Genomic DNA, 55,646 nt, shown 5'->3' on the forward strand with positions numbered 1-55,646 from the left:
CGCCGGACTACGCCACATGACCCGAGACACCACCCGACCACTCACCCTGCTCGGCATCCACCCCTAAAACACCAACGACTTTGCCGGAACCCTGCTCGGGAGGGCGGGGGTTTGCCCGGCGATTCCCGGGGCCGGGCACAGTCCTGGGTGGCCGAAAGCTAGGTTTCCTCGCCATGGGGATCTTCAAAGCGTTGCCGGTCGTTGTCGTGGCCCTCGTGGCTGTCGGGTGCGGTTCAGGGGAGCCGCCGGCGCCGGTCACCCAGGCGCCGGTGAGCTCGTCACGAGTCGTGCCGCCTCCGGCGTTGGTGGTTTCCGCGGGGATCGTCGAGGCCGGGCTCGGGCATCGGGCATCGGTGCTGACGCTGACCAACAACGACGCCGAAGCGCACACGCTGAATGGCTATCCCACCGTGCGGATCCTCGACGGCACCGGGAAGCCGCTGGACGTCCAGGTGCACCACGGGGTCTCGTACTTCTCGCCGGATCCCGGGCCGAAGCCGTTCACCTTGGCACCGCACGAAAAGCTGCTGAGCGTGGTGTCGTGGTCGGCCACGGTGACCTCGGGTGACACGACGACCGGCGCCGCGGTGGGCGTGGTCGCGGCGCCGGGTGAGGCCGAGCAGACCGTGCCGCTCGAGACCGACCTCGGGACGACCGGGGAGATCACCGTGACGGCCTGGATGAAGGACCTCCCGAAGTAGGCCTCAGCCGAGGATTCGCCGCAGCCACGGTGCCCGCGCCGCGCGGGCCTGCACCGAAAGCGCCGCGTCCGGGGCCGAGCCGTCGAAGCCGTGGTAGGCGCCGGGCCAGACGTGCAGCTCGGCTTGGACGCCGGCCTGCCACAGGCGCGTGGCGTAGGTGACGACCTCGTCGCGGAAGGTTTCGGCGGTGCCGACGTCCAGGAAGGCCGGCGGGAGGCCCGACAGATCCGCAGCGCGGGCCGGGGCGGCGTAGGGCGAGACATCGGGGCCGCCGCGGGCGGAGCCGAGCAGGGCGGTCCAGCCGATGTCGTTGGCGGTGCGGTCCCAGACGCCGAGGCCTTCCATCTGGAACGACGACGGGGTGTCGTTGCGGTCGTCGAGCATCGGGTAGAGCAGGAGCTGGCCGAGCAGCGCCGGGCCGCCGCGGTCGCGCGAGAGCAGGGCCACGGCGGCCGCCAAGCCGCCGCCCGCGCTGGCGCCGCCGACGACCACGCGAGCGGCGTCGATGCCCAGCGAACCGGCGTGCTCGACTGTCCACTTCAGACCCGTGTAGCAGTCTTCGACCGGCGCGGGGTGCGGGTGTTCCGGGGCGACGCGGTAGTCGACCGAGGCGAACGCGAGGCCGAGCGAAACCGCGTACTCCTTGAGCACCAGCAGATCACGGCCGCGGTGCCCGCCGAGGATCATGCCGCCGCCGTGCATCCAGTAGAGCACCGGGGCGTCGGCGGTCACGTGGGTCGGGCGGCCGATGACGAGCGGCACGCCGTCGGCGTCCACTTCGGACAGCGTGACAGTGCCGTCGGCCGCAACGTCGGCCAGCGAGAGCTCACGCGTGGCGCGCTCCTCGCGCAGGGCCGGGATCGCGGCGGCCGAGTCGAGCGCCGGCCGCTCGGCCCGCATCTGCTCCAGCACCACCTCGAGTTCGGGGTCGAACGGCAGCGGCGGCCCCACCTGCGGACGGGTCGCGGTCATCTCGGTACCTCCCAGGACGTCGTGGCTCTCGCCTGATCATCCTGGCCCGGCCGGGCCTCGCGCCACCTCCGCCAGGTGGCGGGAAATCTGCGAGCCGAACGAGCCATGACGTCGGATGTCGAAAATTTGCGTAAGTCCGTCCGACTATTGCGATTTCCTGTCGGGAATTCGTATGATCCAGCTCACACACTGTCCCCACCAGTGCACCCGACCCCGACGAAAGGCGAGTGCTGCCCCGTGTCTCCCCTAGGTGTCTTCAGCGCGCCCGAAAAACGACGACCCACCTCGAGAAAGATCGCCGCGCTCGGCAGCGCCCTGCTCGCGGCCGCCGGCCTCACCGCCCTGACCGTGATCGCGGCTCCCGGCAGCCCGGCGACAGCCACTCCGAACGCCGCCGTCGCCGGCCGCGGCGCGACCGTCCCGTTCATCGAGCAGGAAGCCGAGAACGCCGCCACCAACGGCACCGTGATCGGCCCCGACCGCAGCGCCGGCACGCTCGCCGGCGAGGCGTCCGGCCGCAAGGCCGTCACCTTGACCGGCCAGGGCAAGTACGTCGAGTTCACCCTCAGTGCCCCGTCGAACTCGCTCGACTTCCGCTACAGCCTCCCCGACAGCGTCCAGGGCACCGGGATCAACGGCACGATCTCGGTCTACGTCAACGGCACCCACAACCGCGACCTGAACCTGACCTCCCGCTACGGCTGGTACTACGGCGGCTACCCCTTCAGCAACGACCCCGGCCAGGGCAAGGCGCACCACTTCTACGACGAGGTGCGCACCCTCTTCGGCACCAGCTACCCCGCCAGCACCAAGATCAAGCTGCAGATCGACGCCGGCGACGTGACCCCCGCGACCGTCGACCTCGCCGACTTCGAGCAGGTCGCCGCGCCCGCCGTGAAACCGGCCAACGCCGTGAGTGTCACCGACTACGGCGCCACCGCCGGCGACACGAGCGACGACGCGGGTGCGTTCGACGCCGCCGTGGCCGCCGCGAAGAGCCAGGGCAAACAGGTCTGGATCCCAGCGGGCTCGTTCACGCTCGACCACCACATCACCGTCGACCAGGTGACGATCCGCGGCGCCGGGCCGTGGTACTCCGAGCTGCACGGTGCCCGCGCGGGCATCTTCGGCAAGGGCGAGCCGGCCAGCTGCTCCACCCCGACGTACCCCGGCAACGCGGCGGTGCCCGGCAGCAGCGCGAACGTCGGGCTCTACGACTTCGCGATCATCGGCGACGTCCAGGCCCGGGTCGACTGCGACCAGTCCAACGCCATCGGCGGCGCGCTCGGCGGCGGTTCGGTCGTGCAGAACCTGTGGCTGCAGCACACGAAGGTCGGGCTCTGGCTCGACGGGCCGTTCGACGGGCTCACCGTGCGCGGCAACCGGATCCTCGACCAGACGGCCGACGGCCTCAACCTGCACCAGGGCATCAGCAACACGCTGGTGACGAACAACTTCCTGCGCAACACCGGAGACGACGGCCTCGCCATGTGGGCCGAGCACGACGCCGACCACCACAACACGTTCTCGTTCAACACGGTGCTGCTGCCGATCCTCGCGAACAACATCGCGATCTACGGCGGCCACGACAACACCGTGTCCGACAACGTGGTGGCCGACAACCAGGACCAGGGCGGCGGCATCCACGTGGCCAACCGGTTCAGCGCCGTGCCGCTCTCGGGCACCACCACCGTCACGCGCAACACCGCGATCCGCACCGGCGTGCTCGACTCCAACTGGCAGTTCGGCGTCGGCGCGCTGTGGTTCGACGGGCGCGACTCGGCCATCACCGGCCGCATCGACGTGGTGGACAACGACCTGCTCGACAACAACTACGAGGGCGTGCAGTTCATCGACGGCGCCACCACCGACGTGCACTTCGACGGCCTGCGGATCACCGGCGCGGGCACGTTCGCGTGGCAGCTGCAGTCCAAACCGAGCGGTACGGTCAAGAACGTCGTCGCGACGAACGTCGGCCGCGCGGGCGTCTACAACTGCATGGGCCCGGACGCGCTGACGGGCCTGGCCGACCAGGGCGGCAACTCGGGCTGGACCACGACGTTTTGCGGTTCGTGGCCGACGCCGGTCTACAACGGCAACAACGGCGGCACGACTCCCCCGACGACGCCGACCACGCCGACCACACCCACGCAGCCGCCGACCGGAAACCTGGCGCTGCACAAGGCAACCACGGCCAGCGGCTCCCAGGGTGGGTTCCCGCCGGGCAACGCCGTGGACGGCAATGCGAGCAGCTACTGGGAGAGCAGCAACAACGCGTTCCCGCAGACGCTGACCGTCGACCTCGGCAGTGCCCTGAATGTCAGCCGGCTCGTGCTGAAGCTCCCGCCTGCCAACGACTGGGTCGCCCGCACCCAAACGCTCACCGTTCAGGGCTCCGCCAACGGCTCGTCGTTCAGCACGCTCAAATCCGAAGCCGGCTACCGCTTCGACCCGGCGAGCGGCAACACCGCCACCGTCTCACTGAGCCCCACGAGCACGCGATACCTGCGGCTGAGCTTCGCCGGCAACACCGGCTGGCCCGCCGGGCAGCTCTCCGAGCTCGAGGCCTACGCGTCCTGATCCTCTCCGGAAAATCCCCAGAAAGGACAAAGATGTCCCCTACCTCAGCACGACCCAGGGCGGCCTTGCTGGCCGCGGCGCTGGTGTCCTCCGGGCTGACCGTGTTCGCGGTCGGCTCAGGCACCCCCGCCGCGGCGGCGACCTGCCCAGCCACGGCGTCCGGCGGTGCGAGCGTTCCGTTCCGGACCGTCGAGGCCGAATGCAGCGCCACCAACGGATCCGCCGTCGGCCCCGACTACACGCAGGCCACGGTGGCCTCCGAAGCGTCCGGCCGCCAGGCCGTGCGGCTCGGACAGGGCCAGTACGTGGAGTTCACGCTGCCGGCCGCGGCCAACTCGGTCAACGTCCACTACAACCTGCCCGACGGCAGCTCCGGCCGGATGTCGGTGTACGTCAACGGGACCAAGCTCGGCAGCGGGCTTGACGTGACGTCGCAGTACACCTACACCGATACCCCCGGCATCCCGGGCGCGAAGACCCACCACTTCTTCGACGACGCCCGTCTGCTGTTCGGCCAGAACGCCGCCACAGGCACGAAGGTCAAGGTGCAACTGGATTCCGGTGACGTCGGGCAGGCCACGATCGACCTCGCCGACTTCGAGCAGGTCGGCGGCGCCGGCGCACAACCGGCCGGCTCGCTGTCGGTCACCGACTACGGCGCCACGGCCAACGACGCCGGCGACGACACGCAAGCTTTCCGCAACGCCTTGCAAGCCGCCCGGCAGCAGGGCAAGGAAGTGTGGGTGCCGAGCGGCCGGTTCGAGATCGGATCGGCGCTGCAGATCGACCAGACCACCGTGCGTGGCGCCGGGCAGTGGTACACCGTGCTGCACGGCAACAACATCTTCAACAACGGCAGCGCTTCCGGGAACATCAAGCTCTACGACTTCGCCGTGTTCGGCTCGGTCTCCGAGCGCAACGACTCCAGCCCGGACAACGCGTTCCACGGCGTGCTCGGCAACGGCTCGGTCGTCTCGGGGCTGTGGATCCAGGACACCAAGTGCGGCCTGTGGCTGATGAACGGCGCGTCCTCGAACCTCACCATCGAGAACAACCGCATCCTCGACACGCAGGCCGACGGCGTGAACTTCGACGGCGCCGTGACCAACTCCGCCATCCGCAACAACTACCTGCGCAACAACGGTGACGACGCGCTCGCGCTGTGGTCCAACGGCCAGGCCGACTCCGGCATCACCATCGCGAACAACACCGTGGTGCAGCCCAACCTGGCCAACGGCATCGCCCTCTACGGCGGCTCGAACAACACCGTCAGCGGCAACCTCATCCAGGACACCAACGCTCTCGGCGGCGGCTACCTCGTGGCCAACCGGTTCAACTCGGTGCCGCTCTCGGGCACGGTCACGCTGACGAACAACACCGCGCTGCGGGCCGGGGCGCTCGACCCCAACTGGCAGTTCGGCGTCGGCGCACTGTGGTTCGACGCCCGTGACCAGGCCATTTCCGGCGTGACCATCCGCGTCAACGGCTTCACGGCCATCGACAGCCCGTACGAGGCCATCCAGTTCATCGACGGCAACGGCGCGGGCAAGCAGGTCAGCGGCATCACGATCGACGGCGTCACCGTGCGCGGCGCAGGCACGTTCGTCGCGCAGTCGCAGACGCAGGGCACGGTGTCGATCAGCAACCTCACCGCGTCGGGCGTCGGCGTGGTCGGCACGTACAACTGTCCCTACCCGAGCTCGATCCCGAAGATGACCTTCACCGGTTCGGGCAACAGCGGTTTCACCGGCATCTGGAGCGACTGTTCGAGCTGGCCCGCGCCGAACTCGGGCCCGCCGCAGCCGCCGCAGTCGGGCGCGAACATCGCCCGCGGCAAGGCGATCACCGCGAGTGGCTCGCAAGGTGGTTTCCCACCGGGCAACGCCGTGGACGGCAACGCGAGCAGCTACTGGGAGAGCACGAACAACGCGTTCCCGCAGTCGCTCACGGTCGACCTCGGTGACGCGGCGGCGATCAACAAGGTGACGCTGAAGCTCCCGCCGTCGGGCGACTGGGGCGCCCGCACCCAGACGCTCACCGTGCAGGGCAGCACCGACGGTGGCTCGTGGACGACGCTGGTCTCCTCGCGTGGCTGGAACTTCAGCCCGTCGTCGGGCAACACCGCGTCCGCGAGCTTCTCCGCGACGACCCAGCGCTTCGTGCGCGTGACGATCACCGGCAACACCGGCTGGCCGGCCGGGCAGGTCTCGGAACTGGAGGTGGCCGCGGCCTGATGCGCGAAGGGCTCCCCGGCCATTACCGGGGAGCCCTTCCGTTCACACCGCGGGTGCCGGTTCCCGCTCGGCGACCTCGGCCGTCTGCCGGGCCCGCCGTCCCAGGTAGAGGATCACCAACGCGCACACCAGCATCGGCCCCGACAAGGCCAGGAAGATCGCCGCCGGCGACCACGCCGCCGCGACAGCCGCGCCGAGCACCAGCGGCCCGAGGATCCCGCCGAGCCGGCCGATGCCCAGCGCCCAGCCCACGCCCGTTGAGCGCATGTTCACCGGATACACCACGGCGGCCAGCGCGATCAGCGCCTTCTGGCCACCGCTGACCCCGCAGCCGACGAGGAACATCGCCCCGAGCAGCACCCACACCGGCGCGTGGAACGCCGGCCCGGTCACCGCGAGGAACACCGCGCCCACCACGAACAGCGCGCCCAGCGAACCGAACGCGCCCAGGCGGTCCATCGCCGGGCCGACCACCAGGGCCACCACAATTCCGCCAACCGTCGTCAGGCTCGTGGCCGTGACCACGGTGCCGCTCGCGAACCCGAGGCCGGTCAGCATCGTCGGCAGCCAGCTCTGCAGCGCGTAGAACTCGCCGAGGTTCACGGCGAACACAATCCACAGCAGCACGGTGCTCAGCACCCCGCCATTGGCCAGCAGTGCCTTCAGCTTCACACGGCCACCGGCTTCGGCCGCGTCGACGGTCACCTGCTGAGTCTCCGGCGGCAGCGCCGGGTCGATGCGGCGGCACAGGTGGTACGCGCGTTCGGAGTTCGCGCCGCGGCCCGCCAGGAACACGAGCGACTCCGGCAGGAACTTCAGCATCAGCGGGATGATCACCAGCGGTGCCAGCGCGCCGACGAGAAACACCGAACGCCAGCCGGCCGTCGGCACGAGCCAGCCCGACACCACGCCGGCCACGACGAACCCGAGTGAGAAGCCGCAGTAGATCGCCAGCACGAAGCTCGCGCGCAGGCGTTTCGGTGTGTACTCGGCGGTGAGCGCGACCGCGCTGGGCGCCGCCGCACCGAGGCCGATGCCGGTGATCAGCCGCAGCACCACGAGCTCGGTCACGCCACCGGCCCACACGGACAGGAGGCTCATGAGCGCGAACAACGCCGTGCCCGCGATCACGAGCCGCCGGTGGCCGAAGCGGTCGGACAGCGGCGAAAGCACGAGATAGCCGATCATCAGGCCGACCAGGGCCGAGGAGAAGATCGGACCGAGCATCGCGACCTTCAGCCCCCAGTCCTTCGCGATGTGCGGAGCGAGGTAGTTGATGGCCTGTGTGTCGAAGCCGTCGAAGAACATCACGAGCCCGCACAGCATCACCGTGCCGTACTGGAACCCGCTCACCCGCCGCCCGTCGACGAACCCGGTGAGGCGCACGCCGGCCGTCACCGGACGTCCGCGAGCAGGTTCGCCACTTCACGCGCGTGAGTGAGCGGCGCCAGGTGCGGGGCGTCGAGCCGCACGACGTGGTCGGCTCCCGTGGCCATCTTTTCCTGGTCCACGGGGAAAATCGCCTCGTCGCGCTCGCACACCACGTAGGTGACCGGGTGAGTGCGCTCGACCCCGGTGGCGGGCTGGGTGAACGTGACCGCGGCGTGTGCCTGGCGCCGGGCGTGCACGCCGGCGAACTCGGCCTCGTCGAAGTCGTCCGCGAGCACCTTGCGGGCCAGCGCGTGGTCGTCGGTCACGTGCAGCGTGCCGTCCTCGCGCGGCACGATCCACTCCTCCGGGTGCGGCGAGCGGATGTCGAGCAAGGTTTCGCCGCCCCGCGGCCGGAACGCGGAAAGGAACACGCTGTGGCTCACGCGCGGGTGGTCGGAAAGCTCGCCGACCACCATGCCGCCGTAGGAGTGACCGACCAGCACGACGTCCTGCCCGAGGTCGTCGATGGCGCCGCGAACGTGCGCGACGTCGGCCGCCACGTCGCCGAACACCGCAGGATCGCCGCTGGGCAGCCGGTCCACGACGTGCGCCGCGTGGCCCCGCGCCCGCAGCGCTTCGGCTGCTTCCCGCCAGCTCCAGCCGGCGTACCAAGCGCCGTGAACGAGCACGAAGTCCATGGGATTCTCCTTTGAATCGTGGTGGGGAAAGGGAAACGCGGTCAGGCGGGAATGCGGGGTTCGGCGGCGGGCACGAACGAGTCAGCCAGGAAACTCTCCGTCGGCATGCCGCCGCGGCCGGTGAGCAGGTCGTGGGCGTCGGTGGTCATGGCTTCGCTGCCGCAGGCGTAGGTGCGATGGCCGGTCAGCTCCGGGTGGTCGGCCAGCGCGGTGTGCTGGACGTGGCCGGTGGCACCGGACCAGCTCTTCGCCGGCCGGGAAAGCACTGGTGTGTAACGGAACCAGCTGTGCCGGGCAGCCCAGCGCTGCGGGAGCTCGGCCAGGTAGAGGTCTTCCTCCGTGCGCGCGCCCCAATACAGGTGAACGGGCCGGGTGCTGCGGCGGGCGATGAGGTCGAGCACGATCGACTGGATCGGCGCGAACCCCGTGCCAGTGGCGAGCAGCAGAATCGGCCCGGCGCCGTCGTCGAGCACGAACTCGCCGAACGGCGTTTCGACGTCGAGCGTGTCGCCGGGCCGCAGTGCCCCCACCGTGTGCTCGGAGAAGCGTCCGCCCGGTTCGGTGCGGACGTGCAGCTGCACCGCGTCGTTGTGGTGCGGCGGGTTCGCGAGTGAGTACGGGCGCGGTTCGTCGTCCGGCAGCTGCACTTCCAGGAACTGCCCGGCCCGGAACGGCGCGCGCCGCCCGATCGGGAACCGCAGGTCGAGCAGGGTGACGCGCGGCGCCGGCCGGCGGATGCGGTGCACCACCGTGGTGAGCTTCTTGCGCCGCGGCGGCTCGCTGCGTTCGATGCGGCGCGGGCGCACGACGACCGGGCCTTGCGGTTCGGCCCGGCAGAGCAGCACACCGTCGACCGGGCCCGTGAGCTCACCTCGGCCGCGCACCTTCACCGAACCGGCGACCAACGCGCCGGTGCACGACGTGCAGACCCCCTTTCGGCACGAGTACGGAATCGCCCAGCCCGCGTTCTCGGCGGCTTCGAGCACGGTTTGCCCGTCGTCGCACGGGATCTCGACGTCCGTGTCCGCCACGGTGATCATGCGGTGGTCTCCTTCGTTCGTCCGAACAGGCCCAGCGCGCGGACCACGGCCGTCGGGTCGGCGACACCGCGCCCGGCGATGTCGAACGCCGTGCCGTGGCCGACGCTGCAGAACGGCACGCCGGCGCCCACGGTCAACGCGGTCGAGGTGCGGCCGGCGAGCAGCTTGACCGGGATGTGGCCCTGGTCGTGGTAGTGCGCGACGAACCCGTCGTGGCCCGGGGTGGTGAGCGCGACGTCGGCGCCGGTCGGGCCGACGGCGTCGATGCCTTGCGCGACAAGGGAAGCCACGGCCGGCGCGGTGACGTCCTCGTCGTCGGTGCCGAACAGGCCGCCCTCGCCCGCGTGCGGGTTGATGCCGAAGACGCCGATGCGCGGGACCGCGACGCCGAACGTCCGCAGGGCTTCCCACAACGCTTTCCCGGCAGCGGCGACGAGCTCCGGGGTGAGCCGGGCGAGGGCGTCTGCGAGGCGTTCGTGCAGGGTCGCGTGCACGATGTTCAGGCCACCGCCCGACAGCAGCAGGAACACGCGGTCCTCGGGCACGCCGGTGAGCCGCGCGATCAGCGGCGGGTAGCCGCGGAACGGGATGCCCGCGGCGTGCACGGCCGTCTCCGAATGCGGGCAGGCGACCACGCCGCGGTAGCCGCCGCCGAGGGCGAGCGTGACGGCGGTGCTGACGTACCGGATCGTCGCCGCGCCCGCCTCGGCGCTGAGCACGCCCGGGCGGAACTCGTCCGGCGGCAGGTGCCCGACGTCCACGAGGTCGAGCACACCGTCCTCCGCCGGGGCGCCGGGCGCGTGCTCACGCAGCCGGAAACCCTTCGCGGCGGCCAGATCCGCGAGGACATGATGGTCGCCCACCAGCACCGGCGGGTCCTCGGCCTGCGTGGCGGCCGCGACCGCGATCTCGGGCCCGATGCCGTTGGGGTCGCCGATGGCCAGCAACACCCGGCTCACAGCGGCAGCGCCAGGAGCGTGTCGATCTCCTTGCTGTCGCACACGACCACGCGTTCGCGCAGCAGAGCCTGATCGCCTTCGACGCGGTAGCGGTCGACATAACGACCGCTGGCGAACAGATCGGTCGGGCCGCCGCCGGTCACGCGCAGCACGAAAAACGGCGTCTCGCTCTCGACGTCGCCACCGGACTCGGTGAGGATCGCGGGCTGGCCGAGCATGTGGCGGTATACGTGCGGCTCGTAGATGTTGGCTTCCTTCAGCGCCGACACGCGGTCGGTCAGCATGCCGCGGGTGTTGGCCCAGATCAGGCCGGCGGGCAGGCCGCGGGCGTAGTTGTCGGCCGTGGTCACGCGGTAGTGGCAGTCTTCGGTGAAGAACGTGGGCCAGTCTTCGAGTGGTCCGTCGTCGATGCAGCGGGCGTAGTGCGCCTGGGCTCGGGCGATGGCGACCTGGTTGTCCATCAGGAACGCACCACCCGGGTGCGTTCGTGCTTGCCGATCTCGGGCAGGGGCGCGTCGTCGTCGGGCACGAAACCCATCGACTCGCGGTAGGCCAGCCAGAACCCGCGGACCGACGCCTCCGTGACCCGGCTTTCGCTCGACTCCGCGGTGTCGCCGCCCATCTGCAGGGTGGCGTACTCGTCGGACGCGCCGGCGATGCCGCGCTGCACGAAGCCGCCGATGCCACCGTCCTCCATGGACACGTAGCCGGCGGGACCGACCAGGTTGGACTGTTTCATCCGGACCAGCTGCTGTTCCTCGGTGTCGGACTCGAAGCCGAGGTAGGTCCAGTTGAGCAGCGTGTCGTCCGTGCCGCGCGGGAGAATCTGTCGCACGGCCACGGAGTTCTGGATCTGCTGCAGCACGAACCCCGGGTAGACGGACAGAATCTGCAGCGTGACGTCGTCGCCGACCTCACTGAAGCCCTGCAGCAGCGACGGGTCGGCCAGGCGGTATTCGGACTCGGACCGGATGTTCTGATCGCGGTACTCGGTGGTCTCGGTGGCGCTGCGGTCAATCGCCGAGTAGCTCACGTGGTGACCACCGGACTCGTCGACGATGATCGCGCCGCGCTGCGACAGGCGGTTGATCCCGAACGTCGTGAAGAACAAGTGCAGGATGCTGGCGTGGTAGGAGTCGCGGACGTTCTCCGCGTACAGCTTCCAGTTGTTCGGCAGCCGCTGCGCGAACCGGCCGAGCACCACGGGCTTGCGGCCGCCGAGCACGCGGTCGATGCGGTCGAGGATCTCCTCGCCGAGGTACTCCTCGATGTCGGGCAGGTCGTTGGACAGCGTGCCGAACACCAGCCCGTGGACCACGGCGATGCGCAGCTTGCGCGGTCCGTGGTCGGACAGGCAGAAGTTCGGCGGCATCCCGCCCTTGCCGCCCACGCCCTCGGCGAACGCGACAGCCGTGAGGTCGCCCTGGAGGTTGTAGGTCCAGGCGTGGTAGACGCAGGTGAAGTCGCGGGCCTTGCCGTGGTCGGCCATCGCGATCAGCGCGCCTCGGTGGGCGCAGCGGTTCTCGAACGCGTAGACCTCGCCGTCGACGTCGCGCGTCACCAGCACCGGCTGCTCGCCGATGAAGGTCGCGCAGAAGTCGCCGGGCTCGGCCAGCTCGGCCTCGAGGCACAGGTAGCTCCAGTGGGGGCCGTGGAAGATCCGGTCCTGCTCGGCGCGGTACACCGCCTCGTCCTGGAAAACCCAGTACGGCACCCGGGTCAGCGACCGCGGCCAGCTGCGGTCGGGTGCGCGGCCCGCAGTGGTCCCCGTGAGGCGATCCATCGTCGGTTCCTCCTCGCCCGGGGTGCCGCTCGACAGTTCGCGGCACCCCTGATAGTGTTCGAATAACGAACGCAGTTTCACTTGCCGAACACATTGAAGGCAGGCGAGAGCCTGCCGTCAAGACCCATTTCCCGGGAGAGTCATGCCCGCAGCCGAAGGAATGGCCGGTTTGGCCAAGGGATTGGCGATCCTGGAGCTGTTCGGCGAGGCGTCTCCGAAGCTCGCGATCAGCGACGCGGCGCGCCTCACCGGCCTCAACCGCGCCGTGGCCCGCCGCTGCCTGCTCACGCTCGTCGACCTCGGGTACCTCACCCACGACGGCAAGCACTTCCTGCCCACCCCGCGCCTGTTGCGCCTGGGCGACGCGTACGTCGAGTCGACGGCACTGCCGCAGCTCGCGCAGCCACACCTGGCGGCGGTGCGCGAGCACGTGCAGGAGTCGGCATCGCTGGCGGTGCTGCAGAACGACGAGGCGCTGTTCATCGCGCGCAGCGAGGTGAAGCGGATCGTCAACACGGGCGTGCGCATCGGCGCGAGCGTGCCGGCGTACGCGTCGGCGACCGGGCACGTGCTCCTTTCCGCACTGTCCACGGAGGACTTGACGGCCTACCTCGACCGGTCCGAATTCCACCCCAGAACCCCGAAAACACCGGTGACGCCCGACGAGATCCGCCGACGCGTGGACCTCGTGCGCGAGGAAGGCGCGGCGTTCACCGACGAGGAGCTGGAATACGGCCTGCGCTCGCTCGCCGTGCCCGTGCTCGACTCGCGCGGCCGCACCGTCGCCGCGATGTCGGTGAGCGCCACCGCGGGCCGCATCTCGATGGACCAGCTGCGCGACGAGTTCCTGCCGGTGCTGCTCGACCAGGCGGAGCAGTTGGGGCGCAAGCTGTAACCGGTGGCTCAGCGTGTCAGCACCCTCGCGCCGTGAAGTCGAGATTTTGCGAGCCATTGCAGTAAAGTTTCAGCCATGACGCGTCGACTTGCCGAAGTGGCCCGACAGGTGGGGGTCAGCGAAGCCACGGTCAGCCGGGTGCTCAACGGCCGGCCCGGGGTTTCCGCGAGTACCCGGGCCGCCGTTCTCACCGCGCTGGACGTGATGGGCTACGAACGCCCCACCCAGCTGCGCGGGGAACGGGCCCGCCTGGTGGGGCTCGTGCTGCCCGAGCTGCAGAATCCGATCTTCCCCGCGCTGGCCGAGATCATGGGCAACGCGCTGGCCCAGCAGGGCTTCACGCCCGTGCTGTGCACGCGCACCGCCGGCGGGGTGTCCGAAGCCGAGTACGTGGAGCTGCTCCTGCAGCAGCAGGTGTCCGGGGTGGTGTTCGCCGGCGGGTTGTTCGCCCAGGCCGACGCCGTGCACACGCACTACCACCACCTCGTGGAACGCAAATTGCCGACGGTGTTGATCAACGCCGCCGTCGACCACCTCGGGCTGCCGCAGGTCTCGTGCGACGACGCGGTGGCCGTGGAGCAGGTCGTGGGGCACCTGAGCTCGCTCGGCCACGAGAAGATCGGCCTGGTCCTGGGCCCGGCCGACCACGTGCCGTCGCAGCGCAAGCTCGCGGCTTTCCGCTCGTACGCGGCGAAACTCGGCCTGCCCGTGCTCGACGAGCTGGTGGAGCACGGCATGTTCTCCATCGAGGGCGGGCACGCCGCGGCCGCGCGCCTGTACCCGCGCGGGGCCACCGCCGTGCTGTGCGCGAGCGACCTGCTGGCCCTCGGCGCGATCCGCGCCGCGCGGCGACAAGGCCTCTCGGTGCCGGACGACATCTCCGTGGTCGGCTACGACGACTCCGCGCTCATGAACTGCACCGACCCGCCGCTCACGACCACGCGCCAGCCGATCGAGGCGATGGGCCGCGCCGTGGTGGAGCTGCTCGTGAAGCGGATCAACGGCGGCGAGGTCGCGGCCGAGGAACTGCTGTTCGCTCCCGAGCTCGTGGTGAGGGGGTCGACCGCGCGGCACCGGGCGTGATCACGTCCTGTTCGTAACTTGCAAATCCTCGTCGGGTTATTGCGGCGTTCTGGTCTCACACTTTAGAGTGACGGCCATCACGACACAGTCGTCGCGACCGCGAGAAGAGGCTTGAGATGAGCAGTCCCTGGTCCCGAGCAGCGAGGTCCAGCCGCACCCCCAGAACCGTGATCGCCCTGCTCACCGCGGGCGGCCTGGCCGTGAGCCTCGCCGCCTGCGGCTCCGGCTCCGAGGGCTCAGATGCCGACGGAAAGGTCCAGATCACCGTCACCGGGCAGCCGCCGACCACGCAGCCGTTCGAGCGCAAGGTGTTCGACGCCGACGTCGCCGAGTTCGAGGCTTCGCACCCGGACATCGACATCGTGCCCCACGAGGGGTTCATGGACCCCAAGACGTTCTCGGCCAAGCTCGCCGGCGGCCAGCTCGAAGACGTGTACTACGTGTACTTCACCGACCCGGCGCAGATCATCGCCCGGCACCAGGCCGCCGACATCACGGAAGCGGCGAAGAGTGTGCCGCATGTGAACGACATCCAGCCGCAACTCCTGGACAACTTCCGGGACGCGAGCGGCAAGCTTTACGGCCTCCCGACGGCGAACTACACCATGGGGCTCGTCTACAACCGCAAGCTCTTCCAGCAGGCCGGGCTCGACCCGGACAAGCCGCCCGCCACCTGGGACGAGGTGCGGGCCGACGCGAAGAAGATCTCCGCGCTGGGCAACGGGGTCGTCGGGTACGCCGACTACAGCAAGAACAACCAGGGCGGCTGGCACATGACCGGCTGGCTGTACTCGATGGGCGGCGACATCGCCCGCAAGGACGGCGACAAGTGGGTCGCCGACTTCGACAACGACAAGGGCCGCGCCGCACTGAACTACCTGCACGCCATGCGCTGGGACGACAACTCCATGGGCAGCAAGCAGCTGCTGCAGGACGTCGACGTGCAGCGAATGATGGGCGCCGGCCAGCTCGGCATGTACATGGCCGCGCCGGACAACGTGCCCGTGCTGGTGAAGCAGTTCAACGGCAAGTACGAGGACTACGGCATCGCCGGGATGCCCGGCACGCAGGGCACCCTGCTCGGCGGCGAGGGCTACATGATCAACCCGAAGGCGTCGGCCGCGAAGATCAAGGCCGGTCTCGAGTGGATCCAGTGGAAGTACCTCAACCCCGACCGCTTCGACAAGCACGTGAAGCAGTACGCCGACGGCAAGCAGCCCGTGGGCCTGCCGACCGAGCCGACGCCGGACATCTGGCAAGGCGCGGTGCGCGACCAGCAGCTGGCCGTGAAGAAGAAGTACGCCAACGTGCCCGCGGAGAACTACCAGTCCTACGTGGACACCGCGGACAAGATCAAGGGCAGCATCGAGCCACCGAACGCGCAGCAGATCTACGCGGCGCTTGACAGCGTGATGCAGGCCGTGCTCACCGACCGCAACGCGAACATCGACCAGCTGCTCGGCTCGGCACAGTCGAAGGTCAACAGTGTCCTCGCCCAGGTCAGGTAACGTACTCGACTGGCCCGCGGTCACCCCGCGGGCCGGTCGGCCTGCCGCCTCGGCCGCCGAACGCCGGCGCGCCCGGCTCAAGCGGCGCCTGCGCGAGAACCTCACCGCGTACACGCTGTTGTGCGCCGCGCTCGTGGTGTTCGCGATGTTCTCCTGGTACCCCATCGTGCGCGGGGTGCTGCTGAGCTTCCAGCAGGTCGACTTCGTGAACCCGCCGACGTGGGTCGGGTTCGACAACTTCGCGCGCCTGTTCGCCGACCCGTTGTTCGGGGTCGCGTGGCGCAACACGTTGCTGTTCACCGGGTTCGCCGTCGTCTTCGGGTTCCTCGTGCCGTTCCTGGCGGCGGTGCTGCTCAACGAGCTGCGCCACGCGCGGGCGTACTTCCGGCTCGCCGTCTACCTGCCCGTGATGCTGCCGCCCGTGGTCACGGCGCTGATGTGGAAGTGGTTCTACGACCCGGGTCCCGGGCTGTTCAACTCGGCGCTGCACGCGGTCGGCCTGCCCGGCCTGCAATGGCTCGACTCTTCGACGACCGCGATGCTGTCGCTGGTGTTCGTGTCCACCTGGGCCAACATGGGCAGCACCACGCTGATCTACCTGGCAGCGCTGCAGACCATCCCGGGTGAGCTGTACGAGGCCGCGGAGCTCGACGGCGCCGGGATGTGGCGGCGGCTGCGGCACGTGACCTTCCCGCAGACGCGGTTCGTGCTGCTGGTCCTCCTACTGCTGCAGATCGTGGCGACGATGCAGGTGTTCACCGAGCCGTACGTGATGACCGGCGGCGGCCCGGACGACTCGACGGTGACCGTGCTCCTGCTGCTGTACCGCTACGCCTTCGTCTACAACGACTTCGGCTCGGCCAGCGCGATGAGCCTGCTGCTGTTCGTGGCGCTGGGCGTGTTCTCGGCGATGTACGTGCGTCTCACGAGGAGGGTGGAATGACAGCCGCGCGGACGCTGGTCTCGCCTTCGCAACTGCGTACACCGGGCGGCAAGACCGTCTACGTGATCGTGTTCGTGTGCACGTTCACCTTGTTCACCTTGGCGTTCCTGTTTCCGTTGTACTGGGCGGTGACGGGGGCGATGAAGTCACCGGCGGAGCTCGCGGCGACCCCGGCGACGATCGTGCCGCGCGAGTGGCATCCGGAGTCGTTTTCCGAGGCCTGGGACCAAATGGACCTCGGAAAGTACTTCCTCAACACGGTGGTCGTGGCGGGCGGCGCGTGGCTGGTGCAGCTGGCGGTCGACGTACCGGCCGCGTTCGCGCTGTCGAAGCTGCGGCCCAAGTTCGGCAATGTCGTTCTGGGATTGATGCTCGTCACGCTCATGCTGCCGGCCGCGGCGCTGCTGGTGCCGACGTACGTGACGGTGACGGACTTGCCGCTGCTGCACTTGAACCTCATCAACTCTCCCGCCGCGATCTGGCTGCCCGCGGCGGCCAACGCGTTCAACATCTATCTGCTGAAACGGTTCTTCGACCAGATCCCGGACGAACTCATCGAAGCCGCGCGCCTCGACGGCGCCGGTCCGGTGCGGACATTGTGGACGATCATCCTGCCCATCTCGCGCCCGATCCTCGCCGTGGTCTCGATCCTCACGATCGTGGCCGCGTGGAAGGACTTCATCTGGCCGCTGCTGGTGTTCCCGGACACCGGCAAGCAGACGCTGAGCGTGATGCTGCAGCGGGTGGCGATCGACATGCCACTGAACCTGCTGGTGGCGGGGATGGTCCTGGCGAGCATGCCGATGATCGTGTTGTTCCTCGTGTTCCAGCGCCAGATCCTCGCCGGGCTCACCGCCGGTTCGATCAAGGGCTGACACACCGACTGTGTACGCAAACGACTCTGGGAGGACTACGCAGTGACCGAACTGTCTTCGGCTTGGTGGCGCAGCGCGGCGATCTACCAGGTGTACATCCGCAGCTTCGCCGACGGAAACGGCGACGGCATCGGCGATCTCGCCGGCGTCCGGTCCCGTTTGGACCATCTCGCCGAACTGGGGATCGACGCCATCTGGTTCACGCCTTGGTACCCGTCGCCCATGGACGACGGCGGCTACGACGTGGCCGACTTCCGTGACATCGAACCGCTTTTCGGCACCCTCGCCGAGGCCGAGGAGCTCATCGCCGAAGCGCACGAGCGCGGCATCCGCGTGATCATCGACATCGTGCCGAACCACTGCTCCGACGAGCATCGGTGGTTCCAGGCGGCACTCGCCGCCGGGCCGGGATCGGTCGAGCGGCAACGGTTCTGGTTCCGCCCCGGCCGCGGCGCCGACGGTTCGCAGCCGCCGAACAACTGGAAGTCTCGCTTCGGCGGCCCCGCGTGGACCCGCGTCGAGGACGGCGAGTGGTACCTGCACCTGTACAGCTCCCGCCAGCCCGACTTCAACTGGGACAACGCCGACATCCGTGCGGAATTCGAGGACGTGCTGCGGTTCTGGTTCGACCGCGGCGTCGACGGCTTCCGCATCGACGTCGCCGACGGGCTCGTGAAGGACCCGGCACTGCCCGACGTGGAGAACGGGGACGAGACGCCGTTTTCCGATCAGGAGGGGCTGCACGAGATCTACCGGTCGTGGCGCAAGATCGCCGACTCGTACGCGGGCGAACGTGTGCTCGTCGGCGAGATGTGGCTGCCCGACATGTCGCGCGCCGCGCGCTACCTGCGCCGCGACGAGCTGCATTCGGCGTTCAACTTCGACTTCCTGGTGTGCCCGTGGGACGTCTCGCGCTTCCGCGACGTCATCTCGCGCACGCTGCGGGCCCACGACGAGGTCGGCGCGCCCGCGGCGTGGGTGCTGTCCAACCACGACGTGACGCGGCACGTCACCCGGTACGGCCGCTCCGGCGACACGGGTTTCTCGTTCGCGGACCGGCTGCACGGCACGCCGGTTTCGCTCTCCCTGGGCACCCGCCGAGCGCGAGCGGCGGCACTGCTGACATTGGCGCTGCCCGGCGGGGTGTACGTGTACCAGGGCGAAGAGCTGGGGTTGTGGGAAGTCGAGGACATCCCTTCGGAGCTGCGGCAGGACCCGGTGTGGGCGCGGACCGACGGCGCGGACCCGGGCCGGGACGGGTGCCGGGTGCCGCTGCCGTGGTCGGGTCCTGCCGCACCGTTCGGCTTCGGCACGGGGACGCCGTGGCTGCCGCAGCCGTCATCGTGGGCCGAGTACACGGCTTCGGCGGAGGCGGCGGACCCGGCCTCGATGCTGTCGCTGTACCGCGACGGCCTGCGGATCCGCGCGGAGCAGGCGGCCCTCGGCGCGGGCGCGCTGGAGTGGTTTTCGCTCGGTGCCGGCGTGCTGGCGTTCACGCGGGAGCCGGGGTTCACGTTCGTGCTGAACTTCTCCGCCACGGCGGTTCCGTTGCCGACCGGGGAGATTCTGCTGGCGAGCGGTCCCGTCACCACGGAGATCCCGACGGACACCGCAGTGTGGCTGCGGTCCTGATCGTCGGTGGAGGGTGTCGAGGGGGCACCCTCCACCGGCGTCAGTCAGCCCTGCGAGCGGCGCGGAACAGCCGGCGGCCACCTCTCGCCTCGGCCGCCGGGCAGCCGCTCAGAAATTTTTCGAGCGATGGTGTCGATTGGGGTCGAGCGGGTTCGTAGGCAGGGTGAGGGGCCGCCCGGCCCCGAACCTCACCCAAGGAGCACACCATGACCGCCACCTACACCTTCGACGTCTTCTCCAGCCTCGACGGCTACGGCTCCCACACCGGCGACTGGGGCGGCTACTGGGGCAAGCAGGGCCCCGAGCTGCTCGCGCGCCGCCTCGAGATGTACGGCGACGGGCAGCGGATGGTGTTCGGGAAGACCACGTTCACGGACAACGTGGAGATGTTCGCCCAGTTCGGCGCGGAGAACCTCGACCCCTGGGTCGCCCTGATGCGGAAGCTGCCGACCACCGTCGTGTCCAGCACCCTGCGCGGCCCCTTCGACTGGCCGGACGCGACGGTCCTCAGCGGCGACGCCGTCGACGTCATCGCGCGCCTCAAGAAGGAGTCCGACGCACCGCTGCGCTCGCACGGCAGCCTGGCCATGAACCGCGCCCTGATGGCCGCCGGCCTGGTCGACCGCGTGCAGCTGACGGTCTTCCCCGTGCTCACCGGCCGAACGGGCGCCGCGCGCATCTTCGAGGGGGCCGAGGACTTCGACCTGGAGCTCCTCGAAAGCCGCACCTTGGACGGCCACACGCAGGAACTGATCTACCGGCCCACGCGGCATTGATGAGCGGACTCAGGCGATCAGCTTGTTCGTGCGCGGGCGGCGCGGAGGCGTTCGAACGCTTTCGGCCGCCCGATCGCATCGAGGCGGCCGGCGATCTCGCGGGCGCAGTCAGCCGCCGTGCGGTGAGTGGTGTCCACGACGAGGTCGTTGTCCCGGTGGGAGTAGATCAGCGTCTGCGAAGCGGCAAGACCTTGCGGCCGGTCGCCGCGCGAGCGCTCCCGCCGGGCGAGCTCCTCCGGTGCGCAGTGGACGTCGACCAGGGTGACGTCGTAGCCGTCGAGGACGACGAGGAGGTCGTCGAGGCGCCACGGCTCGCTGAGCAGGTAGTCCATGACCACGTCGTTCCCCGTGGACGTGAGGGCCGCGACGGCGCGGTGGTAACCCCGCCGGGTTCGTCGCAGCATCTCCTGGACTCCGGCGTCGTCGAGCTCACGGGTGTAGCGCGTCGACCGCATCCCGCTGATCCCGTCGACGGGGACGTGGAACCAGGGATCGGGCAGGACGGCCAGTAGTGCCTGCCCGATGCTCGACTTCCCGGAGCTCGACGGGCCGTTGAGGAGAATGACCCGGCCGCGCGCCACTGGCTCCATGATCGAACTGTATTCAACGGGCGCCGCGCGCATCTTCGAGGGGGCCGAGGACTTCGACCTGGAGCTCCTCGAAAGCCGCACCTTGGACGGCCACACGCAGGAACTGATCTACCGGCCCACGCGGCATTGATCCGGCTGCTTCCACGTAGCCGCACGGCTGGCAGACTCCGTCTCGTGGCAAAGCTCAAGGCAACGGTGACCCGATGGGTGGACGAAGAGTTCCCCGGCTTCGTGGAATTGCGGTTCGCCGAGGCGGACGGCACCGTCGTCCTGATCACGGAGAAGGTGCCCGTCCTGACCGCGGAGAACTGGGATTCGAGCACTCCGCTGCCCATGCCGTTCGACCTTGACTGCGAAGTGCTGCGGCGCGAACAGGATCCCCACGGCGGCGCCACCGCGGTCGTCGAACTGAGCTACGGGGTCCAGGACGACGACGGCCGGGGACAGTTCACGGTGCCGGCGGACCAGGTGCGCTGAACCTCGGACCGCGCGGGTGCGGGGCCGCTCAAAGGTGTTCGGGCGGCCCCGCGCCGCGACCAGGGCTTAGGCAGTCAGCTTCAGAACATCCACCCCACGCACGTTGTCCGCCACATACACATACCCGTCATGCCAATACGGCGCCCACGAGCTGGCGTCCGCCGGGCGGAAGTAGGCGATCTGGCGTGGGTTGGTCGGGTCGCTGACGTCGAGGAAGCGCGTGCCCTGGGAGTAGAAGGACTGGACGAGCACGTGGTCGCGCAGGTCGAAGTAGTGGGCGGAGCAGTCGTCGGAGGCGGGGTCGCTGCCTTCCTGGCCCGCGACGCTCCAGGTGCCGATGCTCTGCAGGCGGAAGGGGTCCGATGAGGTCGAACGCCAGCCTTCGCCGTGGTACGAACCGGCCAGGGACGAGATGGTGAGCACGCCGTCGCCGGCGCAGCCGTCCAGGAAGTTCTCCTCGGTGGCGTACACGAGGTCGTGGCCGCGCCACGCGCCGGCGTCACGGGGGCCGACCGGGTGGAAGCTGTTGTGCAGGAACTTCGACGGTGCGGCGGTCTCGTCGACGCCGCCGCCGGCGTACGGGATGGGCTCCAGAGCCGTGGCGCGGTGCACGCCGCCGCGGACGGGGTCGCGGTGCTGGCCGCTGGTCCAGTAGCCGCGGACGCCGCCGCGGCCCGACACCCACGCGACGCCCGCGGAGTCGACCTGGACGTCGTGCACGTAGTCGGTCTGGCCGTCGTTGCGGGCGAGTTCGATGGGGTCGGGGTGCACGACAGGGTGGCGCGGGTTGCGCACGTCGGTGACCCAGATCGGGCGCCCGCCCCAGTCGGCCGGCTGGTCGTCGGCCTTCGCGGGGCCGCCGGTCCACAGGTAGCGGCAGCCGTCGACGCAGCTGGTGGTGTGGCCGGCGGGCACGCGCACGTAGCTGAGGATCGTGGGCTTCTCCGGGCGCGAGACGTCCACGACGTAGATGCCGGACTCGCCGGTGTGCGTGTTGCCTTCGAACGCGCGCGGGTCGCGCGAGAGGAACACCAGCTTGCGCTGCGCGTCGACCTCCGTGTCCTCGGTCTCCCACAGGCCGGGCAGGCTGAGCTGCCCGATTGCCTTCGGCGCGGCAGGGTTGCGCGTGAGGTCGTAGACCTTGAGGCCGAACTCACCGGACACCACCATCACATCGCGGTGGCCGTAGGACAGGAAGTTGGCGGAGATCGCGCCCGCCGCGTCGGGCACGTTGCCGACGGCGCGCACACCCTTGACCGCGCCCGGATCACCGGCGGTGTGTTTGGCCTGAACCGCAGGCTTGTCGTCCTCCCCGCACGCGGCCGCGGGCAGCTCGGTCGCGATGAGCGTCGCGGCGACAGTGGTCAAGGCCAAGCAAGATCGAACCCACCAGCGGCGCACACGAACCTCCCAGAACGCCCAGCGTGACCGTTGCACTCTAAGACGGTGACCAACCGGACACAACCGCCTTTCGTCCCTTTCCAACTGGTATTAAGACAGCATGCGCCTGCCCGCCCTGCTCGCCGCCGCAGTGGCGGCGTTGTCCGCGCTCGCCGGCTGTTCGTCCGACGAGCCCGCGCGCCCGGGCGTCGTCACGGCCGGCCTGCAGGAGCCGGGCACGCTGCTGCCCGCCGACGTCGACGACCAGGCCGGGCGCTTCGTCACGGGCGCGCTCTGGACGCCACTCGCCGACTACGACCCGGCCACGGGCAAGCTCACCCCTCGCGCCGCCGCGTCGATCACGAGCACCGACCGCGTGACGTGGACCGTGAAGCTGCGCCCGGGCATGAAGTTCCACGACGGCAGCCCGGTCACCGCACAGTCCTATGTAGACACTTGGCGGGCCATCGCCGGCGAGAACTGGGAGGTCACGCCGGTGCTGACGAAGTCGTTGCGGGCCAAACAGATCACGGCCCCCGACGCGGCGACGATCCGGCTCGTGCTCGACCGTCCGAGCAGCCAGGTGCCGGCGTGGCTCTCGGCGCCGGGGCTCGTGCCGATGCCCGCCTCCGTGCTCGCTTCGCACGACTGGAACGGCTTCGCCCGCCACCCCGTCGGCGACGGCCCCTTCCGCCTCGCCGACGGCTGGGCCCCCGGCACCGGCGGCACGCTCCTGCGCGTCGCCCCGGCCGGCGAGCTGGCGACCGAGGTCGACCTGCGCGTGGGCGACCCGGTGGAGCAGTACGACGCCGTGCGCGACGGTTCACTCGACCTCGTCACCTCCGTCCCCGGCGAACGCCACGAAGCCATGCACACCGACTTCGCCGACCGCCACACCACCTGGCCCCTGCCCGAGGCCGGCTACCTCGTCTTCCCCACCGCCGACCCCCGCTTCGCCGACGCCGCCGTGCGCCACGCCTTCGCCCTCGCTGTCGACCGCTCAGCGCTGGAGGCCGGTCCCCTCGCGCACCAGGTCGACCTCGCCCACGCCCTCCTGCCACCCGCCGACGCCCCCGGCGAACGCACCGGCACCTGCCGCCCCTGCTCCTTCGACGCCGCCGCCGCCAAGTCACTGCTCGGCCAGTCCGGCTTCACCGGCCCCACCACGGTCTACTTCGACCCCGGCGCGGGCCAGTGGACGCGCCCACTCGCCGCGGGCCTGACCACGGCGCTGGGGGTTCCGGTGACCGCCGCCCAACGGCCGGACGGGCAAACGGACGGTCCGTCTACTGTGGACCTGAATCTCGCCTCCGCCAGTCCGGCGGACTTGCTGTCGGCCCTGGCTTCCGCTTCGGGCTACTCGGACGCCGGCTTCGAGCAGGACCTCGCGGCCGCGGAGTCCGCGTCCACCGCCGCGGAAGCCGGGCAGCTGTACCGGGTCGCCGAGAATCAGCTGCTGCGCGACCTCCCGGTGGCTCCTTTGTGGACGGGCCACGGGCACGCCGTGTGGTCGCCCCGCTTGCACGACGTGACGGCAGCGGCGTTCTCGGGTATCGACCTGGCCAGGCTTTCCGTCTGATCACCGTTTCGCGTGCCGCGCGAGAACCTCGACAAACCAGCGCGCAGGTGGCACACGCCCCTCGAAACTCGGCCACCGCACCGCGCCCGACAGAAGCGCCGGGCCAACGCCAGCCGACGCCAGGAACGGCACAGCCTCAGCGTTCCCGTGCTCGTCGGGCTCTATCTGACGTTCACACCTTCGCGTGCCGCGCGAGGATCTCGACGAAACCACTGGTCAACGGATCCGGCCCGGGGCGGCTGTAGGCCGTGAGCACGCGGCGCACCGGCTTCGACGGGCGCAGCACCCGGCCTTCGAAATTCGGCGGCAGCACGTTGGCGGGCACCAGCGCCGGGCCCAGGCCGGCCGCCGCGAGGATGGGGGCGGTGGCCGTCTGCTCGGTGCGCACGGCCGGGCGCGGACGGAACCCGGCGTCGGCGCAGGCGGCGTCGAGGATCTCGGCCAGGCCGTGGCCGGGGGCGTAATGCACCCAGGCGCAGTCGGCGAGGGTGGCCAGGTCGACGCTGCCGCCGTCGCCCTCGGTGGCCGCATCGGCCGGGAGGACGACCACGAACTCCTCCACGCCCAGCGAACGCACCGGCCCTTCCCAGCCCGCGGGCTCCGGGCCGATCGCGACGTCGGCTTCGCCGGCGGTCATGGCTTCGCGGAGCTCGTCGGCGTGGCGGAATTCGAACAACCGCACGTCGACGGCGGGATGGTCGCGCCGCCACACCCGCAGCGCGGCGGGCAGCACGCCGAGGCTGACGGAGTAGACCGTGGCGACCAGCAGCTCCCCCGCCATCAGCCCGGACGCTTGCCGAGCGGCGCAACGAGCACGTTCGGCGTCGGCGAGGGCGGCGCGGGCGTGCGGGAGCATCGCGCGGCCCATCGGGGTGAGGCGCACCGAGCGCGGCAGCCGTTCGAGCAACGGCCCGCCGACGTGCTGCTCCAGCGCCCGGATCTGGTGCGACAGCGCGGGTTGCGTCACGTGCAGCTGCTCGGCCGCGCGCGTGAACGAGCCGGTGTCGACCACCGTCACGAGGTACTCCAGCTGCCGCAGGCTCGTCATGACCGCAGTTTATCGCTGACCAAAGAACTATGCCTTGGACTTATGCACAGCCCGGTCGCAGGATCGAAGGCATGAGCACCCCACGCAAAGCCCTGGTCGCCGGCGCCAACGGGATCATCGGCCGCACGCTGACCGACCACCTGCGCGGCCTCGGCGGCTGGGACGTCGTCGGCCTCTCACGGCGCGGCGGGCCCGGCGCGCTCGCCGTCGATCTGCTCGACGCCGCCGACACCCGCGCCAAGCTCGCGGACCACCGCGACGCGACGCACCTGTTCTACGCCGCCTACCAGGACCGGCCGACGTGGGCGGAGCTCGTCGCGCCGAACGTCGCGATGCTGGAGAACCTCGTCGACGGACTCGAGGGAAGTGCGCTGGAGCACGTGAGCCTCATGCAGGGCTACAAGGTCTACGGCGCCCACCTCGGGCCGTTCAAGACGCCCGCGCGGGAGTCGGACGCCGGGCACATGCCGCCGGAGTTCAACGTGGACCAGCAGGAGCTGCTGGAGCGCCGGGCCCCCAGCTGGTCGGCGATCCGGCCGTCGGTCGTCGGCGGCACCACACTCGGCAACCCGATGAACCTCGCGCTCGTGATCGCCGTGTACGCGTCGATCTCGAAGGAACTCGGGCTGCCGCTGCGGTTCCCCGGCAAGCCCGGCGCCTACGACAGCCTCCTGGAGATGACCGACGCCGGCCTCCTGGCGGAAGCCACGGTCTGGGCCGCGACCTCCACCCGCAACGAGGCCTTCAACATCGCCAACGGCGACCTCTTCCGCTGGAACGAGCTGTGGCCGAAGCTCGCCGCGTACTTCGAGCTCGACACGGCGCCGCCGCTGCCCATGTCGCTCGCGACCGTGATGGCGGACAAGGAACCGCTGTGGTCCCGGATGTCCGCCGAGCACGGCCTCAAGCCGGCCTACCGCGACGTGTCCGCCTGGCCCTTCGGCGACTTCGTGTTCTCCTGGGACTACGACATGTTCGCCGACACGTCGAAATCACGCCGCGCGGGCTTTCACTCCTATGTGGACACCGAGCAGATGTTCTACCGGCTGTTCGACGAGTTCCGGCGCGACAAGATCATTCCCTGACCCACATCAGGCGTTGGGATCCAACCCCACCTCAGCCGGTTTCGCCGTCGCCAACGTGCCGTTGAAGCGGTCGTCCGTCAGCTTGAACGTCGCGTCGCCGAAGTCGGCGGAGGTGAGCTTGTCGCGGATGCCCGAGGGGTAGTTGTCCCAGCCCACGAGGCCCTTGACCTGCCAGACGCCCTCGTCGTTCTCGGGTGGCTCGTCACCGTTGCCGGCCTGGGGGAAGCGGAAGTCGTGGGTCGTGACGCTGTCCTTGTGGTACACGGCCTTCGGGTGGCTGTCCTGGAACGGGACCTCCGACGCGGACTTCGTCTCGTAACCCTGGTGCTGGGAAACGGAAATGTACTTCGCCTGGTCGTCCTGCACCCACACGACGATGTGCTCCCAGTCGTGCTTGTGGCCGGCCGACACGGGGCCGTCGGAGACCTGGTCCTTCTCGAAGTAATACCCGTACAAGTAGGCGCACCAGCCGTTGTTGCACTTGGACCTGGAGTAGACGTTGGTGTTGGCCAGATCGGACTTGTCGTGGCAGTTTCCGTTCACGGCGCCGCCGAGGTCGAGGCCCGGGTTGAGCGTGCCGTCGGGGCCGATGGCCGGGGTGTTGTAACAACCGTCCTTGTCGAAGTCGAGCGCGGGCTGCCACTTGGCGTCGGCGGCGGGCGCGCCGGCCGGCAGGGCCGAGGGCGGGTCGGCCCACGCGGTCGCCGAACCGAAAGCGACCGAACCGAATGTCACCGTGGCGATCGCCAGCGGTACGACGGCCGACCTACGCAACGTGCGGTGCTTCATCGAGCGGGTCCCTTCTCGTGATCGCACGCCCAGCGTGGTCCCGGGACACCAGCACCGCAGTGTGGATCAGACCACTCGAAGATCCTTGCCCGAACGGGTAACTCCGGCGGTACGGAAGGGTCAGCCCCTCCCGATGAACGGCATGGTCGTGGCCGTGATGGTCAGGAACTGGACATTCGCGTCGAGCGGCAGCCCCGCCATGTACAGCACCGCGTCGGCCACGTGGCTCGCTTCGAAGGTGGGCTCGGCGAGCACGCGGCCGTCGGCCTGCGGGATACCGCCGGACATGCGCTCGGTCATCTCCGTGGCGGCGTTGCCGATGTCGATCTGTCCACACGCGACGTTCCAGGCGCGGCCGTCGAGGGAGATCGACTTGGTCAAGCCCGTGACGGCGTGCTTCGTGGCGGTGTAGGCGACGCTCGCGGGACGCGGCGCGTGCGCGGAGATCGAGCCGTTGTTGATGATCCGCCCGCCCATGGGTTCCTGGTCCTTCATCAGGAGCACGGCCTGCTGCGCACACAGGAACATCCCGGTGAGGTTCGTGTCGACCGTCCGGCGCCAGCGTTCCACGGACAGGTCCGCGACGGTCCCGCCCGCCGACACCCCGGCGTTGTTCACCAGCAGATCCAGGCGGCCCCACCGCTCGCGCACCGCCGCGAACAACGCCGCGACGGCCTCGGGCGACGCGACGTCCGTAGGCACGACCAGCGCCCCCTCGGCACCGTCCGCCGTCTCCGCCAGCGCTTCGGCCCGGCGCCCGGCCAGCGCGACCTGGTAGCCGGCGCCCAGTAACGCCCGCGCCGCCCGCCGGCCGATGCCCGAACCCGCTCCGGTGACCACCGCGGTCTTCGTCGTCATCCCACCCCTCCTCGGCTTCGCCGCCCAGCACACAGCAGGCCAGCACGCTGCCACACCATCCGGGCCACCACAATCCACGTCGTGGACTCGCGGCCGTCACGAGGGCAGACTTGCGGAAATGGGACCACGAGACACTCTGCTCGCCGGGCTGGCGCGGCAGCTCGGCAACCCCAGCGGGCTGCCTGGCCGAGCCGTCGGGCGGCTGCTGAACCGCGCCAATCGCGGCAACGTGACGGCGGCCGTCGAAGCACTCGACCTGAAACCCGGGGAGACCGCGCTCGACATCGGCTTCGGCGGTGGCCTGGGCCTCGACCTGCTGCTGCGCGCCGCGGCGGGCGGCACGGTGCACGGCGTCGACATCTCCGACACGATGATCGCCAAGGCCCGCGCCGCGTTCCCCGCCAACATCGCCGCCGGCCGGTTGCGCCTGCACCGTGGCACGATGACCGCGCTGCCGCTGGAAGACGCGTCGATGGCCGCCGCGATCACGCTGAACACGGTGTACTTCATCGACGACCTCGACCTGGGGTTCGCCGAGGTCGCCCGCGTGCTCACGCCGGGTGGCCGGTTCGTGCTCGGCATCGGCGACCCGGAAGCCATGAAAGCCATGCCGTTCACCGAACACGGCTTCCGGCTGCGCCCGGTCGCCGACGTCGAGACGGCGCTGGGCGAGGCGGGCCTGCGCCTGGACCGCCACCAACGCGTCGGCGAGGGCACCCGCGCCTTCCACCTGCTGATCACGAGCAGGTGAGCCGGCGGCCCCGATCAACCCGGGGCCGCCGGAACCGCACCTAGCTCTGCGGCACGCCCAGCGCGTCCAGCGCCGGGCCCGCCATGATCACGCCGGCGCCCGTCACGGCGTCGTACCCGGGCGCGCCCAGGTCGATCGCGCTCGACACCAGGGCCGAGCGGATCTCCGCGGGTGTCGCGGTGGGCTTGCCCGACAGCAGCAGCGCCGCGATGGCGGCCGCGTGCGGGGCCGCCGCGGACGTGCCGTAGAACGGCTGGAAGCCGGCCACGGACGTGGCGACGCCGTCGGCCGCGGTGATGTCCGGCTTGGCGCGCGTGGCGCCGCCCGTCGAGGAGACGTTGCCAGGGGTGAGCTCGGTGCCGTCGGGGTTGAAGAACACGTGGCGCTCACCGTCGGAGGAGAAGCGTTCCCACTTGCTCGCCGCGGTGAACTGGCCCGGGTACGGGCCGGCCGGGTTCGCCGGGTCGCCCGTCTCGAGTGGACGGCCGAACGCCGTCGCCGCCGGGGCCGCCGCCACGCTGAACGCGTCGGCCGCGGCCGAGTGGCCCGAGGTGACGCCCGCCGTGCTGAACGCCTTGAGCGAGCCCGAGTCCCCGAACCGGCCGCGGATCACGTTGAGCGCGAGGAACCGGTCGGCGCCGCTGTACTTCACCACGGCCACGCGGTAACCCGAGCCCGTGGTCGGCACCGAGGCGATCTCGTACGGGTTCTGCGAGCCGGTCTGCGGGTTGTCGCTGGAGGACACGACGCTGCCCGACGCGTTGAGGATGAACAGGTCGTAGTCGTTGCCGGATTTGCCCCACGGGTCCGACCAGAACAGCGTGACGGGCTTGCCGAGCGAACCCGCCGACAGCGGGTCGGAGGTCTGCACCGCCGAGCCCGGGTCGAAGTCGTGCGGCGTGCCGCTGATGCCCGGCAACGTGGAGGCCGAGGCGCGGAAGTCACCCTCGTAGTAGCCGCTGGTGCCGTCGGTGAGGTTGCCGGAGTTGCCGGCGGAGGAGAAGTACAGCGTGCCCGCGGCGGTCACTTCGTTGACGGCCTGCGCGACCTGCGTGTCCTGGAACGGCGACTCGTCGAAGTAGGCGACGTCGTCGACGATCACGGTGCAGTGGCCGGTGGTGCGCAGGCCTCGGATGTTGGCGGCGAAGCTCGCTTCGCTGGTGAACGCCGTGGCGAAACCGAGAGTGGCGCCGGGCGCGAGGTCGTGGACGATCTCGAGCATCGCCGTGCCCTCGTCGCCGCTGCCGGCCTGGCCCGCCAGCACGTCGACGGCCGGCAGCTCACCCGCGGCCTGCGACTTCGACAGGGAGTTGACGCCGTCGGACAGCACGCAGACCTTGATGCCGGAGCCGGTCACGCCGTACTGCGCGCGGGCGGTGTCGGCGCCGTGGGCCTTGTCGCCTTCGGACACCTGCGTCACCGCCTGGGCCACCAGCTCACGGCGCGGGTCCTGCTCACGCCACGTCATCGCCTGCGCGGCCGGCGCGACGGCGGCCACGTCACCGCGCGCCGCGATCTTGTCCACGGCGGCGAGCGGCAGGTCCGCGCGCACCGCGCCATCCGGCGAGGCGTAGCGGACGGTGCCGCCGGCCGCACGCACGGCCTTGGCCACGGCGGTCCCGGTGGTGCCGGTGATGCCTGTGATGTCGACGGAGACCGCACCGGTCTTCGCCACCGGCAGGCCGGTGCGGTAGTCGGGCAGCAGCGCGGCGAGCACGTGGTCGGCACGCAGGCGCTTCTCGATCACCAGCCGGCTGTCCTGCTTGCGCTCCGAAGGCGTCAGCGACTTCTTGATGCCCTGCAACGCGCTGATGCCGGCCTCGGTGCGCTGCGCGACGACGTCGGCCGCGGACGGCTGCGCACTCGCCACGCCGGCGCCCAGCAACACGACCCCCACCGCCAACGGCACCGACCGAGTGGCGGCCCGGCTGAATCTCCGCATCGACTCTCTCTCCCTGCTTCGCCCGCCCCACCGGCGGTAGTCAGAAGAATCTAGAGAGTCACCACCGCGCAGTACACCGACAAAAGTTTGAATCGTCCGATGTGTCCACTCCGTGGACGCGGTGGTCAGCGTAGCGGCCCGTCCCCCGCTCGTGGACCGCCTCCAGGCAGACGGGTGATGAACCGACGGACAACGACGCCGGACCGTCCGCAGTGGACGATCCGGCGTCGTGGCGGGAAGACCTCAGAAGTTGATCATGTGCCCGGCCAGGCCGTGGATCGCTTCCTTCACCGCCTCGCCCAGGGTCGGGTGGGCGTGGACGTTGCGGGCGACCTCGTGCACGGTCAGGTCCCACTGCTGAGCCAGCGTGAGCTCGGGCAGCAGCTCGGTCACGTCCGGGCCGATGAGGTGCGCGCCGAGCAGCTCGCCGTACTTGGCGTCACTGAGGATCTTGACGAAGCCGCCGGCGTCGCCGAGGCCATGGGCCTTGCCGTTGGCCGTGAAGGGGAACTTCGCGACCTGCACGTCGTAGCCCTTGTCGCGGGCCTGGGCCTCGGTCCAGCCGAAGCTGGCGATCTGCGGCTGGCAGTAGGTCGCGCGCGGGATCATCACGAAGTCGAGCTCCATGGTCTCCGCGCCGGCGATCGTTTCGGCCGCGACGATGCCCATGGACTCCGACGCGTGCGCCAGCATCAGCTTCGCCGTCACGTCGCCGATGGCGAACAGGTGGGCCACGTTGGTGCGGCCGCGGCCGTCCACCGCGATGGCGCCGCGCTCGGTGAGCTCGACGCCGGTGTTCTCCAAGCCGTAGCCCTTCACGTTGGGCGCGAAGCCGATGGCCTGCAGGACCTTGTCGGCCTCGAGCACGTCCTGCTTGCCGTCCTTCGACACCGTGACCCGGACCTTGGCGCCGGAGACGCCGGGGTCCTCGATGGCCTCGACTTTGGTGCCGGTCAGCACCTTGATGCCGAGCTTGCGGTAGCGCTTGGCCAGCTCCGCCGACACCTCGGCGTCCTCGAGCGGCACCATCCGGTCGAGGAACTCGACGATGGTCACGTCCACGCCGTAGTTGCGCAGCACGTACGCGAACTCCACGCCGATCGCGCCGGCGCCCGCGATGACGATGCTCTCGGGCACCTCGCTCTCGAGGATCTGCTGTTCGTAGGTGACCACTCGGTCACTGCGGGAAGTCCCGGGCAGCAGACGCGCCGTGGCGCCGGTCGCGATGACGCAGTGGTCGAAGGTGATCCGCTCGCCGTTGACCTCGAGGGTGTGGTCGTCGACGAACGTGCCGTGGCCGTCGTACTCCGTGATCTTGTTCTTCTTCATCAGGAAGTGCACGCCCTTGACGCGGCCGTCCGCGACCTTGCGGCTGCGCTCGTAGGCGGCCGCGTAGTCGAAGCGGATCTCGCTGTCGGAGGAGATGCCGTAGGTGGCGGCTTCTTCCTTCACCGTGTGCGCCAGCTCGGCGTTGCGCAGCAGCGCCTTCGACGGGATGCAGCCGACGTTGAGGCAGACTCCGCCCCAGTACTTCTCCTCGACGACCGCCGCGCTCAGACCGAGCTGCGTGGCGCGAATGGCGGCCACGTAGCCGCCGACACCGGCCCCCAGGACCACGACGTCATAGTGTGCACTCATACCCTCCAAATTACCCCGAACCGGCTGGCGGGGCGGGGTGACGGTGCTCGCCTCACGGACGGTCGCCGGGGGGCTCTTCGCCGCGGATCCCGGCCAGCAGATCCGTCACCGCGCGCATGATCCGGGCGGTCGCTTCTTCGAGCACCTCGCGGGTCGGCGCGCCGTTGCGGAGATCCGAAAGGTCCACCGGCGGGCCCGCCACGAGCTCGACGGTCTTGCGCGGGATCCCGTGCGGGAACCAGGCCCCGGCGGGCAGGAGGTGGTGCGTGCCCCAGTTCGCGACGGGCACCACCGGCACGCCGGTCTCCAGCGCGATCCGCGCGACGCCTGTCTTGCCCTTCATCGGCCAGCCGCCGGGGTCGGCCGAGAACGTGGCCTCCGGGAAGATCGTCACGCACTCGCCGGCTTCCACCGCCTTCACGGCGTCGCGGTACGCGCCCGCCGCCGTCGGCGCGCCGCGGTACACCGGAATGTGCTGCCCGGACCGCATCACCGAGCCGACCACCGGCAGGTCCCACAGGCTCGACTTGGCCAGGTACCGCGGCACGCGGCCGGCGGCGAGGCAGAACGCCGTGAGCGTGGTCGGGTCGGCGAACGACAGGTGGTTCGACGCCACCAGCACCCCGCCCGAGGCCGGGATGTGGTGCGCGCCCCGCACGCGGAAGCGGCTGAACAGCACGAGGAACTGCCAGACCACCTCGATCGCGAAGCTGTACCAGGCACCACGGCCGGCGCGGGCGAAGCGCCGGCCGTAGGCCTCCATCTGACGGAAGGTGAGCAGCTCCCCCTCGTTCACGAGCGGGGTCCAGCGGTCGCGCGACCGGTTTCGCAGGGCCATGAGCGTCATTCGTAGCCGAAGACCACCCGGCTCGGTGACCCCGGGTCCCGGACGCGGCGCGGATCACACCCGCTCGAGGACCACCACGGGGATCTCGCGGTCGGTCTTCTTCGCGTACTCGTTGTAGTCCGGCCACACCGCGGCGAGCTTGTCCCACAGCCGGGCGCGCTCCTCGCCGGAGACCGTGCGGGCCCGGGCGGTGAACTTGTCGGCCAGCACCTGCACGCCTGCCTCCGGGTTGGCCTCCAGGTTGAGGTACCAGCCGGGGTGCTTCGGCGCGCCGCCCTTGGAGGCGACGATGACGGGGTTGCCGTCCACCTCCTGGTAGATGAGCGCGAACTTGCGGTCCTCACCGGACTTGCGGCCCTTGGTCGTCAGGACCAGTGTCGGCACGCCGGGCTGCCACTCGTGGCCGACCTCGCCGTCGGTCTCCTCGTAGCGGCGGACGTGCTCGTCACCAAAAAGCATCCGTGTGTTTCCTCTCGGCTCGTCGATCTCGCGGTCGTCCCAGCCTGCCGCGAACCGGTCGGTCGTGCTGATCAGCTCGTGCAGGGTCCGGGGCTCGTCGAAGGCGTGACCGGCGTCGGAGATCATCTTCAGCTCCGCGCCGGGCAGGACCTGCGCCAGCTCCCACGCCGTGGTCGCGGGAGTGACCACGTCATACCTTCCCTGCACGAGAACGCACGGGATGCCCGTGAGCTTCCCGGCTTCGCGAATGAGCTGGTCCTCGGCCAGCCAGCCGCCGTGGCGGAAGTAGTGGTTCTCGATGCGCGCGATGGCGAGCGCGAACTCCGGTTCGGTGAACGCCGACACCACTTCCTCCTGCGGCGTGAACTTCACCGTCTCGCCCTCCCACCGGCTCCACGCGATCGCCGCCGGTCCGTGGACTTCGGGGTCCGGGTGGTGCAGCAGCTCGTGATACACCTCAAGGAGGTTGTCGCTGCGGCGCGCGTACGGCACGGGCGCGAGGAACCGCGACCACGCCTCCGGGAACAAGCACGCGGCGCCACCGCCGAAAAGCCACTGGATCTCTTTCACCCGCAGCGTCGCGACTCCGCGCAACACGAGCTCGCTGACGCGGTGCGGGTACTGCTCGGCGTACGCGAGGGCAAGCACGCTGCCCCAAGAGCCCCCGAACAGCTGCCACCGGCCGATGCCGCGGTCTTCGCGCAGGAGCTCCATATCGGCGACCAGATGCCAGGTGGTATTCACCGACAGGTCCGCCTCGGCCGTGCTGCCGTGGGGTGTGCTGCGGCCACAACCGCGCTGGTCGAACAGCAGGATCCGGTACCGCTCGGGGTCGAACAGCCGCCGGTGCCGCGCCGACGCGCCGCCACCGGGACCGCCGTGCAGGAACGCCACCGGCTTGCCCGCGGGGTTCCCGCACTCCTCCCAGTAGATTACGTTGCCATCGCCCACCGGCAGCATCCCGTGGTCGTAGGGTTCGATTTCCGGGTACAGACCGAGCATGGGGCCACTATGCCCGAGGAACCACCATGGAGGAGCGATGAAGTCCGGGCCGCACGTGACCCTGGCGGACGTGGCACAAAGCGCCGACGTGTCACTCGCCACGGCTTCGCGGGTGCTCAACGGCACCGCATCCGTCCGCACGGACCTGCGCGATCGCGTGATGTCGGCCGCGGCTGAGCTCGCGTACGCACCGAACGCACACGCCCAGGCACTCGCCGGAGGGACACATCGGACGGTCGGGGTGATCTGTCACGATGTGTCCGATCCGTACTTCTCCGCGGTCGCCGGCGGGGTCATGAAGGTGGCCAACGGCAACGGCCTGCTCGTGATGCTCGCCGATACTTTCCGCGACGCCGACCGCGAAGTGGCGTATGTCTCGGCACTGCGGGCGCAGCGGGCGTCGGCGATCGTGCTGATCGGGTCCGCGTTCGAGGACCGCTCGTGGGAACGCGCGATGGCCGCGGAGCTCGACCCGTACCGCCGTGGCGGCGGCCAGGTCGCCGCCGTCAGCCGGCACCGCGGGCTCAAAGTGGACACCGTGCAGCCCGACAACCGCGGCGGCGCGGCTGCGCTGGCGAAGGCGCTCGTCGGGCTGGGCCACAAGCGGTTCGCCGTGCTGGCCGGGCCGACACGGCTCACGACGGTGTGCGACCGGCTCGACGGGTTCGCCGAAGAGCTCGCCGCCCAGGGCGTCAAGCTGTCCGACGAAGACGTTTTCGAGACCGCCTTCACCCGCGACGGCGGCTACGAAGCGGCGAAGCGGCTTTTGGAGCGGCCGAAGCGCAAGCGCCCGACGTGCGTGTTCGCGGTCACAGACCTGATGGCGATCGGTGCGCTGGCCGCGTTGCGCGAGGCCGGCGTCGCCGTGCCGGGCGAGATCTCCGTCGCGGGCTTCGACGACATCCCGGTGGTCCGCGACCTCACGCCGGCGCTCACCACGGTCGCACTTCCCCTGGAACAGCTGGGCGAACGCGCGATGGACCTCGCGCTCAAGGGTTCCGGCGCGCGAGCGCGCACGGTCCGGGTCAACGCCGAGGTCGTGTTGCGCGAAAGCACCGCGCGCCCGAGGCGCTGAGAACCGTCCTTTGTAGACCTAACCGGGTTCCGCGGATTTCCCGGCACGCCCCCGCCAGGGTGTTGGTTAGGCTGCTCCCGTGGCCAAGGTGCTGGTGGTGGAGGACGACGTGACGATCGGCGGCGTCCTGGAGTCGTCGCTCGCGCGCCACGGCCACGAGGTGCGCTGGTGCCGCGACGGCCGCAGCGCCCTGAACGAGGCCGGGGCCGAGCTCGTGCTGCTCGACCTGGGTCTGCCCGACCTCGACGGCGTGGACGTGTGCCGCCGCCTGCGCACGAGCATGCCGGGTGCCGTCGTCGTGATCCTCACCGCGCGGACCGACGAGATGGACGTGGTCGTGGGCCTCGACGCGGGTGCCGACGACTACCTCACCAAACCCATCCGCCTCGGCGAGCTGCTCGCCCGCGTGCGCGCCCACCTGCGTCGCGGCGCGCCCGCGAACCCCGCGGTGCCGGTGGTCACCGTCGGCTCGCTCGTGGTCGACGCGGCGAGCCGGCGCGCGGTCGTCGGCGGGCGGGAGGTGGACCTGCGGGCGCGGGAGTTCGACCTGCTGGCGCGCCTCGCCGAGCAACCAGGCGTGGCGGTGAGCCGGGAGCGGCTGATGGCCGACGTCTGGGACGCGAACGCGCACGGCTCCACCAAGACGCTCGACGTCCACATCGCGGCCTTGCGGCGCAAGCTCGCGGACGCCGCGCCCGAGCCGGCCGACGTGCCCCGGATCGCCACCCTGCGCGGGCACGGCTACCGCCTGGAAGAGGCCTGAGCGTGCGCCGCCGGATCGTGACGCTCACGGTGCTCGCCGCCGTGGTCGCCACCGTGCTGTTCGGGCTGCCGCTGGCCGTCGCGGCACTGTGGTACTTCCGTGAGGACACCGGCTCCGAGCTCGAACGCGCCGCCGACGGCACGGCGCTGGAGGTGTCCGACGCGCTCGCCGCCGGGCGCGTGCCAAGCCAGCCGGTGCAGGGCAGCGCGACCGTCGGGATCTACGACCCGCGGGGACAGCTGGTCTCCGGCGCGGGCCCGGAGACCGCCGACGCGGTGGTGCACCAGGTGTCCGGGGCGGACGTCGACGTGGCGTCCGGACAGGTCGGCGGCGAGGACGTGCTGGCGGTGCCGGTGATGGACGGCGCGCGGCTCGCGGGCGTGGTCCGGGCGGCGATGCCGCACACCGTGCTCCTGCGCCGCGTCGGCCTGACCTGGCTCGGGATGATCGGGTTCGGCGTCGCCGCCGTGGCCGCGAGCTGGCTCATCGCGCGGCGCATCGCGGCCCGGCTGTCGAGCCCACTGGAGGAGCTGTCGTCCGCCGCGACCCGGCTCGGCGACGGTGACTTCACGGCTCGCAGCCCCCGCGCGGGCATCACCGAGATCGACCGGGTCGGCGCGGCGCTGGACGTGACCGCGGAGCGGATCGGCGAGACGCTCGATCGCGAACGCGCGTTCTCGGCCGAGGCGTCGCACCAGCTGCGTACGCCACTCGCCGGCTTGCGGCTGCAGCTGGAGGCCGCGCTGGAGACGCCCGGGCTCGACCCGTACGAGGCGATCCGCGCCGGCATCGACTCGGCCGACCGGCTCGAGCGCACGATCGACGACCTGCTCGCGTTGTCCCGCGAACGCCGGGCGCCACGCGCCGAGCTCGACCTCGACGCGGTGCTGGCCGAGCTGCGCGAGGCGGGCGCTCCGCTGCTCAACGGCCGAGGGCTTCACGTCGACGTCCTGGACCCGCCCACCGTCCGGGCTTCGGCGGCGGCCGTGCGCCAGGTGCTCGCGGTGCTGCTCGACAACGCGACGACGCACGGCCGTGGGCCGGTCACCGTCGTCGCGCGCGACGCGGGGGGCGCGCTCGCGATCGACGTGGCCGACGACGGCCCGGATCTCGGCGACACCGACCCGTTCGCCCTGGCCCGCACCGCGCCGCCGGGGCACGGCATCGGGTTGCGGCTGGCCCGCAGCCTGGCCGAGGCCGACGGCGGGCGGCTGCGGCTGTCGAGCCCGCACCCGCCGACGTTCACCCTGCTGCTGCCCGCGAGCGACGACCCGGCGGAGCCGGCCGCATCCGCGGAGCCGGCTGAAGCGGCCCAGCCGGCCGAGCCATCGCCCGCCGTCGCGGAGTGAACAGATCACCGTTTCCGGCCGTGATAGTGCAATGAAACACCCAGATCTCATCCGAACGCGCAACGTTTTCCAGTTTTCGGGGCACACTTCGCTCAATACCGTGGCTCGCACCCGATCTTCATCGCAGCCGCGACGACGAGGAGTAGCCAGGTGACGTCCACCCCGACCCGCGTGCGGTTCGGCACTGCGCTGGGGCGCCGCAAACCGGTCGCGGACCTGGTGGCCGAAGCCGGCCACGGCCCGTTGAAACGGTCGCTCGGCCTGGGCCAGCTCACGATGCTGTCCATCGGCGCGACGCTGGGCAGCGGCATCTTCGTGGTGCTCGGCGAGGCCGTGCCCGTGGCAGGGCCCGCCGTGGTGCTCTCGTTCGTGCTCGCCGGGGTCACGGCGCTGTTCTCCGCGCTGTCCTACGCCGAGCTCGCGGGCCTGATCCCGCTGTCGGGCTCGTCGTACTCCTACACGTACGCCACGCTCGGCGAGCTGGTGGCGTGGGTCTGCGGCTGGTGCCTGATCCTGGAGTACGGCGTGTCCGTGGCGTCGGTGGCCGTCGGCTGGGGCCAGTACGTGAACGAGCTGCTGCGGCTGGCGTTCGGATTCACGCTGCCCGAGTCGATCAGTGGCCCACCCGGCGACGGCGGGCTGGTGAACGTGCCCGCGATCGTCGTGGTGCTGCTGGCGATGGTGCTGCTGCTTTCGGGTGCGAAGGAGAGCGCGCGGGCCAACGCGATCATGGTCGTGGTGAAGATCGCGACGCTGGTCCTGTTCTGCGCCATCGCGTTCACCGCGGTGCAGGCCAAGAACTTCACGCCGTTCCTGCCGCTGGGCCTCGCCGGCATGAGCGCGGGTGGCGCGAAGCTGTTCTTCTCCTACATCGGGTTCGACGCCGCGTCGACCGCCGGAGAGGAGGCCCGCAACCCTCAACGCGACCTGCCGCGTACGATCCTGCTCTCGCTCGGCATCGTCACGGTCCTCTACTGTCTGGTGGCCGTCGCGGCGGTCGGCGCCCTGCCGTGGCAGCGGTTCGACGACCAGCAGGCGGCCCTGTCGCACGTGCTGACCTCGGTGCTGGACAGCCCGTTCTGGGCCGGTGTGCTCGCCGTCGGCGCCATCGTGGCGATCTCCAGCGTGGTACTGACCGTCCTCTACGGACAGACGCGGATCCTGTTCGCCATGTCGCGCGACGGACTCGTCCCCAAGTCACTGTCCACAGTGCACTCGAAGACCGGCGTACCGCGCACGAACACCCTGGTGGTGTCGGCGTTCGTCGCCGTGCTCGCCGCGTTCGTACCGCTGGGCAAGATCGCCGACGCGACCAGCATCGGCACACTCTTCGCGTTCGGGCTGGTCAACATCGCCGTGCTCGTGCTGCGCCGGCGCCGCCCGGACGACGCGCGCACGTTCCGCGTACCGTTCTCCCCCGTCACACCGATCCTGGGTGTGCTCTGCTGCGCGTACATGATGTTCAGCCTCGACGGCGCCACCTGGGTCGTGTTCGGCGGCTGGATGCTGCTCGGGCTGGTGCTGTACTTCGGTTACGGCATCCGGCGTTCGCGGCTGGCGACGGCGAAATGATCGTCGCCGTCCACCAAGGGCCGTACGGGGAGCTGCCCGCCGCGCTCGCTGCCGCGGCCGAAGGCGGAGCCGCGCTCGTCGTCACCGCGGAGATGATCACCACGGGGTACGCCATCGGCGCCGCCGCGGTCGCCGAACGCGCCGAGCCGGCCGACGGAGCGCTGGCTCAGAAACTGGGCGCGCTCGCGGCCGAGCACAGCGTCGCACTGGTCTACGGCTACCCTGAACGCGATGGCGACGCCGTGTACAACTCGGCGCAACTGCTGTCCGCACAAGGGGAACGGCTCGCCAACTACCGCAAGACGCACCTCTACGGCGAGATCGACCACAGCCAGTTCTCCCCTGGCGCGGACCTGGTGGTGCAGGCGGACCTCGGCGGGCTGCGCGTGGGACTGCTCATCTGCTACGACGTGGAGTTTCCCGAGCCGGTGCGTGCGCACGCCCTCGCCGGCACCCAGTTGCTGCTCGTGCCGACCGCCTTGATGCGGCCGTACGAGCGGGTCGCGGACGCGCTCGTCCCCATCCGGGCGCACGAAAGCCAGCTGTATGTCGTGTACGCGAACCGCTGTGACACCGAGGGCGAGCTGTCCTACTGCGGCCACTCCACCGTCGCCTCGCCCGACGAGACCGTGGCGAAAGCCGGCGAAGGACCCGAGCTGATCTTCGCCGATGTCGACCCGGCCGTGCTCGCGCGTCCGGAGAACACCTACCTGGCCGATCGCCGGCCCGCGTTGTACCGATCCCTGACCGAAGAAGGACCCCAGGCATGACCTCCGCCGTCCCGACCGCGATCCCCACGGACGAGCCGGCCGGGCGCCCGATCACCATGTTCGGCCCCGACTTCCCGTTCGCCTACGACGACTACCTCGCCCACCCCGCCGGGCTCGGCACCGTGCCGACGGAGCACCACGGCACCGAGGTCGCCGTGATCGGCGGCGGGCTCTCCGGTGTCGTCACGGCCTACGAACTCATGAAGCTCGGGCTGCGCCCGGTGGTGTACGAGATCGCCGAGCTGGGCGGACGCCTGCGCACGCACCGTTTCCCCGGCTTGCCCGACGACGTGGTCGCCGAAATGGGCGCGATGCGCTTCCCGCCGGCGTCCACCGCGTTGTTCCACTACATCGACAAGGTGGGCCTGAAGACCTCACCGTTCCCGAATCCGCTCGCGCCCGCGACGTCGAGCACGGTCGTGGACCTCAAGGGCCACAGCCACTACGCGCGCACGCAGGACGATCTGCCGCCGGTGTTCGGCGAAGTCGCCCAGGCGTGGCAGCGCACGCTCGACGAGCACGCGTCCTTCGCCGAGATGCAGACCGCGATTCGCGACCGCGACGCAAAAACCGTGAAGCGGATCTGGAACGAGCTCGTGCCGCGCCTGGACAACCAGACCTTCTACGGCTTCCTGTGCGATTCGCCCGCGTTCGCGTCGTTCCGCCACCGCGAGATCTTCGGCCAGGTCGGTTTCGGCACGGGCGGCTGGGACACCGACTTCCCCAACTCGATCCTGGAGATCCTGCGCGTCGTCTACACCGGCGCCGACGACGAGCACCGCAGCATCACCGGCGGCAGCAGGCAGCTGCCGGTGCGGTTGTGGGACCACGCACCGGAAACGCTCGCGCACTGGCCCGCCGGCACCAGCCTCGCCACTCTGCACGAGAACGGCCGGCCGCGCCCCGGCGTCACGCGGCTGCACCGCACGGCGCCGAACAACGTGACCGTCACCGACGCGTCCGGGCACATCCGCACCTTCCGCGCCGCGGTGTTCACCGCGCAGAGCTGGATGCTGCTGTCCAAGATCGAATGCGACGAGGCGCTGTTCCCGATCGACCACTGGACGGCCATCGAGCGCACGCACTACATGGAGTCGTCGAAGGTGTTCGTGCCGGTGGACCGGCCGTTCTGGCTCGACCGCGACCCCGTGACCGGGCGCGACACGATGAGCATGACGCTGACCGACCGGATGCCGCGCGGCACCTATCTGCTCGGCGACGACCCGGGCAAACCCGCCGTGATCTGCCTTTCCTACACGTGGGCCGACGATTCCCTGAAGTGGCTGCCGCTGAGCGTCTCGGAGCGCGTGGAGGTGATGTTGCAGTCGCTGCGCGAGATCTACCCCGGCGTCGACGTGCGCAAGCACCTCGTGGGCGACCCGGTGACCGTGTCGTGGGAAGCGGAACCGCATTTCATGGGCGCGTTCAAGGCGAACCTGCCCGGCCACTACCGCTACCAGCACCGGTTGTTCACGCACTTCAAGCAGGACGCGCTGCCCGAGCGCTACCGCGGGCTGTTCCTCGCCGGCGACGACGTGTCGTGGACCGCGGGCTGGGCCGAAGGCGCGGTGCAGACGGCGCTCAACGCGGTGTGGGGCGTGCAGCGGCACTTCGGCGGCGAGTCGGCGCCGGCCAACCCCGGTCCTGGTGACCTGTTCGACGACCTGGCGCCGATCGAACTGCCGGACTGACCCCGCGGCCAGTCAACCCGTACCCGGCGGTAGCCAACCAATGGTGTCCCCGGGTGCGACACCGCCGGAGATCGGTCGGCCCGGCTGAACCGATCATGCGAAAATATTACGTATGAATACGGAGCCGGCGCCGAAGTGGCGGAGACTGGAACCGGACGAGCGCAGAGAACAGATCTACGCCTGCGCGGCGCGCCTGTTCGGCGAACGGCCCTACTCGGCGGTGTCCACTTCGGACATCGCCGCGGCCGCCGGGGTCGCGCGGGGGTTGATCAACCACTACTTCGGCACGAAACGCGAGCTGTACCTGGAAATCGTGCGGCGCGCGCTGACCGTGCCGCGGCTCGCGATCGAGATCCTGCCCGACGGGCCGCTCGAGCTGCGCGCGGACGTGGCCATCGACTGGTTCCTCGACATGGTGCGCTCGCAGGAGAAGACGTGGCTCGCCGCGATCGCGCCCGAGGGCATCGGGCGCGACGCGGAGGTCGACCGCATCCTCGAAGAAGCCGACCGCGAATCGGCCGACCGCGTGCTGGAGGCCGTTGGCCTTTCGCGCGACAGCGAGCACGGTGAGGAGCTGAACGCGGCCGTGCGCGCGTTCGCCGGCATGGTGAAGGCGGCGGGACGGGAGTGGCTCGTGCGGGGTTCGCTGAGCCGGGACCAGGTGCACACGCTGCTGAGCAAATCGCTCGTCACGCTCATCGGTGAGGTGTTCCCGCTGATCCAGGGCGAAGTTCCCGGGGAATGACGGAACCCCCGGCACCACGAGGGGGGAGGAAAGTGCCGGGGGCCCCGGCCGGAAGCCTCACGACCCCCGGCTCCTTGTCACGTTACCCCTGGTCGACGTGGGTTCGCTGTCAGTTTCCCCCCGATTTCACCGGGGTGGTCACACGTTCGGCCCACACCGGAAGGCTGCTACCACCCGATCAGCCCCGAGGCTCGGCCTCGAGCTCGGCCAGGCGGTGCGCCAGCCCGTCCACGCAGCGGCGCACCGCGTAGTCGTACAGGCGGGCGTACCAGCCGGCCGCCAGCTCCGGATCGGCCATCAGCTCCCGCATCGCGCGGCCCTGCGCGGCCATGCCGGGCAGGTCGGCACGGTCGTGATAGGTCGCGTACTCCTCGGTGTTGTCCAGGCGCAACGCGAGCGTGCTGTCGCGGTCGTCCTCCATCGCGACGAACTGGCAGGCCGTGGCGACGAGCACGTTGTAGGCCAGCACGCTCTCCTCGCCGAAGCCGGCGGCGAGCAGCACGCCGACCCCGCGGTCGATCGTGCGGATGGCGGCCGACACCGACGGCCCGAACAGCACCAGCCGCCGCGCCGTGCCGGGGTGCGCCCGCAACACCGTGCGCAGCTCGGCCAGCAGTTCGGCGAACCAGTCCTGCCACGGCAGGTCTTCGTCGGGCAGGCTCAGCAGGCCGACGACGCGATCGAGCACCGCGGCCACGACCGCGTCCCGGTCGCCGACGTGGTGGTAGATCACCGCGGGGTAGGCGTCCACGGCCGCAGCGAGCTGGCGCAACGTCCAGTTGTCGAGGCCGCGCTCGGCGGTCAGCGCGACCGCGGCGTCGACCACCTTTTCGGCGGTGACGGCCGGCAGTCCCGCTGCCGCGCGCGAGCGAGGACGGTTCCCGGCCCGCGAGGACGAAGACGGCATGCGATGTACCGTATCCGGATAACGACGGCGCGTGCCAGGATTCGGGGATCTAGGGCAGGATCAGGGCATGCCCCGTGCCCTGGCCAACGGCCTCGAACTCGAGTACGACACTTTCGGCGACGCCGCGAACCCGCCACTGGTGCTCGTGATGGGCCTCGGTGCCCAGATGGTGACGTGGGAGACCGGGTTCTGCGAGCTGATCGCGAGCCGGGGATTCTTCGTCGTCCGCTTCGACAACCGCGACATCGGCCTGTCGGCCTACCTCGACGAGCTCGGCGCGCCCGACCTGGCGGGGATCTCGGCCGGGCAGGCCTCGGCGCCGTACCTGCTCTCGGACCTCGCCGACGACACCGTCGGCCTGTTCGACGCGCTCGGCTTCGCGAAGGCCCACGTGGTCGGCGCGTCGATGGGCGGGATGGTCGTGCAGCAGCTCGCCATCGACCACCCGGACCGGCTGCTGAGCCTCACGTCGATCATGTCCACGACCGGCGACCCGACCGTCGGGCACACCTCGCCCGCCGCGCTGGCCACGCTGACGCGCCCACCCGCGGCGACGCGCGAGGAGGCCATCGAGCAGAGCATCGCCTCCTACCGCACCACCGGCTCGCCTGGTTACCCCGCGACCGACGAGTACCTGCGGTTCAAGGCAGCGCGGGGCTACGACCGCGCGCAGCACCCGATGGGCACGCTGCGCCAGGCCGCGGCAGTTGTCGCGTCGGGCGACCGCACGGAGGCGCTGCGCTCGCTGCGGCTGCCGACAGTGGTCGTGCACGGTGACTCCGACCCGATGATCGACGTGAGCGGCGGCAAGGCCACCGCCGCCGCGATCCCCGACGCCGAGCTGGTGGTCATCCCCGGCATGGGCCACGACCTGCCCGAACCGCTGTGGCCGGAAATCGTGGGCGCGATCGTGCGGGCCACGAGCCGCAGTTACCAATCCGGCCAAAAGTAGGCCGACCCCACGCGGTACGTAACCGTTGCTACGAAGCCATTCGGCCGTGACTGTGGTCGGATTGGCAACGATCGGCACAGTTAAGGAGACGTCAAGAACACCGCTTGGGCTGTAGGGAAAGCGTCCGCGCCTCTCGTGCGGTGCGGGCGGGCGCGCTGAGCTGGACCCATGGGCATCACCGGTGGTTTCGGTTTCCCGCTCGGCTGCGCGGCCGTGGTGGCCGCCTCGATCGGGGCGGACGTCGCGGGGGCGACCGCGCACCCGCTCTACGCGCTGGTGCCGCTGGCGCTCGTCGTGGTCGCCGCCGCTGCGACCACGGCCCCGGCCGCGGCGGCGGGGATCGCCGTCGTGGCCTGGGCCGTCGACTCCGGCTTCATCCTCGGCCGCGAAGGCCACCTCCTCTTCGACACCGCGAGCGGGCGCGCCGCCCTCGTGCTCGGCGCGGTGCTCGTCGTGGGCTTGCTGTCTCGGCTCGTGGTGACGGCGGCGGTCCGCGCCCGCCGCCGGGTTCACCCGCGGCCGCACCGGTTCGTGGCGTCCGTCCCCTCGCCGCGAACCGCCGGACAGCGGCGGACCGATCACGCAGCCTCCGCTTGATCGACCCGGCCGGTACCCCGTCCGGAGCGGCCAACCCGTCGTTGTTGGCCGTTCCCGGACGGGGTACCGGCGCGTCCGCGGCCGGTCGAGCGTGGTTGGCTGTGCGGGTGTGACGGTGTCCTGGTGTGTCGAAATCGACTCGCGTCGGGCTCCCGGCGGTGCCAGGCTGGGACGGTCACACGTCGTCACCTTCGGAGGTAAGCATGAGTGATCCGCAACCGTCGCCCAGCGGCGAGGAGGACGACGTCAAGCGCAAGTTCCGCGAGGCGCTGGAGCGCAAGCAGGCCCACGCCCGCTCCGGCTCCGCCCACGAAACCGGTGGCGGCAAGAACCAGCACGCCCACGGGCCCGCCGCGAACAAGCGCACGTTCCGCCGCAAGAGCGGCTGAGCGTCACCCACCGAAGAAGGCCCTCTCACCGCGGTGAGAGGGCCTTTCTCATGCCTCCAGCAGCCGGGCCAGCCGAGCGGTGTCGCGCAGGTACTGCTCATACGGGAAGCCGGCTTCGAGCAGGGCGGCGCGCAGTTCGTCGTAGAGCGGTTTCCCGTTGTCGTGGAAGGCTTTCGAGCCGACCTCGGTGATGCTCACGAGCCGGCGCCGGGCGTGTTCGGGGTCCTGGCGGACAGCCACGAGCCCGGCGGTCTCCAGCGGGCGCAGCGCGCGGCTGATCGCCGGGTCGGACACCGACAGCGCCTGTGCCAGCTGGTGCTGGGTCACCGGCTGGATGTCCTCCAGTGTGCCCAGCAGCCGCATCTGGCTGTAGCTCAGGCCCCCGGCACCACCGGCACTGTCGGAGCGCCGGCGCGCGGCCTCCCCCAGCAGGAACACCACGCGATGCAGCAAGTCAGCGAGATCGTCGTCCACACCACAAGTCTACCCTGAGTCTTGCTAGGTTAATATTAACCATGCAAGACTCAAGTCATGACCACGATCGAGTACCTCGCCCAGTCCGCCGTTCCCCTGGTCTTCGTCCTGGTGCCGGCCATCGGCGCCTTCCTCCGCACCCGGCACAGCCCCTCTCGCCAAGCCGCACTGGAAACCTGGCAACGGTGGTGGGCCATCGGCGCCCTCGGCTGCGGGAGTCTCTGGATGACGCTCGCGTTCGTCGGGGCCCCGGACGTGATGGCCACGGCGATCGGCTTCACGCGGACCCCGTTCGAGTTCGAAATCGCCTTCGCCAACCTCGGGCTCGCGATCATGGGCTTCCGCGCCGCGTCGGCCTCGACCCGGGAACGCCTTACGATCGGAATCGGCGCCGGGATGTTCCTCTGGGGCGCGGTCGTCGGGCACGTCTACCAGTGGTTCGCCAACGGCGACCACGCGCCGGGCAACACCGGCGGGGTCCTGGTCACCGACCTGCTCATCCCCGCCGTGATGATCATCCTCGCGCGCCGCGCGCAGCGACTGTCCACATCGGAGCGGATCACGCCGGCCCTCGTCTGAACCCTGCCGAGCAAAGCGGGCGCACGGAAACCCGTGCGCCCGCCGTCGTGAAAAACTCAGACCGTCAGGATCGAACGCAGCCGGCCGACGTCGGCCATGCGACGCTCGGCGAGGCGGTCGGCCGCCGCGGCGGGCGGGACGCCGTCGGCCTTGGCCAGGGCGTACACGGCCTTCGTGGTGTCGAAGATGGCCGTGGTCTTGCGCTGAGCGCGGGCGAAGTCGAAGCCGTGGCGTTCGTCGTCGACCTGGATCACGCCGCCGGCGTTGACCAGGTAGTCGGGTGCGAAGAGGATGCCGCGGTCGTCGAGGAGCTTGTCGACGCCGGGGTGGGCGAGCTGGTTGTTCGCGGCACCGCACACGATGCGGGCCTGCAGAGCGGCCACCGTCTCGTCCGTGAGCACACCACCGAGAGCGCACGGGGCGAAGACATCGAGGTCCGTGCGGATCAGGGTGTCCACATCGGACACGACCTCGACGCCCGGGTACGCGGCGCGCGTGCGCTCCAGCGCGGGCGCCGACACGTCGGTGATCACGACCTGCGCGCCCGCCTCCACGAGGTGGCCCACGAGGATGTGGCCGACCTTGCCGACGCCGGCCACGCCGACCCGGCGGCCGGCCAGCTCGGGCACGCCCCACACGTGGTCGGCCGAAGCGCGCATGCCCTGGTAGACGCCGTACGCGGTGAGCACCGAGGAGTCGCCCGCACCACCGTCTTCGGGCGAGCGGCCGGTGACGAACTTGGTCTCGCGGGCCACCACGTCCATGTCGTGCACGTACGTGCCCACGTCGCAGGCCGTGATGTAGCGGCCGCCGAGGGACTGCACGAAGCGGCCGTATGCACGCAGCAGCGCTTCGGACTTCATCGTGGCCGGGTCGCCGAGGATCACGGCCTTGCCGCCGCCGAGGTCGAGCCCGGCCAGCGCGTTCTTGTACGCCATCCCCTTGGAGAGCGCTAGCACGTCGTCGAGCGCGTCGTCCTCGGTGGCGTAGGGGTAGAAGCGAGTGCCGCCGAGCGCCGGGCCCAGTGCGGTGGAGTAAATACCGATGATGGCTTTGAGGCCGCTGGCCTCGTCGTGGCAGTACACGACTTGTTCATGGCCGCTGTGCCGGCCGAACACTCCTTCGGTCACGGTGGTGACTCCCTTGTCTGACCGCTCGCGGTTCGTGGCCGCGCGCTCCGGAAGGTGGTGTGCCGGACGGAGGTCGTCCACCCCGCACACCGCCAACCTAGAGCCATCCGCGCGAACCGACCACCGCAGGTCGTCGATCAGCCGGCGACGACCTTCCCGATCTTCGCCATCGCTGCTTCCAGCTGGGCATCCGACAGGTACGGCGCCGGGCCGAACCGCAGGTAGGAGCCCCTGCTGTCGGTCCGGACGCCGTGCTCGGCCAGCGCGTTCTGCAGGTCGCCGGCCGAGGGGCTGCGCAGCGACAGAAACCCGCCGATCATCCCCAGCGGCGTCTCGCGGTCCCTCGACACCACGTCGGCGGGAAGGCCGAGGTCGTCGAAGCACTGCGCCAGCAGGCCGACCTGGTGCTGCGACACCGTGCGCAGGAACTCCGGCGTCAGGCCGTGCTCGGCGAAGAACCGCTGCACGCGCACGCCGCGGTAGTGGCTCGACGGGTCGTAGGTCGCGCCGGCGAAGCGGTCGCCGCCGGTGGCGTAGGCGACGCGGTCCGGGCGCTGCCGGTCGGCGAGCGCGCCGAACTCCGCGTACCAGCCGGTGACGACCGGGCGCAGCTCCTGCGCGTGGGCCGGCAGGCGCAGGAAGCAGTTGCCCTCGCCGAGCTGGAGGTACTTGTAGCCGCCGCCGACCACCCACGCGTTGGTGAGTCCCAGGTCGTGCAGCGAGAACGGCACGACGCCCAGGGCGTGGTAGGCGTCCACGACCAGTTCGACATTGCCGGCGCGGCAGACGTCGGCCAGGTGCGCGAGCCCGGGCACGAGCCGCGAGGTCTCGAACAGCACGGCGGACACGAGCACGGCCGCCGTGTTCTCGTCGACCTCCGCGGCCACGCGTTCGGCCAGCGTCGGCACGGGGTCCACGGGCACCCGCACGACCTCGACGCCCTCTTCCTCCAGCCGTGCGAGCTGGCGGCGCAGGGTGTGGAACTCACCGCCGGTGGTGACCAGGCGCGGGCGGGACCGCAGCTCGATCGCCGAGAGGAACCGGATCACGAGCTCGTGGGTGTTGGCGCCCAGGGCGTACTCGCCGTGCGGGTCGGACAGCAGCGCGCGGAAGCCTGCGCGCAGCTCGTCGGCCTTGGCGAACGCGGCGGTCCACTTCTCGTCGACGTCGCGGGCCGCGTCGGCGAACGCCTCGGCCAGACCTTCCTCCGCGACGTCGGGCCAGGCCTGGTGGGAGTGCGCCGAGAGCAGCAACCGGTCGGCCACGCGGAAGCGCGAGTAGTGCGGCGCGAGCGCGTTGTCGTCCGCGCGCAGGGAATCCAGCGTCGTCACAGCTTGCTCCGCACGGCCCACAGGTCCGGGAACATCGGCTGGAAGAGGGTGGTCCGCAGGTACGTCGCGCCCGACGACCCGCCCGTCCCGGTCTTGTCGCCGATGGTCCGCTCGACCATCTTCACGTGCCGGTAGCGCCACTCCTGCATCCCTTCGTCGAGGTCGACGAGGCACTCCGCGACCACCGAGGGGCCGCCGTCGTCCTGGTAGACCTTCAGCAGTACCGCCTGCAGTTCGGGCGAAGGTGCCACCGGCCGGGTGACGTCTCGATCACTGTCCACGGCATAACCACTGTTCGCGAGGTATTTGAGGAACGAATCGAACAGCGATGGCCGCCGCATCGCCGCCGCGATCCGGGCGCGCTGCTCGCCGCCTTCGGGGTAGTGCGCGAACACGCGCTCGTCGCGGCGGCCGAGCACCGCTTCCAGCTCGCGGAACTGGGCCGACTGGAAGCCGCTGGACGCGTCGAGGCGCGCCCGGAAACTCGTGAACTGGCTGGGCGTCATGGTCTCCAGCACGTCGAGCTGCGCGACGATCACCTTCAGCACCGTGAGGATGCGCCGCAGGGTACGGATCGCGTGCGCGGTGTTGCCGGCTTCGAGGTTGGCCTGCAGGAACTCCGCCTCGTGCAGGATCTGCTTGAACCACAGCTCGTACACCTGGTGGATCACGATGAACAGCAGCTCGTCGTGCTCGTCGGAACGCGGGCGCTGGGCCTGGAGCACCTCGTCGAGCGCGAGGTACGACGTGTAGCTCAGCGCGGCCTGCGTGTCGTCGGCCTGGGTCATGGGTTCCTCACCTCGTCGAAATCACTGGTCCGCACAGCACGATCGAAGTGCCGTTGCGCCGCGGGCGCCAGCGCGGCGTACAGGTCGTGGAAGAGCTCGACGGCCGCCGCGCGCCGGCCGGGCGCGGGAATCAGCTCGCCGGGCAGCTCGGGGTCGAGCGACGGGAACACGCGGAACTCGTGCACCAGTCTCGTTCGCACCGTAAACGCTTGCGCGTCGGGCAGATCGTGCGGGCTGCCACCGAACTCGGTCACGAACGCGTCATAGCGGGCCGACAGCTCCTCGAGGTCCCAGGCCCGCCCGGCGAACCGGCGGACGTCGAGCGCCGCCGACGGGGTGCCCAGCATCAGGCCGGCGTGCTCGGTCACGCCGAGCTCGGCGAGCAGGCCGAGCACCTCGGCCTCGCGGTCGTGCGGCGCGATCCACGTGCCGTCCTGCATCGGGCCGAAGCCGAGGAACCGCAAGCGCCGCACGAGCGTCTCGCGGGCCTGGCGGCGGGTCTCGGGGATGTTCTGCCACAGCACCGTCCACGGGCCGGCGGGCCGCTCGCGGCGGCCGAGACTGAAGATGCGCCGGTCGCCGTCGGCCAGGACCGCGACGGTGCGGCTCGTGAGCGAGTAGTGCACCAGCCGGCCTTCGCGGTGGCGCGCCAGCAGGTCGCGGTTGACCAGCCGGGTGAGCGCGATGCGGGCTGCGCCGTCGGAGAAGCCCAGCTCGGTGAGCAGCGACACGAGGCCGCCCGACCACACGCGCCGGCTCTCGCGCGGCCGCACGTAGCTGCCCAGGAGCGTGATGACCAGCTCCTGCGGTCCGGTGGGCGATGGTTCGGGCACGGCATGACTCTATACACCCCAGTCCGCTGCGGTGTAGCTTTCGAGCGAGTAGGTTGTCAGGAGGCTGGATGAAACGGCTGGTGGTTGTCACCGGCGGCACTCGCGGCATCGGCGCGGCGATCGCGGAACGGTTCACGGCGGCGGGTGACACGGTGCACGCGCCGGGCAGACGCGAGTGCGACGTGACCGACGAGCAGGCCGTGCGCTCGTACTTCGCCGATTTGGGCCCGGTCGACGTGCTCGTGAACAACGCCGGGATCTCGTCGAGCGCTCCCACCGCGAAGACGTCGCTGGAGGACTGGCGAGCGCAGTTCGAGGTCAACGCGACCGGCGCGTTCCTGTGCACCCGCGAGGTGCTGCCGGGGATGCGCTCGCGCGACCGCGGCCGGATCGTCACGGTGGCCTCGACCGCCGGGCACGTCGGTTACCGTTACACCACAGGCTATACGGCCTCGAAGCACGCCGTCGTGGGGCTGATGCGCGCGGTCGCCGCGGAGCTCACCGGGACCGGGGTGACGGCCAACGCCGTCTGCCCCGCCTTCGTGCGCACGGACATGACGGCCGACTCGGTCGCGCGGATCCGCGAGCGCACCGGCCGCGACGAAGCCGACGCCGAGGCGGCGCTGGCGGCCGCCTCGCCGTTGGGGCGGTTGCTCGAACCCTCGGAGGTCGCGTTCGCGGTGGCGTTCTTCGCCGCCGAGGAAGCGGCCGCGATCAACGGCCAGACTCTCGTACTCGATGGTGGAGGAATCCAGAAATGAGCCCGTTCCGCGCGACGCCCCCGCTCACGAAGTCATGGGACCACTTCGAGTTCACCGTGGACGACGGTGTGGCGACGCTGACGTTCAACCGGCCGGACAAGCTGAACGCGCTGACCTTCGACGTGTACGCGGACCTGCGGGATCTGGTCACGGAGCTGCCCCACCGCGGCGACGTGAAGGTGCTCGTGATCACCGGCGAGGGCCGCGGCTTCTGCTCGGGTGGCGACGTCGAGGAGATCATCGGCGAGCTCCAGAAGATGGAGACCGCCGAGCTGCTGGAGTTCACGCGCATGACCGGCGCCGTGGTGAAGGCGTTGCGGGAGACGCCGATTCCGGTCATCGCCGCCGTCAACGGCGTCGCCGCGGGTGCCGGCTCGGTCATCGCGCTGGCTTCGGACTTCCGCGTGCTGGCGCAGTCGGCGAAGTTCGCGTTCCTCTTCACCAAGGTCGGCCTGGCCGGCGCGGACATGGGCTCGGCTTACCTGCTGCCGCGGCTGGTGGGCCTCGGCCGCGCCACGGAACTGCTGATGCTGGGCGACAAGCTGGAGTCGGCTCGCGCCGAGGCGATCGGCCTGGCGACGTCGGTCGTGGCGGACTCCGAGCTGGCTTCGACCGCTGCCGCGCTCGCGCGCCGGCTCGCCGACGGCCCGGCGCTGGCCTACTCGACCACGAAGGTCCTGCTGACCCGCGAACTCGACATGGACCTGGGCTCGTCGATCGAGCTGGAGGCCATGACCCAGGCCCTGCTCATGACGGCGCACGACCACAAGGAGTTCTACGCCGCCTGGTCGGCGGGACGTAGTCCACAGTGGACGGGCCGGTGAGTTCTTCGTTGTGACAGAACGATGCCCCGGCACGGCTGGGGTGTGCCGGGGCATCGTTCTGTCTCAGTCCTGCACGATCTTTTCGGTCAACGCACGCCACGCCACACCCGGGACGGCCAGCTGACCACCGGCCCGGTCCTTCGTGTCCCGCACGCCGACGACCGCCGGATCCAGTGCGACCTCCACACAGTTGTTGCCGTTCTGGCTTCGCAGCGGCTTCCGCCACTTGGCAGAGTCGGCAGGTATCTTCACCTCGACACAGCTCTCGGTATTCGAGCTATAGCTCGACTTCCGCCAGTCATCTGGCCCACTGGGTCGCCTCATCCTGTCCTCATTCCCTTGATGACATCGGCGATGAGTTCGGCCGAAGCCTCCGGACTCATCGCCACCTGTAGCACGAAGTCGACTGCCTCGCGGTATGCCGCTACATCGGCTTCTTGGTGCAGAATCAGCCCGCTGCGCCGGTTTTCCAGGAACACAATGGGAAATCCATCATCGCGCGGGTCGATCAGAGTGAAAGGTCCTTCCAGCGCCGGGTGCCAGCCGCTGCTGAACTGGATCATGCGCAGATCGACATTTTCCCAAGCCGCGACCCGCAGCAGGTATTCGAGCTGCTCGACCATCACCTCGGCGCTGCCGATTCTCTGCCGGAGTGCGGCCTCGCCGATCAGCACGACAAGGTTCGCCGGGTCCGACCGCTCCGCGCTGACCACCTCGCGGCGGCCGAGGCGGGTGGCAACACGAGTACTGACCTCTTCGGCCGGAACCGTTCCGCCGGACATGATGGCGCGCGCGTAACCGCGGGTCTGCACCAGCCCGGGAATCAGCAGGGGCGCGACCTCGATAATGGTTTCCGCGGCCGCCTCGAAGTCCAGTAGCGCGGAGTTCTGCTGCCGCTGCTCCGGCAGCGAGATCGCCAGCCACTGAGTGGCATCCACACCATCGAGCATCGCCATGATCTCGTCGTACCGGCTGTTGTCGATACCGAGATGGCCGAGAATCCGGGCCACATCCGCGGGCCGCGGCACCCGCTTACCGGCCTCCCAGCGCGATAGCGAACTCGGGTCGATACCGAGATCCCTGGCAACAGCGCGCAGCGAACTGCCGTGCTCTTCCCGCGCCTTGCGAAGAGCAGCGCCAAGTGCTCTGCCCTTCGTAGTCGCCGTGTTGTCAGCCATGCAACACAGCATAAGACAACGGCAGCTCGAAATTGACGTCACCCGAACAGGGCATTGCCCTCCACTGTTTCCAGTGTTGACAACGTTGACACGTCGCTGGAAACACCTAGCAACAGTGCTCCTCGATCGCCCGGCTGATGCGGTTGCCCCGACACCGCGTCGGCCGGGTTTCCAGGCTGTGTCCGCAGCACGGCTGGGGCGGGCGCAGGGCCCGAGCCCCGACGGCCCCCTCACCGGGGGCGGGTTCGTCGGGGCTCGGTGCCGAATCACCGTGCAGCCAGAAACAAGCAGCCAGAAACAAGCAGAAAACACCGGCCCAGCAAGAAGGTCACGATGACAACCGAGTCGAGCGCCACCTCCCCCATCCTGATCGAGCTGGGCGCGGGCCTGAAAACCGCGCGCGAGCAGGCCAAGTTCGGTGTCCGCGAGCTGGCTCGCCGCGCCGACGTACCGGTGGGCAGCCTCGCGAATTGGGAGGGTGGCCGTCGCCTGCCGCCGGTGGATCGGCTGTCGTTCATGCTCGGCCTGCTGCGGCTGCCTTCGACCGAGTACGACCGTCTGCTCACCCTCGCGGTGAACGCGTCCACCGCCATGCACGCCGAGATCCTGCCGATCCGCCCGGCACGTCTGGCCACCGCCTACAGCCGCACCGCCTCGAAGATCACCGAGTGGGCACCGACGTTCCTGCCGATCCACCTGCAGACCCGCGCGTATACCTGGGCCATGGTCCAGCACACGACCTCACCGGGCGCCGACCCGGAGAACTACTTGTTCGAGCTGACCGCCGAGACCGACCAAGCGACCGGCCCCGAGCCGGCCACGCGGGAATGGTTCCTCGGCCACCGCTGCCTCACCAACCCGGCGATCGACCGCGCGACGATGGTGGCTCAGCTCCAACGTCTGCGCACCGTCATGGCGGGCAACGCCGTGGCAATCCGCGTCGTGCCACACGAACAGCACGACCTGCCGGGCTTCGTCGTCTACCGGACGCCCGGCCGCAAGCCGACCGTCGCGCTGCGGCACCGGCACACCACCGTGTACCTCACGTCGCAGGACGCCGTCGCCGAATACACCGCCGCCGCCAAACACCTCACCAGGACCGCGCTCACGGTCGCCGAAACCGAGCAGCTCCTGACAAAGCAGCTGAGTCAGTGGGAAGTCTCGTAAATTGATCGGTCACCCCGCGCGGCGGCGTGGCCGTGTCCGTCGAGAAGTCAGCCGCACGCGTACGGAGCGTCCCCGCCTTCCGCGGCGGCGTGCCGAGCGGCATACGGCTACCGCTCGAACTGGCTACTCCGTCGCCAAGGTGATCGACCCCAGGCCCGGCACGTCGGCGGTGAGGGTTTCCCCACCGGTGAAGGGCGTGGGGGCGCAGAGGGTGCCGGTGAGGATGACGGCGCCCGCCGGGATTTCGTCGCCGGTGGTGGCCAGGTGGCCGGCGAGCCAGGCGACGGCGGCGACGGGGTTGCCGTTCATGACCGCCGTGGCGGCGCCCGGGGCGGTGCGGTCGCCGGCGGTCAGGGTGCAGGTGATGGTCGAGAGGTCCCGCGGCACCGGGACCTGGGGGCCGACGAAGACGTAGGCGGCGTTGGTGTTGTCGGCGGCGAGCATGGCCAACGTCGTCGGCCCACCGGACCAGCGGGAGTCGACGATTTCGAAGGCGGGGGCGATCGCGGCGGTCGCGGCGAGCACGTCTTCGGCGGTGGTGTCGGGGCCGGAAAGCGGGCGGCCGAGGATGAACGCGATTTCGACTTCGGCGCGAGGAGCGAACATGTCCGCGGTCGGCAAGGGTTGTCCGGGGTCCAGCACGGTGGAAGCCAGGACGTAGCCGAGGGCGGGCTCGGCGGCGCTGTAGGTGGCGCGGGCCGGCTCGGACGTGAGGCCGATCTTGTAGCCCGCGAGGCGGTCGCCGGCGGCCAGGGCCAGGTCGCGGGTCGAGCGGGAGACGCGGTAGGCGTCCGCGAGATCGGCCACGGGTTCGGGGGCGACGGCGGGGCCGCCGTGGGTGGCCTTGTGCAGGCGCTGGGCCAGGTCGTCGTCCGCCACCGTGTGCTCCTCAGGGGTCCGGGATGGGCCCGGACATCTGATCACACCTCGGTGTGCGCGATGGCGTTGCCCTCCAGCGAACCGAACCAGAGGCGACCGGCGTGTTCGCGGACGCCGACGAGCATGTGGAAGCCCGGGATCTCGCCCCACCGCTCGTGCTCCACAGCGCCGTCGGCGGCGATGCCGAGCACACCGACCTTGCGTTTCGGGGCGGGTTGCAGCGCAGCCGGCAGCGAGCGCACGGCGGCACGCAAAGAGGCGGGCAGGCTGCGGACGGCGTCGAGGGCGGGCACACGTATGGAGGCCTGCGTGACCCAGATCAAGCCGTCGCTGCCGGTGGCGATGTTGTCGGGGAAGCCGGGCAAGTCCGCCACGAGGGTGTCGCGCTGGCCTTGAC

54 protein-coding genes and 1 pseudogene (1 of these 55 running past the window's edge) are annotated in these 55,646 nt (G+C 70.3%); 29 read left to right on the forward strand and 26 right to left on the reverse strand.

What is annotated here, in order from left to right; all coding sequences use genetic code 11:
- Positions 1 to 173 precede the first annotated feature (173 nt).
- Entirely contained in the window at positions 174 to 701 is a 528-nt protein-coding gene (locus tag ABZU76_RS38765; protein WP_354879272.1) for a DUF4232 domain-containing protein, read from the forward strand.
- A 3-nt stretch (positions 702 to 704) separates the two neighbouring features.
- Here ABZU76_RS38765 and ABZU76_RS38770 read toward each other — a convergent pair whose 3' ends face one another.
- Positions 705 to 1,673, reverse strand: a complete 969-nt coding sequence (locus ABZU76_RS38770) for an alpha/beta hydrolase fold domain-containing protein (RefSeq protein WP_354879275.1) — start codon at positions 1,671 to 1,673, stop codon at positions 705 to 707.
- A 348-nt stretch (positions 1,674 to 2,021) separates the two neighbouring features.
- Here ABZU76_RS38770 and ABZU76_RS38775 point away from each other — a divergent pair, with 348 nt between their 5' ends.
- Together ABZU76_RS38775 and ABZU76_RS38780 are read left to right on the forward strand one after the other, a co-directional pair.
- A complete protein-coding gene (locus ABZU76_RS38775; RefSeq protein ID WP_354879591.1) occupies positions 2,022 to 4,253 on the forward strand; it encodes a discoidin domain-containing protein in 2,232 nt (743 codons plus the stop codon).
- Positions 4,254 to 4,285: 32 nt separating this feature from the next.
- Positions 4,286 to 6,487 (forward strand): discoidin domain-containing protein, encoded by a 2,202-nt coding sequence (locus ABZU76_RS38780; RefSeq protein WP_354879278.1) that lies wholly within the window; start codon positions 4,286 to 4,288, stop codon positions 6,485 to 6,487.
- A 42-nt stretch (positions 6,488 to 6,529) separates the two neighbouring features.
- Here the strand turns inward: ABZU76_RS38780 and ABZU76_RS38785 are convergent, their stop codons facing one another.
- Genes ABZU76_RS38785 through ABZU76_RS38810 form a run of 6 tightly spaced genes read right to left on the reverse strand, consistent with a single transcriptional unit; the run spans position 6,530 to position 12,338 of the window.
- Positions 6,530 to 7,885: an MFS transporter gene (locus ABZU76_RS38785; protein ID WP_354879281.1), complete on the reverse strand. Its 1,356-nt coding sequence runs from the start codon at positions 7,883 to 7,885 to the stop codon at positions 6,530 to 6,532.
- Positions 7,882 to 8,556, reverse strand: a complete 675-nt coding sequence (locus ABZU76_RS38790) for an alpha/beta hydrolase (RefSeq protein WP_354879284.1) — start codon at positions 8,554 to 8,556, stop codon at positions 7,882 to 7,884. Before ABZU76_RS38790 ends, ABZU76_RS38785 begins: the two co-directional genes overlap by 4 nt.
- Positions 8,557 to 8,597: 41 nt before the next feature.
- On the reverse strand, positions 8,598 to 9,596 hold the full coding sequence (locus ABZU76_RS38795) for a 2Fe-2S iron-sulfur cluster-binding protein (protein ID WP_354879287.1): 999 nt from the start codon (positions 9,594 to 9,596) through the stop codon (positions 8,598 to 8,600).
- Positions 9,593 to 10,555 carry a 4-hydroxythreonine-4-phosphate dehydrogenase PdxA gene (locus ABZU76_RS38800; protein WP_354879290.1) on the reverse strand — a complete coding sequence of 321 codons (963 nt, stop codon included), beginning with the start codon at positions 10,553 to 10,555 and terminating at the stop codon, positions 9,593 to 9,595. The genes ABZU76_RS38795 and ABZU76_RS38800 overlap by 4 nt, the downstream gene beginning before the upstream one ends.
- Complete coding sequence (locus tag ABZU76_RS38805; protein WP_354879293.1) at positions 10,552 to 11,016, reverse strand: aromatic-ring-hydroxylating dioxygenase subunit beta; 465 nt, start codon at positions 11,014 to 11,016, stop codon at positions 10,552 to 10,554. The genes ABZU76_RS38800 and ABZU76_RS38805 overlap by 4 nt, the downstream gene beginning before the upstream one ends.
- The gene (locus ABZU76_RS38810; RefSeq protein WP_354879296.1) at positions 11,016 to 12,338 is read right to left on the reverse strand and encodes an aromatic ring-hydroxylating dioxygenase subunit alpha; all 1,323 of its coding nucleotides are present in this window, start codon (positions 12,336 to 12,338) and stop codon (positions 11,016 to 11,018) included. Before ABZU76_RS38810 ends, ABZU76_RS38805 begins: the two co-directional genes overlap by 1 nt.
- 142 nt (positions 12,339 to 12,480) lie before the next feature.
- Here ABZU76_RS38810 and ABZU76_RS38815 point away from each other — a divergent pair, with 142 nt between their 5' ends.
- The 7 genes from ABZU76_RS38815 to ABZU76_RS38845 all read left to right on the forward strand — a co-directional run bounded on the left by ABZU76_RS38815 (position 12,481) and on the right by ABZU76_RS38845 (position 20,050).
- Complete coding sequence (locus ABZU76_RS38815) at positions 12,481 to 13,233, forward strand: IclR family transcriptional regulator C-terminal domain-containing protein (RefSeq protein WP_354879299.1); 753 nt, start codon at positions 12,481 to 12,483, stop codon at positions 13,231 to 13,233.
- Positions 13,234 to 13,308: 75 nt separating this feature from the next.
- Positions 13,309 to 14,316, forward strand: coding sequence for a LacI family DNA-binding transcriptional regulator (locus tag ABZU76_RS38820; RefSeq protein WP_220243056.1), 1,008 nt, complete (start codon positions 13,309 to 13,311; stop codon positions 14,314 to 14,316).
- A gap of 116 nt (positions 14,317 to 14,432) precedes the next feature.
- Positions 14,433 to 15,824, forward strand: a complete 1,392-nt coding sequence (locus ABZU76_RS38825; RefSeq protein ID WP_354879303.1) for an extracellular solute-binding protein — start codon at positions 14,433 to 14,435, stop codon at positions 15,822 to 15,824.
- Positions 15,802 to 16,767 (forward strand): sugar ABC transporter permease, encoded by a 966-nt coding sequence (locus tag ABZU76_RS38830; RefSeq protein ID WP_354879305.1) that lies wholly within the window; start codon positions 15,802 to 15,804, stop codon positions 16,765 to 16,767. The genes ABZU76_RS38825 and ABZU76_RS38830 overlap by 23 nt, the downstream gene beginning before the upstream one ends.
- Positions 16,764 to 17,642, forward strand: coding sequence for a carbohydrate ABC transporter permease (locus ABZU76_RS38835; RefSeq protein ID WP_354879308.1), 879 nt, complete (start codon positions 16,764 to 16,766; stop codon positions 17,640 to 17,642). The genes ABZU76_RS38830 and ABZU76_RS38835 overlap by 4 nt, the downstream gene beginning before the upstream one ends.
- A gap of 42 nt (positions 17,643 to 17,684) precedes the next feature.
- A complete protein-coding gene (locus ABZU76_RS38840) occupies positions 17,685 to 19,274 on the forward strand; it encodes a glycoside hydrolase family 13 protein (RefSeq protein WP_354879310.1) in 1,590 nt (529 codons plus the stop codon).
- A 206-nt stretch (positions 19,275 to 19,480) separates the two neighbouring features.
- Positions 19,481 to 20,050, forward strand: a complete 570-nt coding sequence (locus tag ABZU76_RS38845) for a dihydrofolate reductase family protein (protein ID WP_354879313.1) — start codon at positions 19,481 to 19,483, stop codon at positions 20,048 to 20,050.
- Positions 20,051 to 20,067: 17 nt separating this feature from the next.
- Here ABZU76_RS38845 and ABZU76_RS38850 read toward each other — a convergent pair whose 3' ends face one another.
- Positions 20,068 to 20,640, reverse strand: coding sequence for an AAA family ATPase (locus ABZU76_RS38850; protein WP_354879316.1), 573 nt, complete (start codon positions 20,638 to 20,640; stop codon positions 20,068 to 20,070).
- Positions 20,641 to 20,656: 16 nt separating this feature from the next.
- Here ABZU76_RS38850 and ABZU76_RS38855 point away from each other — a divergent pair.
- Positions 20,657 to 20,770: pseudogene (locus ABZU76_RS38855) on the forward strand (deaminase); the annotation flags it as partial.
- A 44-nt stretch (positions 20,771 to 20,814) separates the two neighbouring features.
- Positions 20,815 to 21,117 carry a hypothetical protein gene (locus ABZU76_RS38860; RefSeq protein WP_354879319.1) on the forward strand — a complete coding sequence of 101 codons (303 nt, stop codon included), beginning with the start codon at positions 20,815 to 20,817 and terminating at the stop codon, positions 21,115 to 21,117.
- Positions 21,118 to 21,183: 66 nt separating this feature from the next.
- On the opposite strand, the gene ABZU76_RS38865 is transcribed toward ABZU76_RS38860, so the two are convergent.
- Positions 21,184 to 22,485 (reverse strand): hypothetical protein, encoded by a 1,302-nt coding sequence (locus ABZU76_RS38865; RefSeq protein ID WP_354879322.1) that lies wholly within the window; start codon positions 22,483 to 22,485, stop codon positions 21,184 to 21,186.
- A gap of 133 nt (positions 22,486 to 22,618) precedes the next feature.
- On the opposite strand from ABZU76_RS38865, the gene ABZU76_RS38870 reads away from it, so the two are divergent.
- Complete coding sequence (locus ABZU76_RS38870) at positions 22,619 to 24,076, forward strand: ABC transporter substrate-binding protein (RefSeq protein WP_354879325.1); 1,458 nt, start codon at positions 22,619 to 22,621, stop codon at positions 24,074 to 24,076.
- Positions 24,077 to 24,248: 172 nt separating this feature from the next.
- Here the strand turns inward: ABZU76_RS38870 and ABZU76_RS38875 are convergent, their stop codons facing one another.
- Complete coding sequence (locus tag ABZU76_RS38875; protein WP_354879328.1) at positions 24,249 to 25,124, reverse strand: LysR family transcriptional regulator; 876 nt, start codon at positions 25,122 to 25,124, stop codon at positions 24,249 to 24,251.
- Between the two features lie 71 nt (positions 25,125 to 25,195).
- On the opposite strand from ABZU76_RS38875, the gene ABZU76_RS38880 reads away from it, so the two are divergent.
- The gene (locus tag ABZU76_RS38880) at positions 25,196 to 26,209 is read left to right on the forward strand and encodes an SDR family oxidoreductase (RefSeq protein WP_354879331.1); all 1,014 of its coding nucleotides are present in this window, start codon (positions 25,196 to 25,198) and stop codon (positions 26,207 to 26,209) included.
- 6 nt (positions 26,210 to 26,215) lie between these two features.
- On the opposite strand, the gene ABZU76_RS38885 is transcribed toward ABZU76_RS38880, so the two are convergent.
- Both ABZU76_RS38885 and ABZU76_RS38890 read right to left on the reverse strand, forming a co-directional pair.
- Positions 26,216 to 26,998 carry an NPP1 family protein gene (locus ABZU76_RS38885; protein ID WP_354879334.1) on the reverse strand — a complete coding sequence of 261 codons (783 nt, stop codon included), beginning with the start codon at positions 26,996 to 26,998 and terminating at the stop codon, positions 26,216 to 26,218.
- A gap of 120 nt (positions 26,999 to 27,118) precedes the next feature.
- Complete coding sequence (locus tag ABZU76_RS38890; RefSeq protein ID WP_354879337.1) at positions 27,119 to 27,856, reverse strand: SDR family oxidoreductase; 738 nt, start codon at positions 27,854 to 27,856, stop codon at positions 27,119 to 27,121.
- Positions 27,857 to 27,974: 118 nt separating this feature from the next.
- On the opposite strand from ABZU76_RS38890, the gene ABZU76_RS38895 reads away from it, so the two are divergent.
- Positions 27,975 to 28,607 carry a class I SAM-dependent methyltransferase gene (locus ABZU76_RS38895; protein WP_354879340.1) on the forward strand — a complete coding sequence of 211 codons (633 nt, stop codon included), beginning with the start codon at positions 27,975 to 27,977 and terminating at the stop codon, positions 28,605 to 28,607.
- A 40-nt stretch (positions 28,608 to 28,647) separates the two neighbouring features.
- On the opposite strand, the gene ABZU76_RS38900 is transcribed toward ABZU76_RS38895, so the two are convergent.
- The 4 genes from ABZU76_RS38900 to pip form a co-directional block, all read right to left on the reverse strand.
- Positions 28,648 to 30,549, reverse strand: a complete 1,902-nt coding sequence (locus tag ABZU76_RS38900; RefSeq protein ID WP_354879343.1) for a S8 family serine peptidase — start codon at positions 30,547 to 30,549, stop codon at positions 28,648 to 28,650.
- 243 nt (positions 30,550 to 30,792) lie between these two features.
- Positions 30,793 to 32,187: a dihydrolipoyl dehydrogenase gene (gene lpdA, locus ABZU76_RS38905; protein WP_354879346.1), complete on the reverse strand. Its 1,395-nt coding sequence runs from the start codon at positions 32,185 to 32,187 to the stop codon at positions 30,793 to 30,795.
- A 52-nt stretch (positions 32,188 to 32,239) separates the two neighbouring features.
- Positions 32,240 to 33,025 carry a lysophospholipid acyltransferase family protein gene (locus ABZU76_RS38910; protein ID WP_354879349.1) on the reverse strand — a complete coding sequence of 262 codons (786 nt, stop codon included), beginning with the start codon at positions 33,023 to 33,025 and terminating at the stop codon, positions 32,240 to 32,242.
- A 63-nt stretch (positions 33,026 to 33,088) separates the two neighbouring features.
- Entirely contained in the window at positions 33,089 to 34,495 is a 1,407-nt protein-coding gene (pip, locus tag ABZU76_RS38915; RefSeq protein WP_354879352.1) for a prolyl aminopeptidase, read from the reverse strand.
- A gap of 37 nt (positions 34,496 to 34,532) precedes the next feature.
- Here pip and ABZU76_RS38920 point away from each other — a divergent pair, with 37 nt between their 5' ends.
- The 7 genes from ABZU76_RS38920 to ABZU76_RS38950 all read left to right on the forward strand — a co-directional run bounded on the left by ABZU76_RS38920 (position 34,533) and on the right by ABZU76_RS38950 (position 42,460).
- Positions 34,533 to 35,570 carry a LacI family DNA-binding transcriptional regulator gene (locus ABZU76_RS38920; protein ID WP_354879355.1) on the forward strand — a complete coding sequence of 346 codons (1,038 nt, stop codon included), beginning with the start codon at positions 34,533 to 34,535 and terminating at the stop codon, positions 35,568 to 35,570.
- Positions 35,571 to 35,649: 79 nt separating this feature from the next.
- Positions 35,650 to 36,333: a response regulator transcription factor gene (locus ABZU76_RS38925; RefSeq protein ID WP_266118135.1), complete on the forward strand. Its 684-nt coding sequence runs from the start codon at positions 35,650 to 35,652 to the stop codon at positions 36,331 to 36,333.
- 2 nt (positions 36,334 to 36,335) lie between these two features.
- Positions 36,336 to 37,682, forward strand: a complete 1,347-nt coding sequence (locus ABZU76_RS38930; protein WP_354879358.1) for a HAMP domain-containing sensor histidine kinase — start codon at positions 36,336 to 36,338, stop codon at positions 37,680 to 37,682.
- A 150-nt stretch (positions 37,683 to 37,832) separates the two neighbouring features.
- Positions 37,833 to 39,254 (forward strand): amino acid permease, encoded by a 1,422-nt coding sequence (locus ABZU76_RS38935; protein ID WP_354879361.1) that lies wholly within the window; start codon positions 37,833 to 37,835, stop codon positions 39,252 to 39,254.
- Positions 39,251 to 40,024 carry a carbon-nitrogen hydrolase family protein gene (locus ABZU76_RS38940; protein ID WP_354879364.1) on the forward strand — a complete coding sequence of 258 codons (774 nt, stop codon included), beginning with the start codon at positions 39,251 to 39,253 and terminating at the stop codon, positions 40,022 to 40,024. The genes ABZU76_RS38935 and ABZU76_RS38940 overlap by 4 nt, the downstream gene beginning before the upstream one ends.
- Complete coding sequence (locus ABZU76_RS38945) at positions 40,021 to 41,715, forward strand: NAD(P)/FAD-dependent oxidoreductase (RefSeq protein ID WP_354879367.1); 1,695 nt, start codon at positions 40,021 to 40,023, stop codon at positions 41,713 to 41,715. The genes ABZU76_RS38940 and ABZU76_RS38945 overlap by 4 nt, the downstream gene beginning before the upstream one ends.
- Before the next feature lie 112 nt (positions 41,716 to 41,827).
- On the forward strand, positions 41,828 to 42,460 hold the full coding sequence (locus ABZU76_RS38950; RefSeq protein ID WP_220243078.1) for a TetR/AcrR family transcriptional regulator: 633 nt from the start codon (positions 41,828 to 41,830) through the stop codon (positions 42,458 to 42,460).
- Between the two features lie 178 nt (positions 42,461 to 42,638).
- On the opposite strand, the gene ABZU76_RS38955 is transcribed toward ABZU76_RS38950, so the two are convergent.
- Complete coding sequence (locus ABZU76_RS38955; protein ID WP_354879370.1) at positions 42,639 to 43,367, reverse strand: TetR family transcriptional regulator; 729 nt, start codon at positions 43,365 to 43,367, stop codon at positions 42,639 to 42,641.
- Positions 43,368 to 43,434: 67 nt separating this feature from the next.
- On the opposite strand from ABZU76_RS38955, the gene ABZU76_RS38960 reads away from it, so the two are divergent.
- The 3 genes from ABZU76_RS38960 to ABZU76_RS38970 all read left to right on the forward strand — a co-directional run bounded on the left by ABZU76_RS38960 (position 43,435) and on the right by ABZU76_RS38970 (position 45,305).
- Positions 43,435 to 44,319 (forward strand): alpha/beta hydrolase, encoded by an 885-nt coding sequence (locus tag ABZU76_RS38960; protein ID WP_354879373.1) that lies wholly within the window; start codon positions 43,435 to 43,437, stop codon positions 44,317 to 44,319.
- Positions 44,320 to 44,487: 168 nt separating this feature from the next.
- Complete coding sequence (locus ABZU76_RS38965; RefSeq protein WP_354879376.1) at positions 44,488 to 44,916, forward strand: hypothetical protein; 429 nt, start codon at positions 44,488 to 44,490, stop codon at positions 44,914 to 44,916.
- Between the two features lie 203 nt (positions 44,917 to 45,119).
- A complete protein-coding gene (locus ABZU76_RS38970) occupies positions 45,120 to 45,305 on the forward strand; it encodes a DUF5302 domain-containing protein (RefSeq protein ID WP_285973648.1) in 186 nt (61 codons plus the stop codon).
- Between the two features lie 48 nt (positions 45,306 to 45,353).
- Here the strand turns inward: ABZU76_RS38970 and ABZU76_RS38975 are convergent, their stop codons facing one another.
- On the reverse strand, positions 45,354 to 45,779 hold the full coding sequence (locus ABZU76_RS38975; RefSeq protein ID WP_354879379.1) for a MarR family transcriptional regulator: 426 nt from the start codon (positions 45,777 to 45,779) through the stop codon (positions 45,354 to 45,356).
- 57 nt (positions 45,780 to 45,836) lie between these two features.
- Between ABZU76_RS38975 and ABZU76_RS38980 the strand changes: the two genes are divergently transcribed.
- The gene (locus tag ABZU76_RS38980) at positions 45,837 to 46,358 is read left to right on the forward strand and encodes a DUF6790 family protein (protein ID WP_354879382.1); all 522 of its coding nucleotides are present in this window, start codon (positions 45,837 to 45,839) and stop codon (positions 46,356 to 46,358) included.
- 56 nt (positions 46,359 to 46,414) lie between these two features.
- On the opposite strand, the gene ABZU76_RS38985 is transcribed toward ABZU76_RS38980, so the two are convergent.
- From ABZU76_RS38985 to ABZU76_RS39000, 4 genes are all read right to left on the reverse strand, one after another.
- Positions 46,415 to 47,488, reverse strand: a complete 1,074-nt coding sequence (locus tag ABZU76_RS38985) for a Glu/Leu/Phe/Val dehydrogenase dimerization domain-containing protein (RefSeq protein WP_354879385.1) — start codon at positions 47,486 to 47,488, stop codon at positions 46,415 to 46,417.
- A 137-nt stretch (positions 47,489 to 47,625) separates the two neighbouring features.
- Positions 47,626 to 48,819, reverse strand: a complete 1,194-nt coding sequence (locus ABZU76_RS38990) for a kynureninase (RefSeq protein ID WP_354879388.1) — start codon at positions 48,817 to 48,819, stop codon at positions 47,626 to 47,628.
- Positions 48,816 to 49,607 (reverse strand): tryptophan 2,3-dioxygenase family protein, encoded by a 792-nt coding sequence (locus ABZU76_RS38995; RefSeq protein ID WP_354879391.1) that lies wholly within the window; start codon positions 49,605 to 49,607, stop codon positions 48,816 to 48,818. The genes ABZU76_RS38990 and ABZU76_RS38995 overlap by 4 nt, the downstream gene beginning before the upstream one ends.
- A complete protein-coding gene (locus ABZU76_RS39000; protein WP_354879394.1) occupies positions 49,604 to 50,440 on the reverse strand; it encodes a PaaX family transcriptional regulator C-terminal domain-containing protein in 837 nt (278 codons plus the stop codon). The genes ABZU76_RS38995 and ABZU76_RS39000 overlap by 4 nt, the downstream gene beginning before the upstream one ends.
- Before the next feature lie 68 nt (positions 50,441 to 50,508).
- Between ABZU76_RS39000 and ABZU76_RS39005 the strand changes: the two genes are divergently transcribed.
- Positions 50,509 to 51,201 carry an SDR family oxidoreductase gene (locus tag ABZU76_RS39005; protein WP_354879397.1) on the forward strand — a complete coding sequence of 231 codons (693 nt, stop codon included), beginning with the start codon at positions 50,509 to 50,511 and terminating at the stop codon, positions 51,199 to 51,201.
- Positions 51,198 to 52,025, forward strand: coding sequence for an enoyl-CoA hydratase family protein (locus ABZU76_RS39010; RefSeq protein ID WP_354879400.1), 828 nt, complete (start codon positions 51,198 to 51,200; stop codon positions 52,023 to 52,025). The genes ABZU76_RS39005 and ABZU76_RS39010 overlap by 4 nt, the downstream gene beginning before the upstream one ends.
- Positions 52,026 to 52,088: 63 nt before the next feature.
- Here the strand turns inward: ABZU76_RS39010 and ABZU76_RS39015 are convergent, their stop codons facing one another.
- Both ABZU76_RS39015 and ABZU76_RS39020 read right to left on the reverse strand, forming a co-directional pair.
- Positions 52,089 to 52,349: a DUF397 domain-containing protein gene (locus tag ABZU76_RS39015; RefSeq protein WP_354879403.1), complete on the reverse strand. Its 261-nt coding sequence runs from the start codon at positions 52,347 to 52,349 to the stop codon at positions 52,089 to 52,091.
- Positions 52,346 to 53,203: a helix-turn-helix transcriptional regulator gene (locus ABZU76_RS39020; RefSeq protein ID WP_354879406.1), complete on the reverse strand. Its 858-nt coding sequence runs from the start codon at positions 53,201 to 53,203 to the stop codon at positions 52,346 to 52,348. Before ABZU76_RS39020 ends, ABZU76_RS39015 begins: the two co-directional genes overlap by 4 nt.
- Before the next feature lie 333 nt (positions 53,204 to 53,536).
- Between ABZU76_RS39020 and ABZU76_RS39025 the strand changes: the two genes are divergently transcribed.
- Entirely contained in the window at positions 53,537 to 54,370 is an 834-nt protein-coding gene (locus tag ABZU76_RS39025) for a Scr1 family TA system antitoxin-like transcriptional regulator (protein WP_354879409.1), read from the forward strand.
- A 123-nt stretch (positions 54,371 to 54,493) separates the two neighbouring features.
- Here ABZU76_RS39025 and ABZU76_RS39030 read toward each other — a convergent pair whose 3' ends face one another.
- The gene (locus ABZU76_RS39030; protein WP_354879412.1) at positions 54,494 to 55,249 is read right to left on the reverse strand and encodes a fumarylacetoacetate hydrolase family protein; all 756 of its coding nucleotides are present in this window, start codon (positions 55,247 to 55,249) and stop codon (positions 54,494 to 54,496) included.
- A 41-nt stretch (positions 55,250 to 55,290) separates the two neighbouring features.
- A protein-coding gene (locus tag ABZU76_RS39035) for an SMP-30/gluconolactonase/LRE family protein (RefSeq protein ID WP_354879415.1) crosses the window boundary here: on the reverse strand, positions 55,291 to 55,646 show its 3' portion. 562 nt of this gene lie beyond the right edge of the window; the window shows 356 of its 918 coding nt (coding positions 563-918); the start codon falls outside the window, past its right edge; its stop codon occupies positions 55,291 to 55,293.

The organism is Amycolatopsis sp. NPDC005232, from assembly GCF_040607795.1.
Classification (GTDB): domain Bacteria; phylum Actinomycetota; class Actinomycetes; order Mycobacteriales; family Pseudonocardiaceae; genus Amycolatopsis.

Coding starts and splice junctions, on each gene's coding strand:
- ABZU76_RS38895 (WP_354879340.1), top strand. CDS start 27,975: ATGGGACCACGAGACACTCTGCTCGCCGGGCTGGCGCGGCAGCTCGGC.
- ABZU76_RS38955 (WP_354879370.1), bottom strand. CDS start 43,367: ATGCCGTCTTCGTCCTCGCGGGCCGGGAACCGTCCTCGCTCGCGCGCG.
- ABZU76_RS38805 (WP_354879293.1), bottom strand. CDS start 11,016: ATGGACAACCAGGTCGCCATCGCCCGAGCCCAGGCGCACTACGCCCGC.
- ABZU76_RS38980 (WP_354879382.1), top strand. CDS start 45,837: ATGACCACGATCGAGTACCTCGCCCAGTCCGCCGTTCCCCTGGTCTTC.
- ABZU76_RS39020 (WP_354879406.1), bottom strand. CDS start 53,203: ATGGCTGACAACACGGCGACTACGAAGGGCAGAGCACTTGGCGCTGCT.
- ABZU76_RS38815 (WP_354879299.1), top strand. CDS start 12,481: ATGCCCGCAGCCGAAGGAATGGCCGGTTTGGCCAAGGGATTGGCGATC.
- ABZU76_RS39015 (WP_354879403.1), bottom strand. CDS start 52,349: ATGAGGCGACCCAGTGGGCCAGATGACTGGCGGAAGTCGAGCTATAGC.
- ABZU76_RS39010 (WP_354879400.1), top strand. CDS start 51,198: ATGAGCCCGTTCCGCGCGACGCCCCCGCTCACGAAGTCATGGGACCAC.
- ABZU76_RS38920 (WP_354879355.1), top strand. CDS start 34,533: ATGAAGTCCGGGCCGCACGTGACCCTGGCGGACGTGGCACAAAGCGCC.
- ABZU76_RS38910 (WP_354879349.1), bottom strand. CDS start 33,025: ATGGCCCTGCGAAACCGGTCGCGCGACCGCTGGACCCCGCTCGTGAAC.
- ABZU76_RS38790 (WP_354879284.1), bottom strand. CDS start 8,556: ATGGACTTCGTGCTCGTTCACGGCGCTTGGTACGCCGGCTGGAGCTGG.
- ABZU76_RS38970 (WP_285973648.1), top strand. CDS start 45,120: ATGAGTGATCCGCAACCGTCGCCCAGCGGCGAGGAGGACGACGTCAAG.
- ABZU76_RS38820 (WP_220243056.1), top strand. CDS start 13,309: ATGACGCGTCGACTTGCCGAAGTGGCCCGACAGGTGGGGGTCAGCGAA.
- lpdA (WP_354879346.1), bottom strand. CDS start 32,187: ATGAGTGCACACTATGACGTCGTGGTCCTGGGGGCCGGTGTCGGCGGC.
- ABZU76_RS38810 (WP_354879296.1), bottom strand. CDS start 12,338: ATGGATCGCCTCACGGGGACCACTGCGGGCCGCGCACCCGACCGCAGC.
- ABZU76_RS38765 (WP_354879272.1), top strand. CDS start 174: ATGGGGATCTTCAAAGCGTTGCCGGTCGTTGTCGTGGCCCTCGTGGCT.
- ABZU76_RS39025 (WP_354879409.1), top strand. CDS start 53,537: ATGACAACCGAGTCGAGCGCCACCTCCCCCATCCTGATCGAGCTGGGC.
- pip (WP_354879352.1), bottom strand. CDS start 34,495: ATGCTCGGTCTGTACCCGGAAATCGAACCCTACGACCACGGGATGCTG.
- ABZU76_RS38945 (WP_354879367.1), top strand. CDS start 40,021: ATGACCTCCGCCGTCCCGACCGCGATCCCCACGGACGAGCCGGCCGGG.
- ABZU76_RS38940 (WP_354879364.1), top strand. CDS start 39,251: ATGATCGTCGCCGTCCACCAAGGGCCGTACGGGGAGCTGCCCGCCGCG.
- ABZU76_RS38845 (WP_354879313.1), top strand. CDS start 19,481: ATGACCGCCACCTACACCTTCGACGTCTTCTCCAGCCTCGACGGCTAC.
- ABZU76_RS38960 (WP_354879373.1), top strand. CDS start 43,435: ATGCCCCGTGCCCTGGCCAACGGCCTCGAACTCGAGTACGACACTTTC.
- ABZU76_RS38850 (WP_354879316.1), bottom strand. CDS start 20,640: ATGGAGCCAGTGGCGCGCGGCCGGGTCATTCTCCTCAACGGCCCGTCG.
- ABZU76_RS38880 (WP_354879331.1), top strand. CDS start 25,196: ATGAGCACCCCACGCAAAGCCCTGGTCGCCGGCGCCAACGGGATCATC.
- ABZU76_RS38885 (WP_354879334.1), bottom strand. CDS start 26,998: ATGAAGCACCGCACGTTGCGTAGGTCGGCCGTCGTACCGCTGGCGATC.
- ABZU76_RS38870 (WP_354879325.1), top strand. CDS start 22,619: ATGCGCCTGCCCGCCCTGCTCGCCGCCGCAGTGGCGGCGTTGTCCGCG.
- ABZU76_RS38770 (WP_354879275.1), bottom strand. CDS start 1,673: ATGACCGCGACCCGTCCGCAGGTGGGGCCGCCGCTGCCGTTCGACCCC.
- ABZU76_RS38875 (WP_354879328.1), bottom strand. CDS start 25,124: ATGACGAGCCTGCGGCAGCTGGAGTACCTCGTGACGGTGGTCGACACC.
- ABZU76_RS38995 (WP_354879391.1), bottom strand. CDS start 49,607: ATGACCCAGGCCGACGACACGCAGGCCGCGCTGAGCTACACGTCGTAC.
- ABZU76_RS38835 (WP_354879308.1), top strand. CDS start 16,764: ATGACAGCCGCGCGGACGCTGGTCTCGCCTTCGCAACTGCGTACACCG.
- ABZU76_RS38965 (WP_354879376.1), top strand. CDS start 44,488: ATGGGCATCACCGGTGGTTTCGGTTTCCCGCTCGGCTGCGCGGCCGTG.
- ABZU76_RS39005 (WP_354879397.1), top strand. CDS start 50,509: ATGAAACGGCTGGTGGTTGTCACCGGCGGCACTCGCGGCATCGGCGCG.
- ABZU76_RS38950 (WP_220243078.1), top strand. CDS start 41,828: ATGAATACGGAGCCGGCGCCGAAGTGGCGGAGACTGGAACCGGACGAG.
- ABZU76_RS38900 (WP_354879343.1), bottom strand. CDS start 30,549: ATGCGGAGATTCAGCCGGGCCGCCACTCGGTCGGTGCCGTTGGCGGTG.
- ABZU76_RS38780 (WP_354879278.1), top strand. CDS start 4,286: ATGTCCCCTACCTCAGCACGACCCAGGGCGGCCTTGCTGGCCGCGGCG.
- ABZU76_RS38825 (WP_354879303.1), top strand. CDS start 14,433: ATGAGCAGTCCCTGGTCCCGAGCAGCGAGGTCCAGCCGCACCCCCAGA.
- ABZU76_RS38890 (WP_354879337.1), bottom strand. CDS start 27,856: ATGACGACGAAGACCGCGGTGGTCACCGGAGCGGGTTCGGGCATCGGC.
- ABZU76_RS38795 (WP_354879287.1), bottom strand. CDS start 9,596: ATGATCACCGTGGCGGACACGGACGTCGAGATCCCGTGCGACGACGGG.